This window comes from Bradyrhizobium sp. P3_C3 (assembly GCF_056402655.1).
In genome coordinates this window covers 1-57,671 of the sequence record NZ_JBFUGY010000035.1, presented here as the reverse complement: position 1 = coordinate 57,671, position 57,671 = coordinate 1, and the positions used below count along the sequence as shown (strand labels likewise).

The following is a 57,671-nucleotide window of genomic DNA, read 5'->3' as shown; positions in this document are numbered from 1 at the left end:
GGGCTGGGATTGGCGGGGCCCAATGCGCCATTCGACCTCTTTGGCGTATCTCCCGCCCCGATCATGATCGTGATGGGTATCGTGTTCGGTCAGGGTTTTCTAAGTTGGACCCACAGACAGCAGGCTGCGGGGAAGACGCCGCTTCTAGCGCTCGAGGTGATCGACTCCCCGCAGGAGCGGGCGGCGGTGTATGCGATGTTTGCTGTCGTAGCGCTGGAAGCGATGCTCAATTTCTCGGTTCCATTATACATCCAGATCGTGCAGGGGCGCACGCCGCTGGCGACAACAATCGCCATGATGCCCTTCAACCTCACCGTCTTCTTCGCTGCGATGCTGATCGTGCGGTTCTATGGTCGGTTCACGCCGAGGCAGATCGGACGCTATGGCTTCATACTCTGCACTGTGGCGCTCCTTTGGCTCGCCTTTGTCGTGAGGAATGATTGGAGCGCCGTCCCGGTTCTCCTTGGGCTGGTGATTTTCGGCATTGGACAGGGATCGCTGGTCACACTGCTGTTCAACGTGCTGGTCACGGCTTCGCCGAAAGAGCTCGCGGGCGACGTCGGCTCGCTGCGCGGCACGACCAACAATCTCGCCGCGGCCGTCGGCACAGCGGTGGCCGGGGCACTCCTCGTCGGCCTGTTAAGCGCCGCTGTTTTGCGGACCATCGCCGAAAATCCAAAACTGCCGCCTGAGATACAGGCGCAGCTGGACCTGGATAACATCACCTTCATCAGCAATGACCGGCTGCAGAGCGTGATGGAGCAAACCACGGCCTCTCCGGCTCAAGTGGCGGAAGCGGTGCGCGTCAACACTGTCGTGCGATTGCGTGCTTTGAAAATTGGCCTCCTCATCATGGCTGGCGTTGCCTTGCTTGCGATTTTCCCGGCAGGGAAGCTGCCCAACTTCCTGCCAGGCGAAATTCCCGACCCGGCGCCGCGTAAGCGCGGAAGGAACGAATAGCAATCGTAACCTCCTGGCAAGAAACAGCGTTTGCTACGACGGACAATGTGGCGATCGCGCCCGCGTACTGACCAACGGCTCAGAAGACCCTCCGGAGGGCTCCATGACCAAGCTCGATGATGTCCTGTCCAACGTCGACGCAAATCTCGATGCGGCTCTCGAGCGTCTGTTCGCGATCCTGCGCATCAAGTCGATTTCAACCGATCCGGCTTACAAGGCCGAATGTACGGCCAATGCCGAATGGCACGTGGCCGACCTCAAAAGCATTGGCTTCGACGCCTCGGTGCGCCCGACACCGGGGCACCCGATGGTCGTGGCACATGACCGCAGCGTGCCCGGTCCCTCGGCACTGTTCTACGGCCATTACGATGTGCAGCCGGTCGATCCGCTCGAGCTCTGGGAGCGCGATCCCTTTGACCCGTCTATCCAGACGATGCCCGATGGCGCGAAGATCATCACGGGCCGCGGCGCCGCGGACGACAAAGGGCAACTCATGGCCTTTGTCGAGGCCTGCCGCGCCTGGAAGGCGGTCACCGGCAAACTGCCGATTCCGGTTTCGATCCTGCTGGAGGGCGAAGAGGAATCCGGTGGCGTGAACCTGCCGGGCTTTCTCGATGCCCATGCCGCGGAGTTGCGCGCAGATATCGGCCTGATCTGCGACACCAACATGTGGGACCACGAGACGCCGGCGATCCAGACTATGCTGCGCGGACTCTGCGGTGAAGAGGTCATCATACACGCCGCCGACCGCGACCTGCACTCGGGCTTCTATGGTTCGGCCGCGGCCAATCCGAACCGCATCCTCGCCCGCATCCTCTCTGACCTGCACGACGACAACGGACGCGTCACGCTGCGCGGCTTCTATGACGGCGTACCGGAACTTCCCAAGGCGCTGCGCGAGCAATGGGACAGCCTGAACTTCAGCGCAAAGTCCTTCCTCGGCGCTATCGGGCTTTCGATTCCCGCCGGCGAGAAGGGCCGCGACGCGCTGGAGATGGTCTGGTCGCGCCCGACCTGCGAAATCAACGGCATGGGCGGCGGCTACCAGGGGGCCGGCTTCAAGACCGTGATTCCCGCCATGGCATCGGCAAAGGTGTCTTTCCGCCTGGTTTTCGATCAGGACCCCCATGCCATCCGCAAAGCCTTCCGGGAGCATGTGCATGCACGCGTCCCGGCCGATTGCCGTGTGGAATTCCTGGAGCATGGCGCGGGTCAGGCGATCCGCTTCCCGATCGAGGCCCCGGCCTTCGGCAAGGCGCGCGACGCACTGACGGCCGAATGGGGCAAGCCCGCAGTCTTCATCGGCGGTGGCGGCTCCATTCCCGTGACCCATCAGCTCAAACAATCGCTGGGCATGGACGTAGTGCTTGCGGGCTTCGGCCTCGAGGATGACCGCATCCACAGCCCGAACGAGAAGTACAATCTCAAGAGCTTCCATAAGGGCATCCGCTCCTGGGCACGTATTCTGGAAGCGCTGTCGCGGTAGAGCGGCACGGGCAAGCAGCGCTGGCTCCGGGCCAGACCGCCCTCGCGAGGTGCGATGACGCCGCATATACTCATTACCTTTGCCATCATCGCCACGATGGTGCTGCTGTTCGTCTCGAACTGGGTGCCAGTCGCGGTCGTGGCGCTAAGTGCGACACTCGTGCTTTACGCGACCGGCATTCTGGAGCTCCCCGAGGCGCTGGCAGGTTTCGGCGACACCACGATACTCTTCATTGCTTCGCTCTTCGTGGTGAGTGCCAGCCTGGATTCGTCCGGCGTCACCACGTGGGCAGGCCAGGTGCTGATCCGTTACGCAGGCGAAAGCCGGACACGCCTGTTGGTGCTGTCGATGCTGCTAGTGGCCTTTCTCACGGCGCTGATCGGCTCGGGTGGCGCAGTGGCTGCCCTGCTGCCCATGCTGGTGATCGTCTCCGTCCGGCTCAAGCGGCCGCCTGCGCAACTCATGATGCCTCTCGCCTTCGCCTCCTATTCGGGTTCGATGCTGGTACTGACCGGAAGCCTTGTGAACGTGCTGCTTTCCGACGCGGCGAGCGATGTCGGTCTCGCGCCCTTCGGCTTTTTCGAGATGACGGTGATCGGCGTACCGCTCCTGGCAGGCACCGTGGCCATCGTGATTCTTTTCGGCGATATGCTGCTGCCGGTGCGCACTAGCCGGGAGATGCCGGAGGATCTGAGCCACCATTCGCGCATGCTGACCGAGCAATACAAGCTGTTTGACCAGGTGTACCAGCTCGAGATCACCGCCGCCTCGCCCTATCGCGGCACGTTGCAGGCGGTGCTGGAATCGCGGCTGGAGCGCGAGAACCACCCGGAGCTCAGCTTCATCGCTATTCGCCCTCGCCGCCAGAACAGCATCTCGTGGCAACATTCTCTCGTGGAAGGCGATCGGCTCATCATGCGCGGTGAGCAGGCGGCGATGGACGCGTTCGCCGAGCAGCATGGCCTGACGCCCTGCCAGGAGACGATCGGCAAAATGCGGGAGGCACTGTTCAACGATAGCCATGGCTTTTCCGAGGTGGTGCTGCCGCCCCGCTCTCGCCTGATCGGTGAGACCGTCTTCCCCGGCATGGTCACCGAAAGTGGCGATCTGATTATCCTAGGCGTTCAACGCGGCGGCGAGAATCTCGGACCGGGCGAAACCGTTCTTGCGGCGGGTGACACGCTGTTGCTGCAAGGCCGTTGGGAAGCGCTCGAGGAGTACGGGCGAGATCCCAACGTGCTCGTCGTTGCTGCCCCTGACATGATCCGCAGCCAGGCCAGGCCCCTGGGCACCGGCTCCATACGCGCCATTGTCATTCTCGCGGTCATGGTTACGCTGCTAGCGACGGGCGTCGTGCCAAGAGTCGTCGCTGGATTGGCGGCGGCCTGCGCGGTGATCCTGTTGCGCGTACTCAAGATCGAACGAGCCTATCGGGCGATTAACTGGAACGTGCTAATCATGATCGCTTCGCTGATCCCGCTCTCGACCGCCATGTACAAGACGGGTGCAGCCTATCTCATCGCCGATACACTCGTTGCCATTGTCGGCAATGCGAGCCCGTACGCGCTGCTGGCGGGGCTGTTTTTGCTCACGGCGCTAATCGGCCAGTTGATCAGCAGCACAGCGACGACACTCATCGTCATTCCGATAGCGATTGCCTCCGCGGAAGCCGTCGGTGTCTCGCCGCGCACCGCGCTGGTGACTGTGGCGGTGGCTGCGGCCGCTTCCTTTCTTACGCCAATCGCCGCCTCAGCGAGCCTCATGGTGCAGGGCCCCGGCGGCTATCGATTTGGTGATTTCTGGAGGATGGGTCTACCGTTGCTGCTCTGGTTCTTCCTGGTAGGCACGTTTCTCGTGCCCATGCTCTGGCCATTCGCAGGATGAGCAGTTTGCGCAGGATGATTGGTTTGCGTCTTAACCGACCGGGTATTTCCGCATGAACACCAATCTTGCTTTGGTTCTTCTGCTGCTTGCGGCCGCGATCGTGATGTTTATGGCCAATCGCCCGCGCATGGATGCGGTCGCGCTGCTGATGATCGTGATCATGCCATTTACTGGGGTGATTACCATCAACGAGGCGCTGGCGGGGTTCAGTGATCCCAGCATCGTGCTGATCGCGGGCCTCTTCGTGATCGGAGAAGGGCTGGTGCGCACCGGTGTGGCGCGTCGCCTCGGCGATTGGCTGAACGCGACCGCCGGCAGCAGCGAGACGCGCATGCTGGTGCTACTGATGCTCGCGGTCAGCGGGCTCGGTGCATTCATGAGTTCGACGGCCGTGGTGGCCATCTTCATCCCGGTCGTGCTGCGCATCTGTCAGAACACGGGTGCCGCGCCGAGCCAGCTGATGATGCCCTTGAGCTTTGCGGCCCTGATCAGTGGCATGCTCACCCTCGTTGCGACGGCGCCGAATCTCGTGGTCAACGCCGAGCTGATCCGCCAGGGTGCGGCAGGCTTCGGCTTTTTCAGCTTCACGCCCTTTGGGCTCACATTCCTGGCGCTCGGCATTGCCTATATGCTGTTCGCGCGGCGGTTTCTGCCCGTCTCCGCCAAGCGTGTGGACGGCGAGCGCCGTCAGCCGAACTTGCTTGATTGGGTAACGCAGTATGGCCTCACCGATCGCGCCTTGCGCGTACGCGTGCTGACTGACTCGCCGCTGGTCGGCAAGCGCCTGGAAGAGCTCCCGCTCCGGAACAGTGGCGTAAATCTGCTCGCCATCGAGCTTCCCAGCCGCTTCGGGTCCGAGGCGATCCGCCCGAACGCAAGGACCGAGCTCGCCGCGGGGCAGATCTTGCTGCTCGACGTCATCGCGTCCCCTGCCGAAACCAACCGGATGCTGAATGACTATATGGTCGAAAAGCTCCCTTTGGGCGATTGCGGCTACTTCACCGATCGTTCGCAGGAGATCGGCATGGTCGAAGTCATCGTCCCGGCGGAGTCCAAGCTGATTGGCCAGAGCATTTTGCAAGCGCGGGTGCGCAGCGAAATGGGATTGACGGTGCTGGGGTTGCGGCACGGTCGCGAGGTCGTGAGCCAGGGGCTGCTCGATGAGACCTTGAAGGTCGGTGACACCCTTCTGCTGACCGGCTTCTGGTCTGACATCCGCAAGCTGCGATCCGAATTCTCGGATCTTGTCGTCCTGAACCTACCGACCGAGCACAAAGAGGTTCTCCCGGCCGCGAACCTCGCACCTCAGGCTCTGGCGGTGCTGGCTTTGACGGTCGGTATGATGGTCAGCGGTGTGGTGCCGAACGTGCACGCGGTTCTGATCGGCTGCTTGCTGATGGGGTTGCTGGGCTGCGTGGATTTCAACAGTGCCTATGCCTCGATCAACTGGAAGAGCCTGGTTCTTATTGTCGGCATGCTGCCCTTTTCGCTGGCGCTGCAACGAACCGGTGGCGTCGATCTCGCCGCCGACGCGGTGACGCATCTTGCGGGCGAGGCATCACCGCGAGTCCTGTTGGCGCTGCTCTTCGTGATCACGGCTGCGCTTGGCCTGTTCATCTCGAATACGGCGACCGCGGTGCTCATGGCGCCAGTAGCGCTCGCTGTCGCGAAGGACATCGGCGCCTCGCCGTATCCCTTCGCGATGACTATCGCCATCGCGGCCTCGGCCGCCTTCATGACGCCTGTGTCTTCGCCGGTGAACACCTTGGTGGTCGGACCGGGCAATTACGGTTTCGGCGATTTCTTGAAGATTGGTGTCCCTTTTACCGTCGTCGTGATGGTAACGACCCTGGCGCTGGTGCCTTGGCTGCTCCGATTTTAGCGGCCGTCAGGCCGGGCGCGATCCCGCGGACGGTTGCTCTTTCTCGTCCCGCGCAAACCAGGCTACATACAGCGTCGGCAGGAAGACCAGCGTCAGAACGGTGGCGACCAGGAGTCCGCCCATGATCGCGAATGCCATCGGTCCCCAGAATACTGTTGGCGCGATTGGAATCATCCCGAGAACAGTCGATACGGCCGTCAACATGATCGGCCGAAAACGGGAGCTGCTGGCATCCACCGCAGCGTCCCAGGCCGTCTTGCCCAAAGCGCGTTCGGCGTCGATCTGACCGATCAGAATGACCGCGTTCTTGCTGATCATGCCGAGCAGCGCGAGTACGCCGAGAATGGCGACAAAACCCAGGGGCCTGCCGGACAGCATCAACGCTGCAACCACGCCGATAAGGCCGAGCGGCGCCACGCTGAGCACCATGAACAGTCTCGGAAAGCTCTGGAGCTGCACCATGAGGACGGTAAACATGACGAACAGCATCACCGGCACCACCGCCAGCACAGACGCCTGCGACTTCTGACTTTCCTCCACGGTGCCACCCACGACGACGCTGTACCCCGAAGGAAGGCTCTTTCTGAAGTTCTCGATCGCCATCGAGAGCGACGTAACCACGCTCTCCGGCAGCTTGTCACCGGCAATGGCAGCCTGAACCGTCAGGGTCGGAACGCGGTCGCGCCGCCAGACGAGCGGAAACTCCTGGTCATATTCGAAGGAGGCGAACTGGCTGAGAGGAACAGTCTGCCCACCCGGCAGCGCCACCTGCAAGTTGCGCAGACCGTCCAGCGAGCCCCTCTGCTCGTTGGTCGCGCGCGCCACCACATTGACCAGATAGATATCGTCGCGAACCTGGGTAATGGGTGTGCCGGATATGACCGTATTCAGGACTGTCGCGATCGCTTGCGAACTGAGGCCGAGAAGGCGAGCCTCGTTCTGGTCCACGCGAATACGCACTTGGCGATTGGGTTCCATCCAATCGAAATTCACCTGTTTGGTGTCCGGACTGGAGGCTACGATCTGTCCGACTTTGAGCGCGATTTCGCGCACCCGCTCCACGTCGGGCCCACTGACCCGATACTGCACCGGCCATCCAACCGGCGGTCCGAGCTCAAGCGGAGAAACGAACGCAATCGCGTTAGGAAACTCCTGCGCGAGCAGCTTTTCGAGCTTGGAATGCAGGCGCTCGCGTGCAGCGACATCCTTAGCGATCACCACGGCCTGCGTGAAGAAATCGTTCGGGAGCTGAACATTAAGGGGCAAATAGAAGCGGATGGCGCCGCGCCCGACATAGGTGCTCCACCGCGCCACATCGGCATCGGTCGAAAGGGCAGCATCCAGGCGCTTTGCCGCAGCCTCGCTCGCGTGGATTGACGAGTTCTGCGGCAAGCTCAGGTCCACGAGCAATTCAGGACGGTCCGACGATGGAAAGAACTGTCGCGGGATGAGCGGCAGCGCAAGCACCGAACAAACGAAGAGCGCCAAGGAGATCGCGATCGTCAGCCATTTCGCGCGCATCGCGAAAGTCAGGAAACTCCGATACATGCGGAAGATCCTGCCCGGATCCGCCGTACTTGTCTGCTTCGGTGGAACAAGGATCGCTGCTCCGAGCAGTGGCGTGAAAATGACCGCAACGAACCAGGAAACCAGCAGTGCGATCGTGACCACGGCGAAGAGCGAGAACGTGTATTCACCGGCGGAACTCGCGGCAAAGCCGACCGGTATAAAGCCCGCTATCGTCACCAGCGTGCCCGCGAGCATCGCCATTGCATGGGTCCGATATGCGAAAGTTGCCGCCTCGATCTTACTGGCGCCCTCTGCGAGCTGACTGAGCGTCGCATCGGTCGTGGTCATCGCATCGTCGACCAGCAATGCGAGCGCAATGATGAGCGCGCCAAGCGATATTCGCTGCATATCGATGCTGAGAAGTCCCATGATCGGAAACACGATCGCCAGCGTGAACGGTATGGCCAGCGCGATGATCAGGCCGGGTCGTACGCCCAGGCTGATGAAACTCACCACCATGATGATGCCGATCGCCTGCATCAGCGAGACCGTAAACTCGCGGATCGCCTGGTCGACGACAACGGGCTGGTCCGCGACCAGGCTGGGCTCAATTCCAATGGGGAGATCCGCGGTGATTTGCGCCATTGCCTTTCTAATATTGGCGCCGAGCGCGAGAATGTCGCCGCCATCCCGCATGGCGATTGCAAGGCCTATTGCCGGTTTGCCATTGATCCGAAACATCGGCTGGGGCGGATCCGTGTAGCCGCGTCGCACCTGCGCAATATCGCTCAGGCGAAGCATGCGGCCGCCGGCGGAAAAATTGATGTTGGCGATGTCCTGCTCCGACTGGAAGCTGCCTGATACCCGAATCGAGATGCTTTCCAAGCCTGTCTGAATCGTTCCCGCCGGACGCACGATGTTTTGCGACTGGAGCGCCGCAATAAGAGCGGACCGATCAATTCCGAGGGCCGCGAGCTCCTTCGTGGAGAACTCGACGAAGATCACTTCATCCTGTTCGCCCAGAAGCTCAATCTTTGACACGTCAGGTACGAGAAGCAGCCTTGAGCGGATGTCCTCGACCCGATCGCGCAACTCGCGCTGAGTGAAGCCGTCACTGGTAAAGCCATAGATGATGCCGAATGTATCACCGAATTCGTCATTAAACCCCGGCCCGATCACGCCTGCGGGTAGTGTATGGCGCATGTCTCCGATCGTCTTTCGTACGTGGTACCAGGTGTCGGCCACCTGTTTCGCATTCGCGTTCCCCTTCAGATTTACAAAGACGGTCGCGACACCGGCCCTTGTGAAGCTCCGCAGGAAGTCCAGATGCGGCGTTTCCTGCAAGTGACGTTCGAGGCGCTCAGTCACCTGCTTCATCGTCTCTTCCACAGTTGCGCCGGGCCACGCGGCCTGGACGACCATGGTCTTGATGATGAAGGCGGGATCTTCGTTGCGCCCCAACCGGAAATAGGACAGCGCCCCCCCGACCACCGCAATTACCATCATATAGACGACCAGCGAACGGTGTTTCAGAGCCCAGTCGGAAAGATTAATTCCGCTCATGGCTCGGATCCAAGAATCCGGACCTTCTGACCCGGATGCAACGCCTGAACGCCGGCGGTGACAACTATTTCGCCGATGTCGAGCCCCTGGGAAATGATGGCCTGCGCTTCATCGAATCGCAGCACGTCCACATTGCGCACCGCGACCGTGGCGGTGGCCGGGTCGACGACCCATACGGCGGGCTGCTCGTTCATCCTAGTCAGTGCGGAAGATGGAATATCGATCATCGGCCCTGCGGTGGTACTCACTCGCCCTATCACTGACGCACCCAACCGCATCGCGGCTGGCGGATCCGTCAGGCCGACCTTGACCTCGAAGGTTCGGGTCACAGCACTGGCCTGTGCAGCGACTTCGCGAATGCGCCCTTGCGCCGTTATCGACGGATCGTCAGCCAAGCTGACAGTAATCTCTGGATCGGTGGAGGCCGACCTGATCAATTGAGCGGGGACATCGAAGATCGCATCGCGACCGTCCTGCCGTGCGATCCTGGCGATCATCTGCCCGACCTGGACGACCTCGCCGGCGACCGGACCTGTGGCTGTTATCACACCGGGTGCATCAGCCTTGAGTTCAGTGAAACCAACGAGGTCATGCGCAGAACTCAGTTGCGCTTCGGCCGCATCGACTTGCGATTGCGCGGTTTGCCGTGCCTGGGTTGCGGCATCATAGTTGACGCGCGTGGTCCACCCCTGCGCCAACAGCGTCTCCTGACGATCGAAGTGATTGCGCGCCTGGGTCAATTGCCCCTGAGCGGCGGCAAGGGAGGCCTGCGCCTGCCGCAGCGTGCTCAGTTCATTCTGCGACTCCAATCGTGCCAGCACCTGGCCGGCCTTGACCCGGTCGCCTATCTTGGTGTCATTACTCAACAATCGTCCCGAGATCCGGAATGCGACATTCACCTCGTCCTCTGCCTCGACCCGTCCGGAGAATGTCAGCGGCGTTGTGACCTTGCGTTTTTCTACGGTCGCTGTGCGTACGATCCGCGGCGGAGATGCGTCCTTGGTTTCGGTTTCCCGTCCACATCCTGCCAGCATCAGCGAGAACGCCGTCACCAGCGTCGATGTGAGGATGTTTCGGGGCGCGGATCGGCTGCCGTGCATGAACATGACCTGTTCCGTTCCGGGAGTGAGATCTTGCCGGGAGGATTGCTCAGTCCGCAGTCGCATTTTCCCCGGTACCGCCATCCGCATTTTTGCCGAAGGAGTCCGCCGTCAACATCGGTAAATCTACTCGGTGGTGCCGGATGGAATCCGTGCTCGGCCATCAGCAGATTCCTGAGACATGATCAGGCAATCACCCGATGTCGCCGGTTCCGTCCACGACGCATGATGCAATCGTCAGGTGAAGCAGTCGCGACCCCTGCCGCGGCTCCGCCGTTTGAATTCTCGTCTGGGGCGCGCAAACGCGCTTCCTCAAAACACGGCAGACCCGGACGACACAATCCGGGAGCAACCGAGGAAACCGGGATGACAGGGTCCTCAGGTGATCGATATGGGCGTGCCGTCGTCGCGGTTAGAGGATCGTGGCGAACTGCGACTTTCAGAGCCACATTTTTCCTTTGCCTCTGGCTCGTGCTTGCCGGCGCCAATCCGACAGATATTCCTGCCGCCGCGGCAGCAACCGCGGCAGCAACCTGGGTAAGCCTGCACCTGCTGGAGCCGAGCAGATCCCGACGGTCAATTCCTGCCATCGTGCGCCTGGCGCTGCTTTTCCTATACCAATCGGTGGTCGCCGGCGTAGACGTCGCACGCCGCGCGCTCGATCCCCGGCTGCCGCTGCGGCCGGGATTTGTGTTTTATCCGACCGGCCTCTCACGCGGGATGCAACGGAACGTGTTCACGACACTCACCAGCCTTTTGCCTGGCACTGTGCCAACCGGGGAGGAGAGCGGGCAGCTCGTCTATCACTGTCTCGACGTCGAGCAACCGGTCGTTGCCGAACTTGCCGCGGAGGAAGCGGCGTTGGTTCGGGCCCTCTACAATGACTGAATTCCTCACTGCCGCAGTCGGCTTGATCCTGGCGATGCTGGGGCTCGGGCTGGTCTCCATCTTGCGTGGCCCGACAGATGCCGACCGGATGATGGCGGCGCAACTGATCGGGACTGCCGGCATTGCCGTCTTGCTGCTGCTCGGCACCGTGACAGGCGTGCCGGCGGCCGTCGACGTGGCATTGATACTGGCACTGCTCGCCACTTTCGCATCCATCGCATTCGTCAAGAAGGGGCTCTCCCGCCTCGAAACCGATGGGGCCGATCCGGGGGAGGACAGATGAGCGTCGCACGCGACATCATCACGGTTGCGGGAGTGTCGGCAGGCGTATTCTTTTTTTTCGCCGGCACCGTCGGCCTTCTTCGCTTTCCCGACACCCTGACTCGTCTGCACGCGCTCAGCAAGGCCGATAACCTCGGCCTGGGTTTCGTCGTGCTCGGGCTGCTCCCCCAAACAGGAGGCCTGCGCGACGGGCTGAAGCTGATCAGCATCTGGATGTTCGTGCTGCTCGCGGGCGCCACCGTCTCCCAATTGATCGCGCGCACGGCACGTCAGAGCGGGTCAGGCAAATGAACATCGCAACAGTGTTCGAGATCGCGCTCGCCGCCGTGGTGCTGGGCCTCGCCATCTGGACGATCGCCGTCCCCGATACTTATTCGGCCACGGTTGGTTTCATCGCCTACGGACTGCTGGTTGCGCTGATCTGGGTCCGTCTTGACGCCGTCGATGTCGCGCTGACCGAGGCTGCAATTGGCGGAGGCCTTGGCGGCGTCGTGCTGTTGGGTGCGGCGGCCCGGCTGCGCGATACCGAGGCGATGACAACGGAAGGGCCCAGCCTGATCGTGCGCTTGAGCGCGGCCATAGTGTCCGCGTCGATCGCGGCAGCGCTGGCCGTCACGATCCTGCTGCTGCCAGATCCGGCGCCAACGCTCGCGCCCGCCGTCGTCGCGAATGCCGGGGCGACCGGAATGACCAACCCCGTCACCAACGTTCTCATGGCATTCCGCGGAATGGACACCATGCTCGAGAAGGTCGTGCTCCTGCTCGCCATCGTCGGTGTCTGGTCGCTTGCGTCGGACCAGGCCTGGGGCGGTCGTCCCGGACCACGCCACCAGGCTGATCCAAATGGTGTTCTCGCCTTTCTTGCGCGCCTGTTGCCACCCGCCGGCATCGTCGTCGGCATTTACATCCTGTGGACGGGCGCTGATCACCCCGGCGGAGCATTTCAGGGCGGCGCGGTTCTCGCATCGATGTGGCTGCTGGTGATCATGGCCGGGTTGGTGGATACCCCGCCCGTGCGCAGTCGATGGCTACGTCTCATCCTGGTGGGCGGTCCCGGCCTATTCCTTGCCGTCGGCCTTGGCGGGCTCTGTTTTGGGTCGGCGTTCCTTGCCTATCCCGTTGCGTTCGCCAAGCCGCTAATTCTGAGCATTGAGGTCGCGATGCTCCTGACGATCGCGACGACGCTCGGCCTGCTGCTCGCCGGTGCACCTGAAAGGAGCGCTGAGCGATGAGCGCCGTGACGGTGTTCGGACTATGCGCCGCCGCGGCGGTCGGGCTCGGGCTCTACGGCCTGATTGCCAATCCGCAACCGCTTCGCAAGATCATCGCATTCAACCTGCTCGGCAGCGGCGTGTTTCTTCTGTTCGGCATCGTCGGGCGGCGAGGCGCCGCAGCGGGCTTTGGCAACGACCCGGTGCCGCAGGCCCTGGTGATCACAGGAGTCGTGGTCGCGTTTTCCGCAACGGCTCTGGCGATAGCCTTGTTGCTGCGGCTTTTTCAGATCGCCGGCTCCACGACGCTCAACAGTCGGGCGGCGGCGAGCCCGCGCTCCGATCCGTCCGGTCACTGATGCTACCCCCCGCCCCCGCGCTGGTGACCACCGCCGGCGGCTTCCTGCTGGTGCTGTCGATCGTCGTGCCGGTCGCGGGCGTCTTGCTGGCGTTCGCTCTCGGTGAGCGCTACGTCCGGCAGGTTGCCTCCACGGTCGTACCGGTCGGGTTGGCGATTGCTCTCGCCGTTCTCGTGCTCTTGCCGCGGAGCGACGGCCACCTCGTCTACCTACTCGGCGCCTGGCCACCGCCGCTCGGCGTAGCCCTCCGCGCGGACGGATTGTCGGCGGTCATGCTCGCGACGACGGCGGTCGTGATCTGCGCGGTCGCCATTTTTGCCGCAACCGATTTTCGTCCCCAATCTGTCGAAGCGCGCGCACCTTTCGCATTCTGGATCCTGCTTCTGGCAATCTGGGGCGCGCTGAACACGATCTTCGTCGCGGGAGACCTCTTCACGCTTTATGTTGCGCTGGAATTGCTGACGTTCGCCGCAGTGCCTCTGGTCTCTCTCGACGGTCGCGCGGAGACGCTTCGGGCCGCGCTGCGGTATCTGCTCTTCGCACTGCTCGGCTCGGTCCTCTACCTGATGGGCACCGCGCTGCTCTATGGTCTCTACGGCACCCTTGATATCGAGTTGTTGTCGCATCGCGTGAGCGCGGACTCCGGCGTGCTCATCGCGGCAGCCTTGATGACGACCGGTCTCCTCGCAAAAACTGCACTCTTTCCGTTGCACCTCTGGCTGCCGCCCGCTCACGCCGGCGCACCGGCCGCAGGTAGCGCGATCCTGTCCGCCTTGGTCGTGAAGGGATCGTTCTTCATCCTTGTGCGGCTCTGGTTCGACGTCATGCCGGGTTTGCCCGGCTTGGCTGCCGCACAATTGCTCGCGGCGCTTGGAACCGGAGCGATCGTGTTCGGAAGCGTGGTCGCTCTCCGGCAAGAGCGCCTCAAGCTCCTGATTGCATATTCGACGCTGGCTCAGATTGGATATCTCTTCCTGATGTTTCCTCTTGCGTTCGGCGCGTCCGGGAAGCTCGAAAGTGACCAGGCCCTGGCGGGCGGCCTATTGCAGGCGGTTTCCCATGCGATTGCCAAGGCGGCGATGTTCATGGCCGTCGGATCAATCTACACCGGGCTCGGCCACGATCGCATCACCGGACTGCGAGGTGTCGCACGGGCCCTGCCCTTGAGCGTCCTGGCGTTCGCAATTGGCGGCATCGCCTTGATGGGTGTTCAACCGAGCGGAGCGTCACTCGCGAAGGAGTTATTGCTCCAGGACACGGCGAGGACGGGGCAGTGGTGGTGGGCCGTTGTGCTCCAGGCCGGCGGAATGTTCACGACCGCCTATGTCGTACTAGTCCTGTCCCATGCGTTCGCGCCATCAGACCAGCCGATTACCCTCATCGGCCCAGCCCCGCTCAGCCGGGACCTTGCAGCACTTGCCTTGGCCCTCTGTTCTTTGTTCCTTGGCTTGCTGCCCTGGGATTCATATTTGCCGGTCCCGTATGATGCCACATCGAAGCTGTTCGGCATCGACGCGCTATCCAAATTGCTCCTGCCTGTGCTGGGAGGGGCGGCGCTCGCGATCCTGCTCAGCCCGTGGCCACACCCGCTGGGCTCATCCGCGACCTGGAAAGCGCTCATGAGAGTGGTCGGTCCGCTCCGGCGCGGCTGTCTTAGATCCGGCAGCCTTATCGAAAGAGGCGACGAAGTTCTCCGTCAATGGTCCGCCGCGGGCATCTCCCTGCTCCTGGTGTCGCTGCTGCTCGCCGCGTCGATGTTCGCAGCAAATTGAAGACTCAGAACAGCCGGATCGCGCAGATCGGGCCGAGGGATTCCCCTGCTCTAATGATCCGGAACATTCTCTCCCGCGCCCAAGGGTTTTCTCGGATGTCGAGCTTGCAATTCGCCGTTTAGTCTCCGCGCCATGCAGTTGGCATCAGTCTTCCCGCGGTCTCTGCGGGAATGCCCAGGAGGTCTCCATGTCTGATCTGGTTGCGATCGTATACCCGACCGAAGCAAAGGCCGAAGAAGTCCGAACTCGGCTGCTCAAACTGCAAAAGGAATATTTGATCACCATCAGTGACGCCGTGATCGCCGTCAAGGCCGAGAACGGCAACATCAAGCTCAACCAGCTCGTCAACACCACAGCGACGGGCGCGATTACCGGCAGCTTCTGGGGACTCCTGGTCGGCGTGCTCTTCCTCAATCCGATCATCGGTGTCGCGGTCGGCGCTGCGTCCGGCGCGCTTGGAGGCGCCTTGTCCGATTTCGGCATCAACGATTCCTTCATGAAGGAGCTGTCCGCTTCGCTCCACACCGGCAACGCCGCGCTCTTCGTCCTGATCAAGAACATGACGGCAGACAAGGTATTGAAGGAAATCAAGGATGCCGGCGGAGTCGTGTTGAAAACGTCCCTGGACGAGACCAAGGAAAAGATCCTGCGCGATGCGCTCGCCAGCGCGGCGGAGCGGCCGGCAGCCTGAAGCCGCCTACCGCCTACCGCCGAGCAGGCGCAGCAGCATCATGAACAGATTGAGGAAGTTGAGGTAGAGCGACAGTGCCGCGATCACCGACTTGCGGCCTGCCGTCGTCGCATCGTCCCTGCTCTCGTACATCGCCTTGATCCGCTGCGTATCATAGGCCGTGAGTCCCGCAAAGACGCCAACGCCGACGATCGAGATCAACCAATCGAGCCCCGTCGACCTCAGGAAAATATTGACCAAGCTTGCGACGATGATGCCGATCAGGCCCATGAACAGGAAGCTGCCGACCGCGGACAGGTCGCGCCTCGTGGTGTAGCCGAAGACGCTGAGTGCCCCGAACATCGCGGCCGCGATGAAGAACACGCGCGTGATCGAGGCGCTGGTGTAGATGTGCAGCAGCGTCGAGAGCGAGACGCCGACCAGCGCGGCATAGACGAAGAACAGAATGAGCGCCGTTTCCACCGACAGCGTATTGATGCGCGCCCCGATGAAGAACACCAGCCCGAGTGGCGCCAGGATGAAAACCCACATCAACGGGCTCTCAAGCAATGCGGGACCCATGAGCTGATACGTCAGCCACGCCACAATTGCAGTCAGGCCCACGCCCGCGGCCATATAATTGTAGATGCGCAGCATGTAGGCGCGCAATCCGGGATCGATCGCTAGCGCGCCGCCACCAGTGCCTGAGGCAGTCAGATTCGGATCATAATTCGACATCGCTTGCCTCCTCGGATTGGTTCACATGAACAAACCAAGCTAGCGGTCCGGCCCGTGCGGGGACATCGGATGATCACCCGAGCGCCGGAAGATATATCACCCTATCTCGGGATACCCGTATCCGCCAGAGCGACTTACCGAAACGTAACCTTGGGTTGCCCCAGGCTTCTCATCCTTTTTGCCTGGACTCTTACACCTTTGTCACTGGAAGCTGGTCACGCACCGGCCTAATCCGTTTGCATGCGCTACTTCTTTCACATCGTCGACAAAAACGGCCTTTGTCCGGACGGAATTGGATGCGAGTGCGCCGACCATGACGCCGCCGTTCTGCACGCCAGGCATATCGCGACTGAACTCGCTAAGGCAGGCGAGTTGTTCCGCGCGAGCTTCGTGCTGGTCGCCCCGGCCGCCGCGCCCGGATCGGCAAGTCCTCATTAGAGGCGGTCGACCGATTTCCTGCCTCGCCCTCTACATAGAATCCCTGATGCGCCGACCGAGAAGCTGCCTCTAGTCTCGTAACCGAGGGTGGCCGGCCTACCCCGTTCAAATTCGACCCTTCCGCCCACCTCATCTCCGGGGTTGAGGGCTCGCCGCACGCGTCCGCGTCTATGCGTTGGCCGTCGGCGCTATCTCGATCTGAAGTGTTGTTGTGGGTCAGTTGGAGACAAACATGAATGTCCGGACCATTTGCGGTGCCTTGATCCTTGCCGGATCGATTGCGACCGCGCAGTCGACCAGTTCCCAGGCGCAGACGACCGATCCGGCCGCATCCGTGCCAAAGCAGGTCACGACACCTGCCCCAAGCACCGCCGCGCCAAATACGAATACGAACCCCACCAAGCATCGCTACTGGCGTCATCGCGGCGGCTCGCATCCCCATTATGGCAGCCGCCGTGTTCGCACCTGAGCCCCGGCGCGACAGTTCGTCATTGCAATCCGCCGCCGAGACACCCGATCGATGAGCGACGTGAGGACAGGACAAGAGCAACCGCGCGAGGTCGTGGTCCGTGAGCCTCCAGACCAGGGCATGACCGACAGGCGGCGCGGCTTTCTCGCCACGGGTCTCGCCCTGCTCGCCACTTGCGTTGCTCTCTTCCTCGTATGGCAAACCGCCTCGAGTCTTCTCATCATCTTCGCAGGCGTACTGTTTGCTGCCTTTCTGGATGCCGCCGCACGCGCACTGGCGCTACTAATTCCACTCAATCGTGTCTGGCGGCTGACATTCGTGCTGCTGCTGCTCACCACCTTGGTCGGACTAGGCCTCGTCTGGGGAGGCGGCAAGCTGCCGGAGCAAACACGCATCCTGCTGAAGGTCATGGACACCCAGTTCGACGTCTTGCAGCAACGCCTTCTGACCTACGGCGTCGATCTGCTTGGTCCGGAATCGGGGCGCGATTTTGCGCAATGGCTGCTGTCCGATCAAGGCCGGTTCTTCAGCCACGCCCAGCTCGTCGTTGGCAGAGCGTCGAGCTTTCTGACCGGTGTGCTGGTGATCGCGTTCCTCGGTATCCTCTTCGCCTTTGATCCCACCAGCCATCGCGAGAGTCTGGTGATGCTGGCGAAGCCTTCCTATCGCGCCCGAACACGCGCCGTAATGAACGAGATGGGAAACGTCCTGCGGCTGTGGTTCGTCGGACAGCTGATCCGCATCATCCTAATGACACTGTGCGTGTGGGTCGCGCTCTATCTGATCGGGCTTCCCGGGCCCTTCGTGCTTGGGCTGCAGGCGGGCCTTTCCAACTTCGTTCCGTATCTGGGACCCATCCTTGCCGCGATCCCGATCGCGCTCGTCGCGATGCCGCTCGGCGCATCGCTGCTGATCTGGGCCGTCGTCATCTACACAATCATTCAATCGATCGAGGGCTATGTGATCGGCCCGTTGATCCAGCGCCAGGCGGTCGAAATTCCTCCCGCATGGACATTGGTCGCGATCGTACTGTTGGGCGCAATGCTGGGCGTGATGGGTATCGCACTCGCCATGCCGCTGGTCGCGGTCGGCCGGGTCGCGATCATTAGATTCTACGTCGAGGATTACCTCGGCGATAACAGCGGTCGCATGTCCAACAAGGGACCATCGCAAATGGGCGCGCCATGAGCGAGATTCGAGCCGAACGGAACAATGGAATGGAGCCATCCCCGGCGCACACGCGGATGACACATTTTCTGTGGCAGCAACTTCCCTACATCATTGCACTGGTGCTCGCCGTCGCGGGCGTCGCCTATACCAACGCCTCTCACCAGCCTCTCGTTGGCTATTGGGAATTTCTCGCGCTTGCCATCGGCGTTGTGTGCGTCATCAACAAATGGCCCGAGGTCGATGGCAAGGAGGCCCGGTGGCGACTGATCTGGACCCAGGCGCTGCACTGGGTTGCCGTCCTGGTCACGATGAACATCATGCTGGTGTCAGGCGTTCAGCAATTGTTGCCGACACCGGCAACCAGCCTCGTCCTTCTCACGTTACTTGCGCTCGGCACCTTCCTCGCGGGCGTCAGTCTTCTTTCGCCGCAAATTGCCTTCCTCGGCCTTGCGATGGGCGTCACGGTTCCGGCGATATCCTGGTTACAGCAATCCATCATCTTCTTCCTGTTGGGCGCCGTCCTGCTGATCGGCCTCGGCATCACGTTCTGGCTTCGCCAGGATCGCAGCCCAGGGAGTTCGCCCACCGACACCGGAAGTCAAATGGAGGCCTGAATGCGCATTAACCTGCTTCTTGCGATCATCTCTGGATCCGCCTTGATGTGCGCCGACGCCCTGCCCGCACGCGCCGAGGCCTTCAGGGTCGGCCGGCTCGTATGCACCAGCACTCCGCGCGTTGGGCTGGTGCTTGGCTCCGCGCAGGAGCTTCGTTGTATATTCATCACGAGACGCCCGGCCCGGCAGTACGTCTACAACGGACGGATCAGGCGCGTTGGTCTCGACATCGGCGTGACCAGCGCAGGAACCCTCTCATGGGCCGTCTTCGCCAGGAACTCGCGCGTCGGCCCCGGCACGCTGCGCGGGAACTACGTGGGGGCGAGCGGCAATGTCGCTTTCGGCCCCGGTCTCGGAGCGAACGTTCTGATCGGAGGCTCTCGCCGGACGATTACGCTCCAGCCTCTGTCGATCGAGCGATCCATCGGATTGAACCTTGCGGCAGGCGTTACGAACCTGACACTCGGCCCGCGCGGACCGGGATAGCGGCTCGTCCCGCCCCCCGGAGCAAGGAGCGGAAAATGGACCTTGCGGACGTCTCGGTCAGGATGCTGGCGGCGGGTTTCCTGACATTCATCGCTGGCGGCACGGGCTGGACACAGCCAGCCGCAGGCCCTCCGCCCGCTGTCGGCATCGTGGAAGCGATCAGACGACCGATCACCGAGACCAACGAATTTCTCGGGCGGATCGAGGCGGTCAATCGCGTCAATGTCGTGGCTCGCGTCACCGCATTCCTGGAGCAGCGGTTGTTCGTCGAGGGTGCCGAGCTCAAGAAGGGCGACCCGCTTTACCGGCTTGAGCGCGGTCCGTTCGAGGCCGATCTCGCGTCAAAGCAGGCGCAGGTGGCCCAGCTCCGAGCGATGCTCGAGAACGCCAAGCTGACGACCGACCGGGCGCGTACGCTGCTCAGCGGGCCGGCCGGTCAGCAATCGACCTACGACGCGGCGATCGCCAACCAACGCAGCCTGGAAGCCCAGGTCCAGGCCGCGCAGGCACAAGTCGATGCGTCACAGATCAACCTCGATTACACCATGATCAGCGCGCCGATCGACGGCAAGATCGGACGAACGGCCGTGACCGAAGGCAATGTCGTCGGTCCCAGCTCGGGCGTCCTGACCACGATCGTCAGCCAGGATCCGATGTACGTCACCTTCCCGGTGCCGTTGCGCCAGGGGCTCGAACTACGCGAACGCTATGGTCCGCAGGGAGGCTTGGAAGCCGTGGTGATCCGGCTGCGGCTGCCCAATGGCCGCATGTATGGCAAGTCCGGCAAGCTAGATTTTGTCGACAACACCATCGCCCAGAACACGGACACGATCACCGTGCGCGGCGAGATCGCCAACCCGATCCTGCGCGCGCCGTCCGCCGCGGGCGTAACCGTTCACGAACTGACTGACGGCGAGTTCGTCACGGTCTTGCTGGAAGGTGTCCAGCCCATCGAAGTGTTGGCGGTCCCACGTTCGGCGGTGCTGTCCGACCAGCAGGGTGACTATGTCCTCGCCGTTGGAGCCGGCGATAAGGCCGAACAACGCCGCATCAAGCTGGGGCAATCGACGCCCACCATCGCCTCCGTCATCAGCGGCCTCGCGGCAGGCGACAAGGTCATCGTCGAAGGCCTGCAAAGAGTTCGTCCGGGTCAGGCGGTTTCTCCGGGCCCGGCGAGCGCGCTGATCCAGTCGAGCATGAATGCCGGCACAGGCGACGCGCCTTCGCAGCCAGACCATGGCGGTTCAACTGAACCGCGCCCGGGGGACAAAAAGCCATGATGTCCGCCGTGTTCATCGATCGCCCGCGACTTGCGATGGTCGTGGCCTTCATCATCACCATTGCAGGTGCGCTCGCGCTGACACGGATCCCGGTGGCGCAATTTCCGGACATTGTGCCACCGCAGGTCACGGTTGCCGGGACCTTTCCCGGCGCGTCTGCCGAGGTCGTGGAGGCCAGCGTCGCTCAACCGCTCGAAGCGCAAGTGATCGGCGTCGACCGAGCTCTCTATATGAAATCGACGAGCGGCAACGACGGCAGCTACACCCTGACGGTGTCGTTTGCACTTGGCACCGATCCCGATATCAACACCGTCAATGTTAACAACCGGGTGCAGAGCGCGCTGTCGCAATTGCCCACCGAGGTGCAGCAGCAGGGCGTGACCGTGCAAAAGAAATCGTCGGCGATCCTGCAATTTCTGGTGCTTTACAGTGCCGACGGCCAGCAAGATCCGCTGTTCATCACCAACTACGCGATCATCAACATACTCGATGCGATCTCCAGCACGTCCGGTGTCGGCCAAGCTCACCTGTTCGCCAAGATGAACTACTCGATGCGGATTTGGTTCGATACGCAGCGGCTGACCAGCCTCAATCTCACGCCCTCGGACGTGATCGCGGCAATTCGAACGCAAAGCGTCCAGGCGCCGGTCGGCCGCATCGGCGCGCGTCCAATCAGCGACGACCAGCAATTCCAGTTCAACGTCCAGACCCTGGGACGGCTCGCGACGGTCGACCAGTTCGCCAATATCGTGCTGCGCGCCAACCCGGATGGTTCGACGCTGCTCGTCAAGGACGTCGCCCGGGTCGAGATTGGCGCGCAGAACCTCGACAGCGAAGCGCGGATCGACGGGCGCGCCGCGGTGCCTCTCGCGATCTATCTGGCGCCGGGCGCCAATGCCGTGACGACGGCGCAGGCGGTCGCGGCGACGATGCAGCGGCTATCGAAGCGATTCCCGACGGGGTTGAGCTATCTCGTGCAGTACGATTCCACGAGCTTCGTACGGGACACCATCTCGGAGGTCCTGCGGACACTGGGAGAGGCCTTCGTCCTGGTCGTGATCGTGGTTTATTTGTTCCTCGGTAATCTTCGGGCCACGGTGATACCAGCCATTGCCGTACCGGTCAGCCTGGTCGGCACCTTCGCGGTGCTGCTGATGCTTGGCTATTCCGCGAATACCGTGTCACTGCTCGCGATGGTGCTCGCCATCGGCATCGTCGTGGATGACGCCATCGTCGTCGTGGAGAACGTCGAGCGAGTGATGGAGGAGGAACCGGATCTTTCGCCAGTCGAGGCAAGCAAGAAGGCGATGACGCAGATCACGGCACCGATCATCGCGATCACGTTGGTGCTGCTCTCCGTCTTTGTTCCGATCGCCTTCATTCCTGGCATTTCCGGCACGCTGTTTCGGCAATTTGCGGTGACGATCAGCGCCGCCATGATGATTTCAGCACTGAATGCGCTGACCTTGTCGCCCGCTTTGTGCGCGCTGTTCCTGCGGCATACTGGACCCCGGCGCGGCATGATCGGCCACGTTCTTGGCGGCATTGACTGGATCCGCGATCGCTATAGCAGCGGCGTACGACGGCTGCTGCGCGCGGCCAGTCTCTCGCTCATCCTGGTCGCCGTGTTCGCAGCCGGCATTTTCGGGATGTCGCACCTGACGCCGACAGGGTTCCTCCCCGAGGAAGACCAGGGCGCTTTCTTCACTTCGGTGCAGTTGCCGGACGGTGCATCCGTTGCGCGGACCAGTGAAGTCACCAAACAGATCGAGGACGTCCTGAAGGAGATGCCGGCCGTCGACCATGTTCTGGCCATCATCGGTTTCTCCTTGCTTGACGGGGCGTCCGAGCCCAACAGCGCGCTGGTGGTGACGCGCCTCAAGCCGTTTGCCGATCGCAAGGCGGCCGCGGATTCGGTGCAGGCGTTGATCCGGCAGACTTACGCAGCCGGCGCGCAAATCCGGCAGGCCAATGTACTGCCGTTCAATATGCCGCCGATCATCGGACTCTCCACCTCAGGCGGGTTCGAGTACCAGCTCCAGGCGCTGGAAGGACAGAGCCCCGCCGCGATCTCCAGTGTCACAGGTGCGTTGATCGGAGCGGCCAATGCCGATCCGCGGCTGACGCGAGTGTTCTCGACCTTCACCGCGACCAATCCATCGATCTATCTCGACATCGATCGACGTAAGGCGCAGGCGCTTGGCGTGACCATCAGCGATATCTTCACGGCCCTTCAGGCGACGCTGGGCGGCATCTACGTCAACAATTTCAACCTCTATGGACGTACTTGGCAGGTCAACGTGCAGGGGGAGGCGCTTGATCGCGCCGACCTTTCCGATATCTGGCGCATCTATGTCCGCAATAGCACCGGTCAGATGGTTCCGATGCGGTCGCTCGCCGGCATCAAGATTGTAACCGGGCCTCAGGTCATTACCCGCTACAACAATTATCGTTCAGTAACGGTGAACGGCAGCCCGGCGCCAGGCGTCTCGTCCGGCACCGCGATGGCAGCGATGGCAGAGATCTCCAACAACGTGCTGCCTGCAGGTTACAGTTTCGAGTGGACCGGCACTGCCTATCAGGAGCAACAGGCAGCAGGACAAACCGGGGTGGTGCTCGCGCTCGCCGTGCTGTTCGCCTATCTGTTCCTGGTGGCGCTGTATGAGAGCACGGTGATCCCGATCCCGGTGCTGCTCTCCGTCGTTGTCGGCGTTCTAGGCTCATATATCGGTATTAAAATCGCCGGCCTCAATCTCGATCTGTACGGCCAGATTGGCCTCGTGGTGCTGATCGCGCTTGCCGCCAAGAACGGCATCCTGATCGTGGAATTCGCGAAGGAACGACGGGAAGCCGGCACAGAGCTTGCGGAGGCCGCGATCCAGGGGGCGCATATGCGGTTCCGCGCGGTGATGATGACCTCGGTTGCCTTCATTCTCGGACTCCTCCCGCTCGTACTCGCAACCGGCGCCGCCGAGCTGAGCCGCAGGGCGGTCGGGACCGCTGTCTTTGCCGGCATGCTCGCCGCAAGCTCAATCGGGATTTTTATGGTGCCGATGCTCTACGTCACGTTTCAACGCCTGCGCGAGCGCGCGAAGGCACGACGGGTCCCGGCGCAAACCACGTGACCCGAGTATCCAGGACGGCGGGAATACTGCGAGCCTGTTGCTCAGGGTTTCGACGGATGCCGGCGTTGCCGTTCCCCGCTACCGTAGTCCGTGCTTGAAACTGCGTAACAAGTAGAGAAGAACAATGAACGCTCCCACACGTCGTGCCTGCGCAGGGCGCCGTCGCCGCCGCAGCTGTCGGCGCAATCGGCGTTCGTTTCATTTCGTCAGCGGAGGCTATGCCGGTCGCCGCAAATCTGGGACGGGCCGCGATCACCACGGATCTCGCAACGCAGGCGCAGTGGGGTCCTCCGCATGGCCCCGGTTGGGGGCGGCCGCGACCGCGCAGGCGCCGTTGGGTTTGCTGGTGGCATCGCGGTCGCCGCCATTGCGGGTGGCGGTGGAGGTGACCGTCCGCGATCCCTTCGCGGACGGGGAAGGACAGAGCTGTGCTTCCGCAGCGATCAGCTCTGCTTCACCGCCGCGATCGGTTGCGAAGCGCGGCGGGCCGGCAGCCGCTGATTTCGTTCACTCTTCAATCAATTTAGCTCTGATCGCGTAGCGGACCAGTCCAGCTATCGAATTGACCCCCAGTTTTCCCATGGCCGACGCCCGATGCGTTTCCGTGGTCTTCACGCTTGAGCTCAGCATCGCGCTGATACCCTTGTTGCTGTACCCCTCGGCCACGAGCTTGACAACGAGCCGCTCTCGCGGAGACAGCTTCACATGCCCCTCGCCGGCTTCGTCTTCTCGACCCGACTGACCACAAAATCGTCCGCCAACGAATGGCTTACGTGCCATTAGCGCTTCAACGGCAGCCAACAGCAGCTTGTTTGCGTCCGACTTGACCAGGAACGCGCGCGCACCCGCCTGAAGCGCCTCTTGAGCCAGCACTCCGGACTCGTGCGCGGTAAAGATCAGCACCTCAGTTTCGCGGAGATGTTTTTTTATTCCTCGAGTTATTTCCAGTCCCGTCATGCGCGGCATGAAGAAGTCGACGATCGCAACATCGGGCCGCTCTTTGAGAGCGGCCTCAAATGCCGATCTTCCGTCGGACGCCTCGGCGACAATCATCCAACCCGGCCGCTGCTCGAGGACCGCCCGTAGCCCGGATCGAACAGCATCATGATCATCAGCAATGAGAATTCGTTTCATGAGAGGGCTGCCTCGATGATCTTGTCGCAAGAGAACCTGGACGAGCTATGGGCGCTGCGTTTCAGCAGCATCTCCAACCGGGCCATCTCACTCGCGCGCAAGAGCGCATGGAAAGGTCGCGCGCAGGATGGTTCCGCGCCGCAGCGTTGTGGGTACCGATAATATCTCAAGCTGCCCTCCCATCTCTTGCAATCGAGCTCGCATGATACGGATTCCCGCTCCGGGTGCCCACGGACGAAAGCGGCATGCGCCATCTGCAGCGACCATGCCTTGTCCGTCGTCTCGGACCTCGAGCTTGAACTTCCTGTCCCTCGTCCCGATAGTTATGACGACCTGTGTCGCCTTGGCGTGGCGGTAAACGTTCGTCAGGGCCTCCTGAACAATTCTCAGCAACGCTCGCTGCGCCCCGTATGGCAGTCCGTCGACCGCGGACGATATCGAGACCTCAATATTCAGCGGCGTTCGGGCTGCGAGCCCTTCTGCGAATTGCTCGATTGTCGTCCTGAGCCCTCCTTCAAACAGGTCCTGAGGGTGAAGCAGATATGTGAGAGACCGCAATTCCTTCATAGCGCGATCGATCGAGATGTCGAGCTGATCGCAATGTCTCGTCGCCTTCAGAGGATCGCCTAGCGCACTCCTTACTTGCATCAGAATGAGGCTCGCCGCCACCAGATGCTGGCACGTTGAATCGTGAAGCTCCGACGCAATTTGACGATGAACTTCTTCCTGCAGAGCGAGCCGTTCGGAATTCGCCTTGCGCGCATGCCTCGATCCTCCGGAGGCATTTCGAACATGTCGGCTGACCGGTGTCTCCTGAAGGGACATGATACACTCGCCTTCCTGCAGTGCTAACTTTCGCACCGCTAGTTTCCTGGCATATGCAGACAACTCTCCGATAAATTTAGCCTACCGCCGCGACACACTGACCACGCAATCAGTATAAGCCACTACGTAGAAATCCTCTAGGCAGCCAATCCCCGTCGTGTGCCGAGCATCCCAAATTTGGCGCGATGCTCCCTGATTCAGATCAAGGAGCTGCAGGTAAGGAGCAGCATGCGGGTCGGCGAAAACGCGATTATGAAGACGCGTCCGTCAATCTGCGCGCTGTGTCATCGCCCGCTTGACGGCGGCGGCAGCAATCGAGCGGCCCGGCGAGGGTGTTGCGCCGCAGAACAGTCCGCCGCTGTTTAGGTAAGACGTCTTTCCATATTCCGCCCGGGCCACCTCTTTGAAATTCCGTAATTCGGAAATCAACTGAGGCATCGTCGGCTTGTCTTTCGGCGTCGCGTCGATCTCCGGATCCATCGCGGCGTTCTATTCGGAGCTGTTCGACACGCGGATCCGCTACACTGGTCTCGTCTTCGCAAAAGAAGTCAGCGGCGCTGTCGTCGGCGGCTTTACGTCACTGATTTCGACGCTGCTGGTGCAGTGGAGTGGCGACGCGAGCTGGCCAGTCTCGGTCTACATGATGGTCACGGCGCTGGCAGCGTTTTTGTGCGCCCATCTCGCCAGGGACATCCTCGACGTCGGCCAGCGAAACGTCACAACTGCGACGAAACGCGACGCTCTTGTGGGCGTGCGACAAGTCATGGACGATACTGGCGACCATGCGAGATGCACATCGCTGAACATCGAATGCCGCTCCGACCTCAGCTTGTACGACGCGAACGCTTGGTCGTGCGCCTTGCCGACGAGCGCGATGGTGATGCGAACCAGCAAGAACATCTCGCGAACATCGCCAAGTCGACGCACGGTGCGATGTCCGACCACCAAAAGCGTCGCACGAGACGCGCCTTGCTCTGTCGCCTGAAATGGAAAAACCCTGGGCGATGACGACAGCCGAGAACTACTGCGGCGGTTTGTCGCGCCGAGGGAGATTTTTCCGGGAATCGACTTCTTTGGCGGAGCTGATCACGATGCAATCTTTCGTTGATCCAAACTCCTCTGCGAAAAGGATGTCACCGTGAAACTAGTTGCGACAATACTTGCTATCTTCTTTTTTCCTGCATCGTGCTTCGCTCAAACGTGCTTTGATTTGGCTTCGCTAGGATACGACACAATTTCCGCCGGCAGCCAAGCTGACTCTTTGGCCATAACTCAAGACGATTTCTGTTCGGAAAAGTTTGAGGAAAACAGCTCCGCGAACAGCCAACGAATAAAGGCGAGTTATAAGGTTATCAGCGGAAGCTACGCAAAAGACGCGACCGAAATCAAAACTCTGCAAGAGAAAACATGTAAGTCCGGCTACGGACTCAGTATCGCATCCGCAAAGGTTTCGACCATCACAAAAAAGTCCATGATCAGACACTGGCGGCTATCACCGATTGCCTGACACTGCAGAACTCGAATTTGCAATCGTCTTTTAGAACAATTGGCGATGCTACAGCCTTAGTTGCCCAGTTCAAATATTTGAGCAAACCCGCATTGACGTTCCAAAAGGTCGAAGTGGTTGGACCTGGCAAAGCAACTTGCACCGCATACGTGCCTGACGACAAAGCTGGAACGGTGGCGATTGATGGATCAAAAAGCTTCCAGATCGACACTCAAAACGTCACTGTAATTTGCCAGCGTGAATTTGAGAAGGACGCCGGCGGAAAGCAATTCTCCGACAACCTAACAATCGTTTTTATTACACCAGCGAGATCGATCTCGATTCCAATGCCTGCGGTTCGATTGCAGCAAGTGCCTATGGCTGAGTTTGCCGAGCTTAGGGAGGAGGTTGCGTCCGCGAAGACCAAATTGGCGGAAGCCGCAGCGCGGCGGACGTCTCTCGTTTGTGAAAGTCGCTCCATATCAAAGGACAATTGGGCAGCCGATACGGTGCTTTCTGCCAAAGATCCAGATCTTATCGCCAAAGGATACAATGTTGTAAGTGGTGGATGCTTCGTGGCCTATCCGCCTGCAGATACAACTAGTCATCGCCCCACCTTTCGGAAGACCGCCATGTCCGATGACAAAACGGGCTGGGACTGCATGGTTGGAAATCAAGCCAGTCTCGGAAGGCAGTATCCGTTGGTCAGCACCGCGACGTATTGCAAAGCTGAGGTGAAATAGGACGCCGATCGAGGGGGGCTCCCAACCGCGGAGCCCCTACTCGGGATTCATTTTACTCATGGGGTGGACTGCTGAAGGGGGCTCGTTTTCTTGGTCCTTCGTGGCCTTGTTGAGCTCGCCTTGAGGGCTCTTACCAGCTTCAGACGGTTTGGCCGCCACACGGTGATCCTGCCACTCTCGCTCGATGAGCTCAACTTCGGAGGTCAGGGCCTCTAGCTCGATCGCAATGAGGCGGCGCTTAATGGCGGATCTCATGGCCGGCTCTCCTCGAAGCTGGATCGCTTTTCAGTCGTCTGATGCCCCGCCGTCGTCGAGCACCGGCGGATATGTTCGCTCGGGAGCCGGAGCGCATACAGAGCGCGGGGACCGAAGCGACCACATGCCCAATTGCGCCCAGCCGGCCGCCCAGCCAGCGAGGCTTTGCTCCTGGTCTGTCACGAGCAGCGGTTCCTCAGACGTCAAACCTTATCCAGCGGGCGCACCGCTTACGGCAGGTCGAAGCTGCCATTGCCGACGCGCCGTATTCATCGCGATGTCTGTCCCAGCGCAGCGCTGGAGGAAATACCTAGTCCGTTTAAAACTTTCCTGACGCGGTCAGCCCACCATCGGGAGGCTAGTTCAGCTGCCGAACACGTTGGTGAACCCAGCGCTTTCATTAACCGAGAGCGTCTGAAGCCTAACCGCACGTGGGCGCCGGCGGAACGGTGCCGCCGAACTTGCATCGCGGAACCTGCTGCTTTCGGATGATTGACTAAGGTGGCAGTACGCAGTCTAGGCTCTGCGCCTGTGATTGTGCACGGGAAGCAAATGAAAAAGATTACGAAAAGCCGCCTTCACCTGCTCTTAGAGTTAGAGAGGATCATCGGTCGGGAATGCTACAACGCAAAAACGCAAAACTGGGGACCTAACGGGGTCTTTGAAGGCGAAGGCCGTCACTTCCCGTACCCGATCACATTCGTCGACTCGGACGGCAACAAAATCAAGCGGAAGAATGCAGATAGCTCGCTATCCGCTCAGGTAGCGGTTACCGGATACTATGCGTTCGGAGCGAACCAGCTCCTGATAATGCGGGCCTTGGAGAAGGTTATCAGGCATTTGGAGGACAACCACGGTTTCAGCATTAGCTAAAGTGGTGTCGTGGTGAACTTTGCTTCCTTGGCAGAATACGTCCAAACATTGCGTAAGCCATATCCCTACCTGAGTGGAATGCTCCGAAACATGGTTGTTTGCAAAAAGCAGCATGGCGCGGTGTTCGTTCGGATCGGGATAACAGGGAAAGGCATCGAGCCCAATTATCTGGTGACCTCGAACCGATCTGATCCCGACGGATTTCCAGAAGGAATCCCAAAATYCATTGTCGCCTACAATGGCCGAACTCATGAACCATTCGATTGGGAAGACGTCGATTTAAAACCCCTGAGTTGGAGCCGCGAGTTGTTGGACGGGGCACAGGTGCTTGCGCTCTACAACGAGGTCAACGGTAGAACTGGTTGAAATTCCGGTACCCCGTAAGGATGGGCCTCTGAACGCCCGCTCTCATTCAGAGGGACAAGGGACATTTCTCGTCCCTCATTCAATGCCAGCAGCGACACAAAGCTGAAGTCAGCACTGGGGAATGTCCTCGCTTGGACGACGCGGCGCACGCCGGAAGCGACCGTTCAAACAACCGATCTGGTGATGCAGCAGAACGTTTGGCGCACGAGGGCGTCTAAACGGCGCGAAATGTCTCTAAAAGTTCTCACTCTGTCTTTGCAGGTGAGACCTTAGACGCTTGATCTCGCAAGAGGATTTATGGTGGGCGCACCAGGGCTCGAACCTGGGACCCGCTGATTAAGAGTCTCATTCTCTAAAAGAGATTTCAGGCACTTAGCTGTAAAAGGCAACCAAAACAGCACTAGCAAAATCAATACGTTATGGCCGAAATGTAAATCGCTTGATCGCGCGGCCAGCACGCGCGCCCCTTGTGTCCCGAACGTAAGTAGCAACCGAAAAGTTCAACAAAAACAGTGAACTTCGCTCCTGGTTGACCACCTTTATCGCTGTTTGTTCAGGGCGGTTTGGTGGTCAATCGGTGGTCAGCTAACCGGGCAAGTCTCGGCGCTGTGGCTTCGCGGCACAATGAAGGCATGGAGTCATTAGCCGCCTTCGCGCCTCCACCTGCCCCTCATATTCGTCGCACTACTAACGACAACGGCCCCTGCGTAACCGGCCTTAACGCAGGTGCGTCGACGACTAGCGTCGGGGGTTCGAGTCAGGAGACCGCTACCGCCTTTCCACACACGACGCAAATCTGCGATATTCGCTCCGATCGTCCGCCTGAACCCGGCAGCTCGTCGAACGGTAGGCTCAAGTCGGGGACCCGCAGCAGACCCCCTAGATTTTCGTCGTTTGTAATCTCATTGAGCTTGTAAAGACTTAGCTCTTTTGGCCCGCTCTACCCCCATATGCCGACCTCGGCTTCGGCTGGCGTGAGGTCGCCTGAGCCGACACGGCTTCGTGCAGCGATCGCAGGCGCCTTTGGACTACCGTTTTGAAGGTCCGCATCTTCCCGCAATTTTGGTCATGCAGTCGCTTATTGTGAGGATGGCGCGACTCGACTGGAACGTATTCCCGCCGCCGTCGCCGGCGTGTCCCGCACCAGCAGCGCGCGGGTTGCCGCCGTCACATCGGGCTGACGCATCAGGCTCTCGCCGACCAGAAAGGTCGACATTCCCACACGCTCGAGCCTGCCCAGATCGTCCGGCGTGAAGATGCCGCTTTCCCCGACCATCAGCCGCTCCTCCGGTATAAGCGGCGCCAGCGCCTCGCTGGTCGCGAGCGTGGTCTCGAAGGTACGGAGATTGCGATTGTTGACGCCGACCATCGGCGAGCGGAGTTTCAGCGCCCGCTCGAGTTCGGCTCTGTCGTGGATCTCGACCAGCACATCCATCTGAAGCGCGATGGCGGCGTCCTCAATATCTTTGGCGGCGGCGTCATCGAGCGCGGCCATGATGATCAGGATGCAGTCCGCGCCGTGAGCGCGGGCTTCGACGACCTGATAGGTGTCAAACATGAAATCCTTGCGCAGCACCGGCAGATTGGTCGCCGCGCGCGCCGCGACCATGAAGTCGAGATGCCCCCGGAACGACGGAGTATCGGTCAGCACCGAGAGGCAGGCCGCGCCCCCGGCCTCGTACGCCTTTGCCAGGGCCGGCGGATCGAAATCGGCGCGGATGAGGCCCTTCGATGGCGAAGCCTTCTTGATCTCAGCAATCAGCGCATAGTCACCGCCGCCATGCTTTTCCTTGATCGCACGGACGAAGCCGCGCGGTGGCGCCGCCGCCTTGGCGCGTGCATCGATGCTCGCGAAAGAATGAGCACGCTTGGAGGCGGCAATCTCCTCGCGCTTATAGGCTTCGATTTTCTTCAAGATGTCTGACATCATCGACCTGTTCGTGGACTTACTTGTCATTCGACCATCTGCGTTGTTTCGACGGATCGGTACAAATCAATCATTATCGACGCTTACTCACTTCCTCTTTATTAGCCCTTCGCGTTGGTACGCATGCGCGAGCTCGTTCAAAACGCTCGCGCCGCCGATCAATGCGCCAAATGCGCGCGTCAGTTTCGCTCTTGGAAGCAATTGTCGAACCTGAATGAGCCCGCGCCCGCTCGCCGCGCAGTGCGATGCCTTTGGCGGACAGCGCCATCGCAGCAGTATTCCCCGCTGCTATGGAAACCATACATGCCGGCTATTGGAAGATTTCGTCCCGCGCTGCGATCAATGGGCGTCGCTATCGGAGATTCATCGAGTAACGCCCCGCGCAACCTCAATCCGTCGCATCTGCCGGAATAGGCCGTATCGGGCGACTTGATCCTGTCGAGGACGACCAATGCGTGGGTGCTCGTCCACTCACTCCTCACTCCCAACGCGCTCAGGAGGCATGCATGGCATTCACGTTGAAAATCAACGGTACACCCCATGAAGTCGATGTCGACGGTGACGTTCCATTGCTGTGGGTGCTGCGCGATGTGCTCGGCATGACCGGAACCAAGTTCGGCTGCGGCCAGGCGCTGTGCGGCGCCTGCACTGTGCATGTCGACGGCCAGCCGGTCCGCTCCTGTCAGACAACGATCGACAGCATTGGGGACAGCGCGGTCACCACGATCGAGGCGATCGGCCAGACGCCGCAGGGCGCAGCCTTGCAGAAGGCGTGGTTGGAGCTCGAGGTGGTGCAGTGCGGTTACTGCCAATCCGGCCAGATCATGTCGGCGGCGGCGCTCCTGAAAGACATGCCGAAGCCGACGGATGGCGACATCAACGCCGCCATGTCGGGGAATGTCTGCCGATGCGGCACCTATCAGCGCATCCGCGCCGCGATCAGGCTGGCTGCTGGAGTTTGAGATCATGAATGGACCAATTTTGAGGGAGCAGGTCGCCGAAGAAACAGGCGTGTCACGGCGCGCCTTCCTTCAGGGCACAGGTTTGCTGCTCGGCTTTTCGCTGACCGGCGCCAGCACGAGCTCCGTCTTCGCGGCGTCCACTTCGCAGGTGCAGGTGGTCGAAAACGAGGTCACGGGTACTTTCGCGCCGAATGGATTTATACGGATCAATCCAACGGGCGCCGTGACGCTGGTCATGCCGATGGTTGAGATGGGACAGGGGGTCTACACGTCGCTCTCGATGCTTCTCGCTGAAGAACTGGAGGTGACGCTTGACCAAATTCAGGTTCAGCATGCGCCGCCAAATCACGCGCTTTACGTCAACTCGATCATAGGCATTCAAAATACAGGTGGTTCCGCCTCTGTCCGAGCGTTCTGGACACCGCTGCGTCAGGCAGGCGCAGTAGGTCGCAGTCTGCTGATCGGGGCAGCCGCAAAGCGCTGGAATGTCGATCCGGCGACTTGCCGCGCCAAGGACGGCATCGTCTTCGATGCGTCAGGCGCAAAGCATCTAAGCTACGGCGAACTTGCGACGGCCGCGGCGAAATTGCCCGTGCCGCCGGCGGCAAACGTCAAATTGAAGGATCCGAAGGATTTCACCTTGATCGGCACGCGTGCCAGGCGCGTGGATTCATCGATAAAGGTCGACGGGCGCGCGCTCTACGGCATCGACACGCGACTGCCGGGTATGAGGGTTGCAGCGGTTGCTATTTCGCCGGTGCTCGGTGGCAAAGTGAAAAAGGTGGACGAGAAAGCCGCGCTGGCGGTGAAGGGCGTCCGGCAGGTGGTCAACGTCGATGAAGCTGTTGCCGTGGTGGCAGATCACATGGGTGCAGCGAAGAAGGGGCTCGAGGCCGCCGCCATCACGTGGGACGATGGGCCGAACGGCAAGGTCAGTAACGCCGATATCGTCAAGCAGTTGGAGGAGGAGTCCAAAAAACCAGGCGCGGTTGCCCGTAACGATGGTGATGCAGAGGAGGCCCTTGCGGCCGCGACGCAACGGGTTGACGCCATCTATCAGGTGCCTTTCCTGGCCCATGCGGCGATGGAGCCGATGAACTGCACGGTCCACCTGCAGAAGGATCGCTGCCACATCTGGGTCGGGACGCAGGCGCCTACGATCACGCAGTCACTGGTGGCCGAACTCACCGGCCTGCCAAAGGACGCAATCAAAATTCACAATCATCTGATTGGCGGCGGCTTCGGCCGAAGGCTGGAGGCCGATGGCACGGTGCTGGCCGTCAAGATCGCCAAGCACGTCGATGGCCCGGTGAAGGTGATCTGGAGTCGCGAGGAAGATATCCAGCACGATTTGTATCGGCCGTACTATCTCGATCGGCTGTCGGCCGGACTTGACGCGACCGGCAAGCCGGTTGCCTGGACGCATCGGATCGCCGGCTCCTCAGTCATGGCTCGCTACTATCCCCCTTACGTCAAGGACGGATTGGACCCCGATGCCGTCGAAGCGGCGGCCGAGCCGCCCTATGCGCTGCCCAATATCCACGTCGACTTTGTGCGGGTCGAGCCCCCTGGTGTCCGGACGTCTTGGTGGCGCGGCGTCGGACCGACCCACAATGTTTTTGTGGTCGAAAGCTTCATAGATGAGCTCGCTCATGCCGCGAAGCAGGATCCCGTCACTTACCGCAAGGGATTGCTTGGCCACAATCCGCGAGCACTCGCTGTTTTATCGCTTGCGGCGGAAAAAGCGGGGTGGGCATCCCCCCTTCCCGCGCGGCATGGCCGCGGAATTTCAGTGCAATTCGCATACGGAAGTTACACGTCGCAGGTCGCCGAGGTCGAAGTAGCGGCCGATGGCTCCGTCAAAGTCAAGCGGATCGTCTGTGCGCTCGACTGCGGAATGTACGTTAATCCAGATACAATCGAAGCGCAGGTTCAGGGTGGCACGCTTTTCGGCCTCACCGCCGCGCTCCATGGGTCAATCACCTTCAAGGATGGTCGGGTCGAGCAGAGCAATTTTGACAGCTATCTGCCGATGCGCATCGACGAGGTACCGGTGGTGGAGACACACTTGATCAAGAACGCGGAGGCTCCGGGTGGCGTTGGTGAAGCCCCGACGGCCATTGTCAGTGCTGCCGTGACCAATGCGATCTTCGCCGCAACAGGCAAGCGTGTGCGCAGCCTGCCGATCGATACGAACTCGTTGAAGTCGTCGTCTTAATCCTTCCCGTCATCCCGCGCGCGTTGTAGCACGCACGGGATGACGGTCGGGAACTAAAGTCCCGGAGCATAATGGCTATTGGAACATTCGCGTTCTCCGCAAGTCCAAATTTCGCCGAATGGCGAGAGGCGAGGTTCCGTGGTACGAACGGCATGGCGACGCCCCCGCTAATCCTCGGAGAACAGATTTCGGAGCACTATCGGTGCCGGTAGCCGTTAGTAGGAGCCACCGCAGTCATGCATAATTCGAAATCGATTCCAAAACAGGCTCTCGTCGGGCAGAACGTTTCGCCGCCCGCGGGCGCCACTGTCAAATTGTCTACAACAGACCTCAACAATTTAATGCAGGCGCTCGACATAGATGTCATCGCCATGACCGAGATTTTGGTGCCGCGAGGCCATCGAGTCGAATTTGGGACGATTGACGTACCCGGGATCCACTACAACTTAAGTGGCATGGGACGTCTATCAATTGATGGCGGGCCGACGATACCGTTGAGCCCTCATTTACTCATCATCGTGCCGCCAAACACTCCGCTCATGATCGAGGTTGACGGTGGAAGTAGCGCTCCGAAGCTCATTTCGAGAGACTGCTGGACTCGTCAAGAAGGCATCCTCCGCGTCGCAGTGCCGAAAGAGCAACCAGAGATCGTCCAGATATGCGGCTTTTTTAACGCATCCTTTGGTCAGTCTGTGAGGCTGTTCGGAGAACTCCGCGAACCGGTCATCGAGCAATTCGAGCCGGCGGACAGGATCGATCTCAAGCTTCGCGAAGCAATGAACGAGTTGCTACAGCAAGAGGTCGGCGTTGGAGCCATGACAGCTTCTCTGCTCAGGCAGATCGTTGTCTCGTTGGTACGACGGTCGCTCAAGTCATCCCGACGGTGGACTGAACGGTTCTCGATACTTGCCGACAGGCAGGTCACTCGTGCGTTTGCAGATATGGTGGCGCGGCCAGGAGCCGCCCATTCAGTTCAAAGCTTGGCACACAGTGCAGGATTGAGTCGTTCGGCGTTCATGGCGCGCTTCTCGGACATTTTTGGACAATCCCCGATGGCTGTCTTACGACACTTGAGAATGCGCCAGGCCGCGATCGATTTGACGACAACGACGATGTCGATCGACGCAGTGGCTCTTAATGCGGGGTACGAGAGCCGTTCGAGTTTTGTGCGGGCTTTTCGAAAGGCGTACAATCGAGATCCGAGCGACCATCGGCGGATCGCCAAGGAGGGCGAAGTACGGAAGGATATTTGAGAACGAGGTGCGATCCGCTCGTAGGCGTTATGCGCTCTACGATGGACACCCTAAGCATCGCGCTTCCTGTACGATAAGCAAGGTCCACCGGCCCCCCCACGACATCTAAAGGCTCTGCAACTAGACGAGTGGGCCTGGTTTTGCCGATTCTCACCGTGCTTCAATGAGTTCCGCAGGCGAGGCAACCGGCAAGGGCAGCTGGCCTGCTCGCACGACAGCCTGCGAATACTGAAAAGACGGACCGGATCTCTTCGGCCACGCAACATGTGTGCGCCTTCGTCGCGAAACGCAGTGGCGAGTTCTGCGCTCCCTTCCGCAGACAATGCATCCATGAATTCACCGGTGACGAGCACCGAAGCCTCCAATACCCGGCAATGGGCTTCAACCCGACTAGCGACATTCACGGTGTCACCGATCAGGGTGAGTTCCAATTTCTTTTCATTGCCAACGTCTCCATAGATGACTTCGCCGTAATGGATACCGACGGCAATACGGAGCGACTGGTCTCTTGCCTCAATGCGTCGGTTCCAAGAATCGACGGATTTGATGAGCTCGATCGCACACTCCGCAGCGTTGGTGGCGTCGCGCAGGCTGGTCAACGGCGAGCCGAAAAAGGCCATCAACCCATCACCCAGGAACTTGTCGATCGAACCCTGATGGGAGAACACCACGTCACTGAACATACGCAAGTGGTGTCGCAGCGTCTGGACGACGACATCCGGAGGCCTGTTGGATGAGAAGTCAGTGAACCCGACGATGTCGACAAACAGGACTGCTGCACGTTGACAACGCGTAAACGAAAGAGGGGTCCTCGCCTTGATGAGCTGTTCAGCGATGCTTGGCGGGAAGAAGCGCGCCAGGTTCATACGTTCGCGCTCTGCTTTCTTGACGCGCTGGTTGGCGGAAAGTCTATGGAGCACGAGCATTGTCGTGACCAAGAGCGCGATCAGGCTAACACTGGATCGCAACGCTGCGGTCCCATTGGGGACGAAGCCGTGCGTAAGAATATAGCTGAGGATGGTAAGCAGTGCGCAGACTATGCCGACGATGACAGCGCCTCCGCGATCGAGATCCTGGGCAGCTACCAACACGACGACAACATACAGCGAGGCCACCGCGAACTGCAGTGATGACAAGGTATCGACCAGAAAGATGCCGATCGCGAGTACGACTGCAAGAGCCAGGTACCTGAACCTTTCTATACGCTTTGGACGCTCATGGCCGGTGTCAGCTCCCGCGCGGCTTCCCGGCCGGCGTGGGCCGGAGGCCGGCCTCGCCTGCTCGCGCCAGAACTCCTCAGGTGCGTTTCAGATCCTCGACCAGCATCGTCGCAGCGTGGCGCGCAAGCGCCTGGGTCGGAGCGTTGGTATTGCCGCTGGTTATGTTCGGCATGATCGAGGCATCGATTACCCGCAGGCCGTCGACGCCGCGGACCCTGAGCCTCGCGTCAACCACCGCTCGTGCATCCTGGCCCATCCGGCAGGTGCCGACCGGGTGCCACATTGTCGTCACGACGCGCTTCACCCATTCGCGGATCTCCGCATCCGACTGGATGTGCAGGCCGGGATCCATCTCTTCCTCGATCACCGGCGCCAACGACTCCTGGGCGATGACCTTGCGGATCGCGCGTACTGATTCCACCGCGGCCCTCAGGTCTTCCTCTTCGCCAACGAAATTCGGGTTGATGAGGGGCATTGACGTCGGGTCACTGTCGGCCAACCGCACCCAGCCGCGGCTCTTAGGCTGAAGCACCACGAGTTCGAAAGTGATGCCCGAGCGGTCGCCCGCCGGGCCGAGTTGCTCGTTCAAGACGATCGGAGCGTGATAGCATTGGATCGTAGGCTCGCCGGCGAAATCAGATGGATTCCAGTGTGTCACCGTCTCGATGCCATTACCCGACGCCGGGCCGTCCTTCGTGACGAGATAGCGCAGGCCCGCCTTCACGCTGCCGAGGCCCTGCGCGGCAGCCTGATAGCCGAGATCACCCTTTACATAGACACGGACCGGTACCATCGGGTGATCCTGGAGATTTTCGCCCACCTCCGGAGAGTTGACGATCACCGCGATACCGTGCTGGCGCAGCTGCTCGGCTGGACCGATACCAGAGTGCATGAGGATCGTCGGGCTGTGGACGGCGCCAGCCGACAGCACAACTTCGTTCGCCATGATCCTCTTCAAGCTCGTGTCCATGAACTCAACGCCCACAGCCCGCTTGTTTTCGACGAGGACGCGAACGACGGTCTTGCCGGTGAGCAGGACCACGCGGCCCGAAGTGAGGTGCGGACGCAGATAAGCGTCGACCGCGCTGCATCGGCGCTGGTCTCCGACCGTCGACTGCACCGGCGAGACGCCGATCTGACTCTTGCCGTTATAGTCGGGATTATAGGGAATCCCATATTCCTGGAATGCCTTGAGGCAATATTGGTTCAGCTTATTGATGCCCTTGGGCAACTGGACCGCCAGGCCACCATCTATGCCGTGATACTCGTCGTGGAAGGTGTCGTTGTCCTCCTGCGCCATGAAGACGGGAAGCAGGTCTTCATACGACCATTTTCCGGTGTCGCCGACCGCGTCCTGCCACGCGGTGAAATCGCGAATCTGACCACGCACGTAGCACATCGCATTGATCGAGGAGCCGCCGCCGAGTACCTTGCCTGAACGATATGCTCGCTTCGTCCCGTGCTGGGGAACCGTCTCGTATTTCCAGACATGCCGGTCGTGGGCCAGAAGTTTGGCGAAGCCCGCTGGGATGTGGATGAACGGATCGCGATCCATGTCGCCCGCCTCGATTAACGCGATCGACGCATCGGTGTGTTCGGCAAGATAACTCGCAACGACGCAACCGGCTGCGCCTGCACCAACAATGACAATATCGTAGGCTTCGTGGGACATCAGTGTCGTTTTTCTTTCACAGAATTTGGATCGTTCAATCAGCGTCCATCGCTGATGTGGCGCTATCGCAGCTCCTGATCCCGAGATTGATCGGACCATGCCTTTGGAGAGTGATCCTGCAACGCCGGCGGGGGAAATTACCTATCGCCATAGAGTCGATAGGCGATCGTTATTGTCGCTCCCCCGAGGTCCTATGGACGGCTGCAGACGAACATTGGCGACGTCTCGACGACGCCATCGCAGCTTTCAGCCGGCTGCGCGCCTGCCCAATTCCGGACGAATCGCAACTGGCTTCTCAGGCGCGTTCAGGACTGACGTCGTGAACAGGACAGCCGCAGCGAGGACCCAGTAGTACCAGGCGTCGAGCCCTGTGAATTTGAAGGCAAACGGTGCGATGACAAAGACCACCCCGACGGCCCGATCGACCCAAAGGTGCAGCCAGTAGGGAATGATGTGGACGATCCCGGTGGGATGGTCGGTCAGGGAGGCCAAGAGCAGCGCGGCCACACCGGCGACGACCGAAAGCTCGACTGCAACCGGTCCGCTTTGACCGAGCCCCAGCACGAACGGTGCGGCGATCAAGACGAACGCGACAGGATAGTCAATCAGGTAGGCGTGGATAGACTTGGTGATGAAGCGAAACGACATCGGAGACTCCTCTGGTCGATTATTTGAGCGGGTCCTTGCGACGCGGAAAGTGCATCCACCCAAGAGAGATTACGCAATCCTGTGCCAGCAAGCACTCCGGCACGGGCCAATCCGGTTAGACAAGCAATAGGCGTAGGCCGGCACGTCAACCATTGGAAATGCCCGGTCGTTATCGTTTCCATTCCAGTCGTCGGGCGCCACGGAAGCGGGTAACCGTGGCGCGTCGACCGCGAGTCCGACGGTGGTGGCTCAGTGTCCGGCTGTCGAGGTCAGGGACAGCTTGGGAAGGCAGCATTGTTCGCGTAGCGCATTTGGATGGCTTTTGAACCAACCGCAGTGAACGCATGCGCCGCATGTTCTTCCGGGCGCTGGACGCATTCGACGATTTCACGCCGTCCGAGTGACGACCGACCAATCGCGAAGGCGAGCGAACTTGACGAACGCATCCAGCGCCGGCGAGTAGCAGCGCCCCTGCACTGCCAGTAGCCGCACCTCCCGCGAAACCAGGTCGCCTTCGAGCGGGATGGTCTTGAGCGTCGGAAGGTGCGGCATGTGCTCGGGCGCGAGTATCACGCCGAAGCCAGCGGCGGCCATGTGCTGCAAGTGCAAGTCATGACCGCTGCAGTGGCCGAGGTGGAGCGGTTCCTCGGGGAAATACGACCGTTGGATCTTCGGAGTGATGTCGCATCCGGCGCGTTCCAGCAAGATGGTCTCACGGAGGTCGTCGATGCCGATCGAGGGACGGTTTGCGAGCCGGTGTGTCGGCGCGAGAACCGCGACGTAGCGCTCCTCGAACAGCGACCAGTCGTCGATGCGGGCGGGCACGTCCTGCACGTCGCCGACCATTGCGGCATTGATCTCCCCCTCGAGCAAGAGGTCGACGAGCTTCTCCGTCACATCCTCACGCAACTCTACGTGAAGTCCGGGAACGAACTTTGCGATCTCGGCGATCGGATCGAGGACGAGCGAGGCCGAGATGGATGGGGCGAGGCCGATCTTCAGTGGCGCGACTTCCTTGCGTTGGAACTCCTGGGCTCGGCGACGCACCGCCTCTGCCGAGGCCAGTGTGCGCTCCAGCATCGGAAGGACCTCTTTTCCAAGGTCGGTGAGCTGCGTCAACTGGCGTTCGCGGTAGATCAATTGGCCGCGGAGCTCCTGCTCGAGTTTCTGCACCGCCTTGGTCAGAGCGGGCTGCGTAACGTTGCACTGCTCGGCCGCGCGGGTGAAGTTGAGCGTGGACGCGACGGCGAGGAAGTAGCGAACCTGATGAAGCTCCATGGGCTGCTATGTTCTCCGTCAAGGTGCGGCTGTCTCTACCGACAGGCCTTGCGTCGCCCTGCCCGGATTCGGGCGCTCGTGGTCGTTCACCAAGAGGGGGAAGGCGAACTCGGTGACCGTCAACGGCCGCATTTTGACGGATAGGGGCGCCTCGGTCGACTACGCGGAGGTGTGATGAGGTTCGCTTGTCGCTGCTTGTGCTAAGCGATCGCTTAGAAGTGAGAACGTAAACCTCGCGCCCCGAATCCGTTGGCCGGATCGGCCCCTAAAGGAGAGGATCAGCGGCGCGGCGAAATGAGGTGGACGCGATTTGCGAGTAGACGGCACCCTCGCACGGAAGTGCTGATGGCACGCCTTTCAGGCTCAGAAGTTCTGCAGCTGCAGTAGTTTTATATTGAGGCAGTCCGCCATCCGGGTGAGTTCCGGGACCGAACGCGCTTTCATCTTCCGCATCAGGTTAGTGCGATGCACTTTCACCGTGGACTCGGCGATGCCGATATCGTTGGCAATCTGCTTGTTCAGGCGACCAGCCACGACATGGAGCATGACCTCAGTCTCGCGGGGGCTGAGCGTGTCGAGGCGCCGCCTTATTGCAGCCACCACCCTGTCACTCTCACGTCGGGCACGATCGCGAGTAAGTCCGGCATCGATGGCGTCAAGCAGATCCTGATCTCGGAATGGCTTTGTAAGGAACTCTATCGCACCGCTCTTCATTGCTTGCACAGTCATCGGCACGTCGGCGTAGGCTGTGATAAAGATGATAGGCACTTGCCTGTTTGCGGCGACAAGTTCGCTCTGAAGATCGAGACCGCTTCGCCCCGGCATTCTTACGTCGAGCACCAGGCAAGTAGGACCATCCGGCGGATCGGCCTCGAGAAAATCGGGAACAGACGAAAATTGTCGGGCATCCAAGCCGACTGTCCGCAACAGTCGCGCGACCGAATCGCGAAATTCGGGATCATCATCGATAACCAAGACACTGGGATTTGCCTCACCCATTCCCGGTATCCTGCGTTGGGGAAGCGCATTCTTGCCTAGTCCGGCACACCCTACGCACAATCTATCGAGATGAACAGAATATTTTGCCTGAGCGGATAGCCGGACGCCTAAACCATCGCTTAGGAACGCCGACATTGCGTTATTGAGGGATGTCCGAGACACTACGTTGCATGCAGCGCGAGGCGCTGCCTCGCCGGCCGGCGGAAGTGCCTGGAAGCCGCTATGTTGCATCGTACACTGATATCCGTCGTCGACGACGATCAGCCCCATCGTGAGTCAATGCGAAAGCTAATAATGCTGCTGGGCTATACTGTCGAAGCGTTTTCGTCGGCGGCCGATTTCCTGGCATCGCGGGCTCTGCCTGAAACCGCCTGCTTGATCACTGACGTTAACATGCCCGGAATGACCGGAGTCGAGCTGCACAGGCGTTTGGTCGATACAGGGTATGCAATCCCAACGATCCTCGTTACCGCCTACCCCGATGAGGTTGTCAGGGATCAGGCTCTGAAGGACGGGGTTATTTGCTATCTCAGCAAGCCAGTGGACGATGACATTCTCGAGCGATGCGTGCACTCGGCTCTGCGGTCGGGTACGCCGATTGAAGATAATTCATGAGCCGTTGTCCGCCGGCAGGGTAAACTGAAATACGGCGCCGCGGGGTTCGTTCGCTTCCGCCCACAACTTGCCTCCATGTGCTTGGATGATGGAACGGCATATCGACAACCCCATCCCTGTTCCACCGGACTTCGTGGTGTAAAAGGCGTCGAAGACTCGATCGAAATTCTCCGGATCAATGCCCCGCCCCGAATCCTGTACGGCCACGAGGGCGCCGGTCTGACCCTCTTTGGTGCTGATCAATAGCTCTCTCGCCCCTTCCTCAACCAGGCCCATCGCTTCGGCCGCGTTCAGGATCAAGTTCAGCAATACCTGTTGCAGCTGAACGCAATCCCCCATAACCGGAAGCAGTCCATCTGCGAGCCGCGTTTGGACCGAAACGCTATTCCTGTGAATTGAGCTTTGCGCCAGTACAATCACTTCGTTGATAGCCGAATTGAGATCAAAACGCTCCTTTCGCAGAGGCGCTTTCTTGATGTGATCACGCATCCGTCCGACGATATCCTTGGCGCGGTCAGTGTCCCTCACGACGCAAGCAAGCGCTTCCCTGGTCTCATCCAGATTTGGCGGTTTCATCTCCAGAAAGCGCATCCCTGCGCGGGCGTTGTTACGAGCGGTAGCGATCGGATGCAGAATTTCGTGAGACAGCGAGGCCGCCAATTCTCCCATCATGTTCACGCGGTTCATGTGGGCGAAATCCAGTTCGAACTGACGCAGCTTTTCACGTTCGTCCTGCGCCCGCCTTCGCTCCGTCACATCGACGGTTGTGGTGATAACCTCAGCCAGCGCGCCCCTGGGCGAAAACACATGATAGCTGGTTCCTTCGACCCATTTGATTGTTCCATCGGGTAGGAGAAGTCTGAACTCGGCCACGAAGTCTCTCTTTTGTTGCACGGCCTCCTGAACCGCGCCCCACACTCTGTCGCGGTCCTCTGGGTGAATACGTTCCCAAATACCTTGCCGACTAGGAAGGCCCTGCGACGGATCAAACCCCCAGATCCTGTAACTCTCGTCCGACCAATAGAGGTAACGCATCGTTGTGGCGTTGTAGATCCAATAGCCGGTGCGGCTGAGTCTTTGTGCCTGGCTAAGCGCTTCCTCGACGCGCTTTCGCTCCGTCAAATCGAGCACGAATGCAAGGCCCTCGTCGCCTCCTTCCTTGAACAGAGCAGCGCCAATAAGCACGGGAACGCGGCTGCCGTCCTTCCGAACATACTCCTTCTCGAAGGGTCGAACTATTCCGGCTGAGTTCAGTTCTGCCTGAGTCAGTATGTCCCGCTCGCGCCATTCGGGCGGGGACAGCTCGGTCCAGCGCACGCGGCCCGAAACCAAGTCCGCACGGTCATATCCTACGATGCGTAGAAACGCGTCATTCGCTTCGAGGATCCGTCCTTCGCGATCGGCAATGAGGATCCCAATGATGTTGGCGTCGACCAAACGCCTGATCTTCCCTTCCCGATCCGCGAGGTCGTCATAAAGCCGCGAATTTTCGAGCGAGATGGCCGCCTGCGACGCAAGCACCTTCAAGACTGTGACGCGGTCGGGTGTGAAAACGTGGGCCGCCAAGTTGTTTTCTAGGTAGAGTACGCCGGCCAGTCTGCCTTGTTTGAGCAACGGCAGGCAGAGAATTGAATGGGCGTGATGCTTATGGATGTACTCATCGGCGGAAAACGGGTTCGCGGCGGCGGCATCGTGGATAAGAACGCTCTCTTTTGTCCGGATCACGTAGTGTAGAATGGACTCCGGTAGATTTGCAGCGGTTACACCTGCTTGTCGCTGACCGACGGTCACCATATCATTGCTGATCGTGACTTCCGCCTCAATCCGGTACCCATCGCCGACCGCAAGGATCAACAGACCTCGCCCGGCACCCGCGTACTCAATCGCCGTGCGCATCAGCGTGTCGATCAGCTTTTCCAGGACGATCTCGCCCGACACGGTTTGCGAGACTTTGATAACCGTAGATAGATCCAGTTGTTCGACGGGTGCCCCGATCGTGCTTGTGGGGCCTGCAACTGGCTTTTCCTTCCTGAGGTGCGGATACAACTCGTCGAGTTGGCGCACCTTGCCGTCGGCTCCCCAGCGGATGTATCCGTACCGCGCGTCCTGCAGATAGGCATGTGCGATCTTCTCGAACCCGCGTGCGGCATAAAAGCGTGCGGCGACTTCGTTGGCGAGCGCCTCGTTGTGGACCAAGCCATGCGTGTGTGCCGAGCGGATAGCGTGCTCGTAAAGATGTTCGGCATCGAGCGCGCGTCCTTCGATCCGGGCGATCTCCGCCCCGACGAGTGCGGCGCGGTTCTCGAAGTTGTCCGGGCAAACCATCGCCCAGACCTCGAGCTGTCGGTGGTGCGCAGCCAGTGCCTCGACATGCTCCTGCCGTTGGCCGGCCGCCGCGGACTCGCAGGATGTCGCTCTGGAGAGCGCACTGTAAAAGTGATATTCCGCGCATTCGAAAAAAGACGCTGATGTCGGCTGCAGCTGTTGCGCCCTCAATGAGGCCTCGAGGGCACCCACATAGTCGCCGGCAAAGAAACGTGCCTGCAGCTTGCGGGTCCAATACGAGCCCTCGGCCAACGCCAGATCCGGGTTCTTGCGGAAACGAGACTCCAGTAGGAGTTCGTTGAACTGCCCATCGTCAAAGCAACCGAAAATCGGCGTCAAACCGCGGAGTGTCCGGATCAGCCCTAGCTGGCCGGCAATGGAGTCAATCGCAAAGCCGAACCGCATGTTCCGCGCGAACGCAAGACCATGCTCGACCTCGACCTGCACGATATCGAGCGGATCGCCCGCCGCGAGAAGATACGTGTTCAGGTGGGTGTAGTAGTACGCCGCAAAAGTGAGGTCACCTATCTGGTTTGCTGTCTCAAACGCACGTCGCAGCAGATCACGACCTTCCCGGACATGTCTCGTCCAGAACATGAGTAAGTATCCAAAGTTCAAATAGGTCCTGGCTTGGAAGCGCTTTAGCCCGCGCTGTTCGACCAGTTCATAGCCGAGACGGCCGAATCGAAGTCCCGCCTGGTAGTCGCCGAATTCCGGTCCAGCAAGCCTGGCAAGCACTGCATAGGCGTAGCACGAGCCGTCACAATTGCCGCCCTCGAGGCTGAGATTGACTGCTCGACAGATGACCATCGAACGTAGTTTCGCATCTGTATAGTGGGCCGGCGGCCCGAGCTTCGTCAGCACATCAAGGGTCGCGAGCGATACGGGATCGCTCATCAAAGGCAGATCAATCAGGGTTTCTATCGCGCGGGAGCCGAGTTGGGACCAGATCCGGTCATACTCGCACCTTGCCTCGTCTTCCGACGGGTGCGCCGACCAGTCAACACCCAGGTGGCGGAGATAGTCGAGACCGACTGCGATCGCGCGACTGCCCTGATCCAGGGTCGTGTAAAGATCCACCTGCAGGCACGTCACGCGGGCTCGTTCGATCGTCGTTGCAGCACGGGCCGACAGCATCGCCAGGCGCTGCTCGGCTTCCGCCAGTGCACCAGTGAGGAATTCACATTCGGCCCGGTGCAACTCCAGCTCAAAGATCAGGCCGTGCTGGCGCTCCCAGGAGTCCCCTGGCAGCAGTGCTACGCCGGAGACGAGGTAGTTCAGCGCCGAGGCATATGCCGTCGAGGTCTTTGCGCGTTTACCTGCAATGAAATTCAACTCAGCGACCCGCTCAAGCTCCTCAGTTGACGTGATGAGATGCGAGCCGCGGTTGAGCTGATTGACGATTTCGAAGATCGTCTCCTCCAACCTCTCTGGGGGGGTCTGCGCTGCGAGCAGCATCCCTATTCGGAGATGAGCTTCGGCACGCGATTCCTCCGGAATCAAGGAGTAGGCCGCTTCCTGGACACGGTCGTGGAGAAACTTGTAGGAATCCTCTGAACGAAAGATCAGCCCTGCTCGCACCGCTTCCCAAAGCTGCCCGTGCATCTCCTCCCCGGAGTCCTGGTAAGCGATCCGCAACATGGCGGACCCTGCGTCGTTGCCCAGGCAGGCGAGCTTTTGCAGTGCGTTCCGGGTTTCCGCGGACAGACGGTTCAGCTTCCCCACCATAAGGTCCACCACATTGTCGGTGTAACCTTTGGCGTGAATGCGATTCAGGTCCCAGCACCATCGCGCCTCGTCATAATCGAAAGTGAGCAATGCTTCGTCGGCGAGCGCAGAAATGAACTGAATAGCGAAAAGCGGATTGCCGGTTGTCTTTTCGTGAATCAGCTGTGCCAGCGGCGCGATTTTCTCCGGTTCGCTGTGAACGGAATCCGCGATTAATTGTCCCAGATCTTCACAGGATAAGGGCGCCAATACGATGTCGTGTAGTATCGCTCCGGCTTGGCGGATCGCTTCAAGCTTGCGTGTCAGCGGATGGACGGGATCGACTTCGTTGTTGCGGTAAGCGCCAATCAACAACAGGTTCTGTACATCCGGCCGGGTCAACAGATCCTGAAGCAAATCGAGCGTTGCTGCATCGAGCCATTGGAGATCATCAAGGAACAGGGCGAGCGGATGTTCCGGTCGCCCGAATACACTGATGAATCGCCGGAACACCAGCTGAAAGCGACCCTGCACGTCCTGTGGCGGCAGTTCGGGGACCGGTGGCTGTTCGCCGATGATGTGCTTCAATTCCGGAACGAGATCGACAATGAGCCGAGCGTTCGGCTCGAGCGCCTCGAGCAGCGCCTCCCGCCATTTCCGCAACTCCGCTTCGGTCTTGCTCAAGAGAGGGCGGATCAGGCTCTGAAAGGCCTGCGCAAGGGTGACGTAGGGGATGTCGCGTTTGTACTGATCAAGCTTGCCCGACGCAAAAAGACCGCGGGGCGGAACAAGCCGCTTATGAAGCTCGTTAACGACCGCGGATTTGCCGATGCCGGAGTATCCGGAAACGAGGACCAACTCCGGCCTGCCGCCGGCAACGATACGGTCGAAGGAGGCAAGCAGGGTATCGATCTCGGCTGTCCGACCATACAATTTCTCGGGGATCAGCAGCCGATCCGGAGTGTCATGTTCCCCGGGCGGAAATTCGTCGATATCGCCTCGGGTTTCCCATTCGGCGAGGCAGCGCCGTAAATCGCTCTCGGCGCCTGCAGCCGTCTGGTAACGCTCCTCGGCAGTCTTGGCGAGCAGCTTCATAATGATCGCAGAGACGGAGCCTGGGAGGCTCTTTAACCGCTCGCTGGGCGGCGCCGGTCGTCTTGCGATATGGCAGTGCACCCATTCCATCGGATCGGCCGCCGTGAAGGGCAGCACGCCCGTGAGCATCTGGTACAGCGTGACGCCGAGGGCATAGAGGTCGCTGCGGGCGTCGATCGAGCGGTTCATCCGCCCGGTTTGTTCGGGTGCCATGTAAGCGAGCGTACCGGCGATGGTCTCGGGCGGCTCGGGCGCCTGCCGCTCGCGGGACAGGCGCGATGCGATGCCAAACCCGGTGAGACGCACGTGTCCATCCGCGCAGTCCACCACGATATTAGCTGGCTTGATGTCTTTGTGGATGAGCCCGCGCTGATGAAGCTTGCCCAAGGCTGAGGTAACGGCGATAGCCAAGCACAGGAAGCGCGCTACCTCCATGGGCTCACCGAGCAAATGTTCGAGCGGCTGGCCGCCTGGATCATCGAGCACTAGCACGGTCCGACCGGCGTCGCGCATGAGGGCCAGCGGCCGCACCGCCCATGGCCCGTCGAGTTCATCCTTCAGCTCGTATTCGTGCGTGAGACGATCGAGTCTTGACCGGGACGGGTGATCGGCGGCAGGAGCAACGAGCAGGACGGCGAGCCGGTTGCCATTGTCGTCCACTCGCCAGCCGCGGCTAAACACGCGCTCGCCATCCTCCCACAACACCTGGGAACTACCATCCGAGTATGCGACGTTCAGCGACTGCCGCACCATCTGTCAGACTCCGGCGTCGGGCTTCGGCCTGAAGTCGGCCAATCAAGCGCTTCGCGCGCCACACGCGCGGTTTCTCCCCCGCCGGGAGAAATCGTACTCCGTCGCCCGAGAAATGCCAGCCGATCCCCGGTCCGACCGGATACGGCTATAGGGATCCCCCTCGCAGAAGCCGGCCTTATTGCCGCGAAATTCGCCGGTAAAGCAATGGATCGAGAGTTCCGCTCGATCGAAATCCCGTGGAACGAGCGCCGCTCTCTCGCCGCAGAATCCCAGGCGCGCCCCAGCCGTTCCGATAACGATCGGCTATCAACTCCATGGCGAGAGGTGACTTTCCTTTCAACTGGCTTGAACACAATCTGCAACCAATCGCCCCCATCCTCGATACCGGCCGAAGTCGGCGTTCTGTTGAACGATCGCAGGCCAGGAGGTCCGAGATGCGTCGATCGCTTCAGGGCACGCCACCAAGGTGAGCACAATTGGATGGGCTGGTTCCAACACGCTTCGACCAGTCGCCCGAAAACCACGCGAGGGCGTCATGACGCTTCATATCTCACAGCGAGGCAAAGAATATTTGAGGACAGCGAAGACCTTGCTTCGCTCTGCCAAAGCCATGACGGACCACGTGATTGCGGCTCAGCTGAAGGCTCTTGCCGACGACCACGAGCGGCGAGCCAAGAAGGCGTCGCTCGACGGTGCAAGGGATTGCTCGATCCGCCGCTAGACTATACGTGAAATGCGTGAGCCGTCGAATAGGCGTCGCGGCAGCGGCCCAGCGGCTGCTAAGCTGGGGCTGCCAACGTCATAGCGCACCGCGGCCAACGCAGCTCATTCCGCCGCGGCCGCGGCCGCGTTCGGCTGAATTGGCCTGCCCTCGTTCGTGCCTTCCGCGAAGTTGCGCACCACGACATAGAAAATCGGCGTGAAGATCAGGCCGAACAGCGTGACGCCGAGCATGCCGAAGAACACGGCGACGCCGACCGCCTGGCGCATCTCCGAGCCCGAACCGGTAGAAACCACCAGGGGCAGCACGCCGAGGATGAAAGCAAACGAGGTCATCAGAATCGGCCGCAGGCGGAGCCGGCAGGCCTCAATGACAGCCTCCAGCCGCGACCTGCCCTCAAGCTCGATATCGCGCGCGAATTCGACGATCAGGATCGCGTTCTTGGCCGCAAGTCCGACCAGCACCACGAAGCCGATCTGGGTTAGGATGTTGACGTCCTGACCCATGATGCGCACCCCGATGGTGGCCGCGAACAGGCACATCGGCACGATCAGGATCACCGCGAATGGCAACGTCCAGCTGCCATATTGCGCTGCCAGCACCAAATAGACGAACAGCACACAGATCGGGAACACATAGAGGCCGGCATTGCCACCCATCACCTGTTGATAGGACAGGTCGGTCCATTCGAGAGAAAAGCCGCTCGGCAACGTTTCGTCGGCCAATCGCTTGATGGTGCTGAGCGCCGTGGCCGAGCTTACGCCCGTCGCCGGCTCACCTTGTACCTCGGACGTCGAGTAGAGATTGTATCGCGCCACACGATCGGGTCCCGAGATGTCCTTGAAGTCAACGACGCTGCCGAGCACCACCATGTCGCCGGCGGCGTTCCGGGTACGCAGCCGCGCGAGATCGGAAGTCTCCTTGCGGAATGGGAGATCGGCCTGCGCCGTGACGTGATAGGTACGTCCGAACAAATTAAAGTCGTTGACATAGGTCGAACCGAAGTAGGTCTCGATCGTGTCGGTGATGTTGGCGATGGGGACCGCGAGCTTCTGCGCCTTGACACGATCAATATCGACAAACAGCTGCGGCGTATTCGCCGTGAAAGGCGAGAACACCGAGGTCAGATTTGGCGACTTACGCGCGGCGGCGACGAGCTCGTCCGTCGCCGCTGCGAGCAGCTCGGGACCGCGCCCTTGTCGATCCTGGATGCGGATGGCGAAGCCGCCACCGGTGCCGATGCCTGGCACCGCGGGCGGTGGAATGACGATGATGAAAGCGCCCTGGATCGCCGACAGCCGCTTGCGTAGATCGGCCGTGATCGCGTTGGCCGTCAATCCCTTCTTCTGCCGCGCCTCCGGCACGTCGAACACCGGGAACAGCGCTGCGGCATTGCCGGCCTGCGTGCGCGTCGCGCCGGAGAACCCGCTGAACGCCCCGACACGGACGATACCTGGCGTATCCAGCGCGATCCGCTCGATTTCGCGCACCACCGCAGCGGTCCGCGCCAGCGACGCGGCGCCTGGCAATTGCGCCGAGATGATGAGGTAACCCCGATCCTGCGCGGGAATGAAGCCCTGCGAGGTGGTGGCGAGTAGCCAGCCGGCGCTGCCGATCAGCCCGAGATAGATCACAAGCATCACCACCGTATGCCGGATCACGAAGTCGGCGGTGGCCGCGTAGCCGCGCGCTAGGCGATCGAAGATGCGGTTGAACAGCGCGGTGAAGCCGTCCCAGCCGCGCGCAATGACGTTCCAGCGCGCCGGCGGACGTTTCTCCTCGTGTGGCGTAAGAATCTGGGAGGCCAGTGCCGGCGACAGTGTCAGCGAGCAGAAGCAGGAGATCGCGGTCGCGACTGCGATGGTGACGGCGAATTGCTGGAAAAACTGCCCGGAGATGCCGCCCAGGAAAGCTGTTGGCACGAACACCGCGCAGAGCACGAGTGCGATCGAGACCAGCGCGCCGCCGACTTCCTCCATGGTTTTGAGCGCCGCCTCGCGCCGGCTCATACCGTGCTGGAGATGTCTCTCGACATTCTCGACAACCACGATGGCGTCGTCGACCACGATGCCGACCGCGAGAACCAGACCGAAGAGCGTCAAATTATTGATCGAGAATCCAAGCGCGGCCATCACCGCGAAGGTGCCGACCAGCGACACCGGGATCGCGATGATCGGGATGATCGCAGGCCGCCATCCCTGCAAGAACACCAGCACCACAATGACGACCAGCGCCATCGCCTCGTAGACCGTCTTAATCAGCTCATGGACCGATTGGGCGATGAATTCGGTGGGGTTGTAGCCGATATTGTAGTCGAGCCCCTTCGGAAAACTCTCCTTCAGCTTCGCCATGGTGGTGGAGATTGCCTTCGCCGTGGCGAGCGCGTTCGATCCGGGCCGTTGCGTCACCACCATTGCGACGGCCGATTTGCGCAGTATGCGGCTGCTGGTGGCGTAGGAGAGCGCACCGAGCTCGACGCGCGCGACGTCGCGCAGACGTGCGGTGCGGCCGTCGGAACCGGCCTTCACCACGATGTCCTCAAACTGCCCGATATCTTTGAGGCGGCCAGTGAAGACGAGGTTCGGCTGGAGCGCGCGATCGGCGATCGGCGGCTCAGCGATCTGTCCGCCGGTGATCTGCAGATTCTGGGYGCGGATCGCCGCCAGCACCTCGCCCGATGTCAGGCCGACATCAGCGATCCGGTCGGGATCGAGCCACACTCGCATCGAGTAGTCGCGCGCGCCGAACATCTGGATGTCACCGACGCCGTCGAGCCGCAAAAGCTGATCGCGCACCTGCAGCAGCGTGTAGTTGGAGATGTAGAGTTGATCGAACGAGTCGTCGGGCGACAGCACGAATACGGCCATCAGGATGTCGGGCGAGTTCTTGCGGGTTACGACGCCGTTGCGCTGCACCTCGTCCGGCAGCCGCGGCTGCGCAATCGCGACGCGGTTCTGCACAAGTACCTGCGCCTTGTCGAGGTCCGTACCGAGCTTGAAGGTGACGGTGATGGTGAGCTGGCCGTTCGAGGTCGCCTGGCTGTAGAGATACAGCATGTCCTCGACGCCGTTGATCTCCTGCTCGATCGGGGCTGCCACCGTGTCGGATACGGTCTGCGCTGAGGCGCCGGGATATTGCGTGGTGACGGTGACGGTCGGCGGCACCGCCTGCGGATATTCCGAGACCGGCAGCGTCTGGTAGGCGATCGTGCCGACGATCACAAGCACGATCGACAGTACCATCGCCAAGATTGGCTGGTTGATGGAAAGCCTTCCAAGATTCATGGCTTGGCACCCGCCGGAGTCTTGTCGTCTGCCGGCGCCTGCGCCATTTTCGGTGTCACCTTGGCGCCGACGCGGGCACGCTGCAGCCCGTCGACGATGACCTGATCCCCCGGCATGAGGCCCTCGCGAATCACGCGCAGCCCCCCATCGAGCGGCCCGAGTATCACCGGCCTTACATCTACCGTGTTGTCTGCCTTGACCACGAACACGATCTTGCGCGACTGGTCGGTGGCTATAGCGGCGTCCGGAATCAGCAGCGCCTCGTAGGGCGACGAGCCGATGATCCTGACGCGGCCAAACTGCCCCGGGAGGATCGAGAGATCCTTGTTCGGGACAATCGCGCGGCTGCGCAGCGTCGCAGTCGAGATGTCCAGTCGATTGTCGAGGAAGTCCATCTTCCCCACATGCGAGGGCTTTGTCTCGCCGGTCAGCGTCACCTGCACGGGATTTGACGTATCGCGCGAACTTGGCCGCTTGCCTTCGAACCACAGCCTGCTGTTGCGCTGATAGGTCGCCTCGTCGACGTCGAAATAGATGTAAATCGGATCGAGCGACACGATCGAGGTGAGCAACGTCGCGCCGCTATCGGCGCCCTGCACGAGGTTGCCGGGGGTCACCAGATGGCGACTGACGCGGCCGGTGATCGGCGCCAGCACGTGGGTGAATTCGACATTGAGCTGCGCGGCCTTCAGCGCACCCTCGGCCTGCGTCTCGGCCGCATAAGCCGCCTGTAAGGCCTGACGGCGCTGATCGACGACTTGTACCGAAACTGCGCTCGTCTGGACCAGGTTCAGCCCACGGTCGAGTTCACGCTTGGCAAGCTCAGCCTTGGCCCGCGCGTCGTCGAGTTGGCCCTGCGCTTGTGAGGCGACCGCCTCGAACGGGCGCGGATCGATGATGTAGAGCAGATCGCTGGCATGAACGATCGCACCGTCTGTGAACTCGACGCTGTTGACGAAGCCACCGACGCGGGCACGGACCTGAACCTCCTGTATCGCCTCAAAGCGGCCGGTGAACTCGTCCCAGTCAGTGACCGTGCGCTTGACTGGTTGCGCGACTGTAACCAGCGGCGGTGCAGGCGCAGCCTCCTGCGATTGTGCCTTCTTGTCGCAGCCCGCGAGCGCCAGCGCGAACAGCAGACCGATCGGTGCGACGAAGCATCGTGGAAAGCGATAAAACGAACCGCGATCGAGCTGAGGTGCCGGAGCCGATTGCACCATTCTATCAGTCATACTCACTTCCGTCTCTCCAAGAACCCAGCGCGATGATCTAGATTACGTCGTTGCTTCGCATATCGACCCACTGCGCTCTCGAGCTTTCATCGTGATCCGCGCTTTGATCGCAGAACCGCAGGTTTAGGCTCGACGATGCTTTGGAGAATGGCCTTGCAATGCCGGCGACGGAAATCACCTCTCGCCATGGACTCGATAAACGGTCGTTATTGCTGCTCGCCGCGCGAGCGCGATGCCGTCGCGAGGAATGCCGCAGGCCGCGTGGCACTCGAAACCGCGACGTCTTATTCTGCGGGAAATTCCCAGTCGCGCTCGGTCAGAGCCGGTAAGATCAAACATACCCGAAACAGCCGGACCGAACAGAGAATCAAGCAGTAGCTCCCGCGCAGCGGCCTTCATGTTCGCGGGTGTGCCGGTAGCTAAGCCGACGGCCGCTCAGAGAGGGCCGTCATACTCGCCACGCGCCGGATAATCCCTGGCGATAGCGAAATCGATCGCTTGAAGCAATTCCGAGAACAACGGACGTGCGAACGGCATTGTTTGAACAGCGCCGTAGTACAAAGTACCATCCGGTCGGACGAGGAATACGCCGGGCTCCGAAAACAGTGACGGCTCTTCGATGTTGATCGATGTCTTTCCACGCGACGACGAAATATAGAGACCCCACTTGCGAGCAACCGCCAGCGGCAGTGAATAACCGAATCGCAAGCTGGCGCCGACCTTGTTTGCCATTTCCTGAGCGCGCTCGCGAACGTCAGAGCTGATAGCGATGACCTTTGTACCGCGACGCTCATATTCGGGTATCAGCGATTCCAGCTCGCGCAGATATTTGAGGCAGACCGGGCAATGGAGTCCGCGATAAAAGCATATCAGCGTAAACAGCTTCGGCGCGTCGGCAGCAAGATCAAATTCGCCATGAGCAAGGGTCGGCACGCGCAGTTCGGGAACCGGTCGACGAGGCAGCAGCATTCTCTTCTCCGCAGTGTTTTCCTAAGTACGTCGGGAATTCCGGCACCCGCCGATCGCGCACGAGCCATCACTCCGCCCCGCCCTGCAGGGTGAAACTACGTCGCCGACCTTCAATTGAGAAATGTCCGACCGTTATGATTTCCATTCCCGCGCGTTGTTTCTCCGACCGAGACTTCGCCTCGATGGAAGTCAATGCGTCGTCGCGAGCGGAAGACCGTCAAGCCCGGCGCGCGGGTTCACGGATTTTCTCGTCGCGGAGCTTCGGCACCGACCCCCGAAGCATTCCCGGCGGTTATGGACATGATAGCTTTACCCGAATGGTTGCCGGATTTAAGTGCTGAACGCGCCGGCCGGAGCGGACGCCGCGCTGAGACCTCGCGCTATCTGCAAGACTTGTTCTGCGCTGCCTGCTTGCGTTCACGCTCGTCGAAGCCGGTGGTCGATCATTCGAACAATCGGGACCTAGTCATGACCAAGATCCGCGAAGTTGTTGTCGCAAGCGACCCCACCAATCCTGGTGCACTGGTATGCCGTGTCGGCGGCTCTCATTTTACTGTCGGCGGCCCGGATGGCGTCGGCCGCATTTCTTCTGGTCCCAATCCTTACGACCTCCTTAGCGCATCTCTCGCCGCATGCACCGCTATGAGCATTCGTTTTCAGGCTCGACGCCAGAGACTTCCGCTGGAGCGGCTGGAAGTGAGCGTCAGCTTCCGCCATGGCGCTCTGGGCGAACGAGATTCGTTCGCACGCACCCTCGTGCTGGAAGGAGAACTCGATGCTCATCAGCGCGCGCTCCTGCTGGAAGCCGCAAACCTCTGCCCCGTTGGCAAGATTCTCGGCATCGGCGCCGCTATCAACACGCGCCTCGGCGCTACTGCTTCCGGCCACAGCCCAAGCACTCAGGCCAGCTACGAGGATGATCTGGCTCAACTCCCGATCCCGAATATCACTCCGGATTGAGCGTCTCTCGTGCGGTCGATCACCGCACCGGCGCATCGCAGCCGATCAAACCCGCATTGCAGCTCTTTCTTGCGTCCTCAGTGCCCGGAAATCATCCCTCGCGGGGCATTCGTCCCGACGTTCACTGCCGACGCGCTTTGATCTTTCGCGTCGATGGCATCGATTCCATAGCCACAGGTCATTGGACCGTCGAATTTGGCGATCGTATTTTTGGTCGCCCGCAAGGCAATTCGGAAGATGACGACATACCACACACGAGGAGGTTGGCGATGAGGGCAATCGTCGTGGCGGACCAAGCTGCGGGAACGGTCGGGATGAAGCTGGTGGAGCGACCCGAACCGCGGCCAGCAATAAACGACGTCGTCGTTCAAGTTTATGCGTCAGGATTCGTTGGAACCGAGCTGTCGTGGCCTTCGACGTGGACCGATCGCCTCGATCGTGACCGGACACCGTCGATTCCCGGGCACGAGTTGGCCGGAGTGGTCACCGCTCTCGGATATGGCACGACGGGCCTGTCGGTGGGACAGCGGGTGTTCGGCCTCGCGGACTGGTATCGCGATGGCACACTGGCCGAGTATGTGGCGATCGAGGCACGCAACCTGGCGCCGCTGCCGGGCGACGTTGACTTCACGGTGGGCGCGAGCCTGCCGGTCTCGGGTCTGACCGCGTGGCAGGGATTGTTCGTGCACGGCCGCCTTCAGGCGGGGCAGCGCGTCCTCGCGCACGGCGCGGCCGGCGCAGTCGGGTCGATGGTGACGCAACTCGCGCGTGAGGCCGGCGCCTATGTCATCGGCACCGGACGCGCCGCCGACCGTCAGAAGGCGCTCGACTTCGGCGCGAATGAGTTCGTCGACCTGGAGAACGACGCTCTAGACGACATCGGCCCGGTCGACCTGGTGTTCGATCTCATTGGCGGCGACATCAGGAAACGCTCCGCGCGCCTGGTTCGATCCGGAGGAACGCTGGTGTCCATCGTCGGGCCGGCCGAGGCGCGGCCCGCCGATGGCCTGGCGGTCGACTTCGTCGTCGAGTCCGATCGTGCCCAACTGAGTGAGATCGTCCGGCGGGTTCGCGACGGGCGACTGCGCACGAACGTCGGCCACGTAACGACACTCGAAGATGCCGTCGCCGCCTTCAATCCAACAAAGCGGATCGGCGGGAAGACGATCATCCGCGTTCGTCCGTGAACGACCCACATTCGATGCACGCGGCCGTCACGTCCTACCAGACGCGCCGCAACCCAGGAAACTACCACGGCCCCCGGGCATGAGATGCCAGACGGGCTCCATCCCTGCGGCATTTCGAGCAAAGAGAGCGAAAGCACTCGTTATCTCAAGTCATCCCCTAACGCACAGGAATTACCATGACCAACAGAATCGCCATGACCAATGCCGTCATCGAATGTATCCTGAGCCGCAGCTCCGCCAAATACTACGACCCTGCCGCCACTTTGAGCGATGACCAAATCAGCGAGCTGGTGCGAATCGGCACTACTGCGCCGACATCCTTCCATTTGCAGAACTGGCGCTTCATCGCGGTACGCACGCCTGAAGCCAAGGCTCGGTTGAGTCCGATCGCCTGGAAGCAGCCGGCGATCACTGAAGCCGCCGTTACCTTTATCATCTGCGGCCAGTTGGCTGATTCCAGTGTAATTCCGGACCGCCTGGCGCCGGTGGTGGAGGCGGGTATCATGCCGGCAAAGTTGATACCGGATTGGGAAATCCCCGCACGCGATCTCTATAAGGACTACCCGCAGCGCCAGCGCGACGAAGCAGTGCGCACCGGCGCCTTCGGTGCGGCGGCGATGATCTATGCGGCCCGATCGCTGGGCCTGGGTTCGACGCCGATGATCGGTTTCGATGCCGAAGCGGTGCACCGAGATTTTGGATTGGCCGAGGACGAAGTCCCGGTCATGCTGCTGTCCGTAGGAGCGGAGCGTCCGGGAAACTGGCCGCAGAAGCCGCGTCGCCCGGTGGCCGATGTGTTGGACCTCATTTAGTGATCAGTGAAACCGAGAACCTGCGAAGATTATGATGCCAAGAATTACAGCTCTGAAGCCGGAACAAGTGCCGGCGGATTCGAAACCGACCCTCGATATGTTCACCAAGAACATCGGGTTCACCCCAAATATGATGGCGACATTCGCGGCAAGCCCGATCGCGTTCAACTCATGGGCCGCCCTGCTTGGCTCCTTGAGCAAGGCGCTAGACGTGAAGACGCGCGACAGCATCGGCCTCGCTGTCTCCGAAGTGAATGGCTGCGACT

46 protein-coding genes and 1 pseudogene (1 of these 47 running past the window's edge) are annotated in these 57,671 nt (G+C 60.7%); 30 read left to right on the top strand and 17 right to left on the bottom strand.

Annotated elements, in window-relative coordinates; all coding sequences use genetic code 11:
• The 4 genes from AC1DW2_RS31910 to AC1DW2_RS31895 all read left to right on the top strand — a co-directional run.
• On the top strand, window positions 1-960 hold the 3' portion of the coding sequence (locus tag AC1DW2_RS31910; protein WP_354123505.1) for an MFS transporter. Its footprint begins 690 nt before the window's first position; 960 of the gene's 1,650 nt are visible here — the last part of the coding sequence; its start codon lies off the left edge, out of view; its stop codon occupies window positions 958-960.
• A gap of 103 nt (window positions 961-1,063) precedes the next feature.
• Complete coding sequence (locus AC1DW2_RS31905) at window positions 1,064-2,446, top strand: M20/M25/M40 family metallo-hydrolase (protein WP_354123506.1); 1,383 nt, start codon at window positions 1,064-1,066, stop codon at window positions 2,444-2,446.
• A gap of 54 nt (window positions 2,447-2,500) precedes the next feature.
• Window positions 2,501-4,330 carry an SLC13 family permease gene (locus tag AC1DW2_RS31900; protein ID WP_354123507.1) on the top strand — a complete coding sequence of 610 codons (1,830 nt, stop codon included), beginning with the start codon at window positions 2,501-2,503 and terminating at the stop codon, window positions 4,328-4,330.
• A 52-nt stretch (window positions 4,331-4,382) separates the two neighbouring features.
• Window positions 4,383-6,212 (top strand): SLC13 family permease, encoded by a 1,830-nt coding sequence (locus AC1DW2_RS31895; protein WP_354123508.1) that lies wholly within the window; start codon window positions 4,383-4,385, stop codon window positions 6,210-6,212.
• A 6-nt stretch (window positions 6,213-6,218) separates the two neighbouring features.
• Here the strand turns inward: AC1DW2_RS31895 and AC1DW2_RS31890 are convergent, their stop codons facing one another.
• Entirely contained in the window at window positions 6,219-9,284 is a 3,066-nt protein-coding gene (locus AC1DW2_RS31890; protein ID WP_477007929.1) for an efflux RND transporter permease subunit, read from the bottom strand.
• Window positions 9,281-10,384, bottom strand: a complete 1,104-nt coding sequence (locus AC1DW2_RS31885) for an efflux RND transporter periplasmic adaptor subunit (RefSeq protein WP_063986176.1) — start codon at window positions 10,382-10,384, stop codon at window positions 9,281-9,283. The genes AC1DW2_RS31890 and AC1DW2_RS31885 overlap by 4 nt, the downstream gene beginning before the upstream one ends.
• Before the next feature lie 366 nt (window positions 10,385-10,750).
• Between AC1DW2_RS31885 and AC1DW2_RS31880 the strand changes: the two genes are divergently transcribed.
• The 7 genes from AC1DW2_RS31880 (at window position 10,751) to AC1DW2_RS31850 (ending at window position 15,587) form a co-directional block, all read left to right on the top strand.
• Window positions 10,751-11,272 (top strand): Na+/H+ antiporter subunit E, encoded by a 522-nt coding sequence (locus tag AC1DW2_RS31880; RefSeq protein WP_354123510.1) that lies wholly within the window; start codon window positions 10,751-10,753, stop codon window positions 11,270-11,272.
• Window positions 11,265-11,555, top strand: coding sequence for an MrpF/PhaF family protein (locus tag AC1DW2_RS31875; RefSeq protein WP_071911305.1), 291 nt, complete (start codon window positions 11,265-11,267; stop codon window positions 11,553-11,555). The genes AC1DW2_RS31880 and AC1DW2_RS31875 overlap by 8 nt, the downstream gene beginning before the upstream one ends.
• The gene (locus AC1DW2_RS31870) at window positions 11,552-11,845 is read left to right on the top strand and encodes a cation:proton antiporter (protein WP_028152034.1); all 294 of its coding nucleotides are present in this window, start codon (window positions 11,552-11,554) and stop codon (window positions 11,843-11,845) included. Before AC1DW2_RS31875 ends, AC1DW2_RS31870 begins: the two co-directional genes overlap by 4 nt.
• Window positions 11,846-11,856: 11 nt before the next feature.
• A complete protein-coding gene (locus AC1DW2_RS31865) occupies window positions 11,857-12,786 on the top strand; it encodes an MnhB domain-containing protein (protein WP_354123511.1) in 930 nt (309 codons plus the stop codon).
• Window positions 12,783-13,124, top strand: a complete 342-nt coding sequence (locus tag AC1DW2_RS31860; protein ID WP_014493399.1) for an NADH-quinone oxidoreductase subunit K — start codon at window positions 12,783-12,785, stop codon at window positions 13,122-13,124. The genes AC1DW2_RS31865 and AC1DW2_RS31860 overlap by 4 nt, the downstream gene beginning before the upstream one ends.
• Window positions 13,125-13,174: 50 nt before the next feature.
• A complete protein-coding gene (locus AC1DW2_RS31855) occupies window positions 13,175-14,896 on the top strand; it encodes a complex I subunit 5 family protein (RefSeq protein ID WP_354234651.1) in 1,722 nt (573 codons plus the stop codon).
• A gap of 187 nt (window positions 14,897-15,083) precedes the next feature.
• Entirely contained in the window at window positions 15,084-15,587 is a 504-nt protein-coding gene (locus AC1DW2_RS31850; RefSeq protein WP_028152030.1) for a DUF1269 domain-containing protein, read from the top strand.
• A 6-nt stretch (window positions 15,588-15,593) separates the two neighbouring features.
• Here AC1DW2_RS31850 and AC1DW2_RS31845 read toward each other — a convergent pair whose 3' ends face one another.
• A complete protein-coding gene (locus AC1DW2_RS31845; protein ID WP_354123513.1) occupies window positions 15,594-16,304 on the bottom strand; it encodes a Bax inhibitor-1/YccA family protein in 711 nt (236 codons plus the stop codon).
• A gap of 240 nt (window positions 16,305-16,544) precedes the next feature.
• On the opposite strand from AC1DW2_RS31845, the gene AC1DW2_RS31840 reads away from it, so the two are divergent.
• The 7 genes from AC1DW2_RS31840 to AC1DW2_RS31810 all read left to right on the top strand — a co-directional run bounded on the left by AC1DW2_RS31840 (window position 16,545) and on the right by AC1DW2_RS31810 (window position 23,886).
• Window positions 16,545-16,742, top strand: coding sequence for a DUF6894 family protein (locus tag AC1DW2_RS31840; protein WP_063981773.1), 198 nt, complete (start codon window positions 16,545-16,547; stop codon window positions 16,740-16,742).
• Window positions 16,743-16,974: 232 nt separating this feature from the next.
• Entirely contained in the window at window positions 16,975-17,211 is a 237-nt protein-coding gene (locus AC1DW2_RS31835) for a hypothetical protein (protein WP_071911297.1), read from the top strand.
• 51 nt (window positions 17,212-17,262) lie between these two features.
• A complete protein-coding gene (locus AC1DW2_RS31830; protein WP_354123514.1) occupies window positions 17,263-18,399 on the top strand; it encodes an AI-2E family transporter in 1,137 nt (378 codons plus the stop codon).
• A complete protein-coding gene (locus AC1DW2_RS31825) occupies window positions 18,396-18,995 on the top strand; it encodes a hypothetical protein (RefSeq protein ID WP_354076996.1) in 600 nt (199 codons plus the stop codon). Before AC1DW2_RS31830 ends, AC1DW2_RS31825 begins: the two co-directional genes overlap by 4 nt.
• Window positions 18,996-19,481: a DUF992 domain-containing protein gene (locus AC1DW2_RS31820; protein WP_354123515.1), complete on the top strand. Its 486-nt coding sequence runs from the start codon at window positions 18,996-18,998 to the stop codon at window positions 19,479-19,481.
• Window positions 19,482-19,516: 35 nt separating this feature from the next.
• Window positions 19,517-20,761 carry an efflux RND transporter periplasmic adaptor subunit gene (locus AC1DW2_RS31815; RefSeq protein ID WP_354123516.1) on the top strand — a complete coding sequence of 415 codons (1,245 nt, stop codon included), beginning with the start codon at window positions 19,517-19,519 and terminating at the stop codon, window positions 20,759-20,761.
• Window positions 20,758-23,886, top strand: a complete 3,129-nt coding sequence (locus tag AC1DW2_RS31810; RefSeq protein WP_354123517.1) for an efflux RND transporter permease subunit — start codon at window positions 20,758-20,760, stop codon at window positions 23,884-23,886. Before AC1DW2_RS31815 ends, AC1DW2_RS31810 begins: the two co-directional genes overlap by 4 nt.
• Before the next feature lie 507 nt (window positions 23,887-24,393).
• On the opposite strand, the gene AC1DW2_RS31805 is transcribed toward AC1DW2_RS31810, so the two are convergent.
• The 3 genes from AC1DW2_RS31805 to AC1DW2_RS31795 all read right to left on the bottom strand — a co-directional run bounded on the left by AC1DW2_RS31805 (window position 24,394) and on the right by AC1DW2_RS31795 (window position 26,325).
• Window positions 24,394-25,020, bottom strand: coding sequence for a response regulator (locus AC1DW2_RS31805; protein ID WP_063981767.1), 627 nt, complete (start codon window positions 25,018-25,020; stop codon window positions 24,394-24,396).
• A gap of 87 nt (window positions 25,021-25,107) precedes the next feature.
• Window positions 25,108-25,845, bottom strand: coding sequence for a sensor histidine kinase (locus AC1DW2_RS31800; protein WP_354123518.1), 738 nt, complete (start codon window positions 25,843-25,845; stop codon window positions 25,108-25,110).
• Between the two features lie 267 nt (window positions 25,846-26,112).
• A complete protein-coding gene (locus tag AC1DW2_RS31795) occupies window positions 26,113-26,325 on the bottom strand; it encodes a hypothetical protein (protein ID WP_354131776.1) in 213 nt (70 codons plus the stop codon).
• A gap of 658 nt (window positions 26,326-26,983) precedes the next feature.
• On the opposite strand from AC1DW2_RS31795, the gene AC1DW2_RS31790 reads away from it, so the two are divergent.
• On the top strand, window positions 26,984-27,352 hold the full coding sequence (locus AC1DW2_RS31790; protein WP_354123520.1) for a hypothetical protein: 369 nt from the start codon (window positions 26,984-26,986) through the stop codon (window positions 27,350-27,352).
• 17 nt (window positions 27,353-27,369) lie between these two features.
• Window positions 27,370-28,074 carry a hypothetical protein gene (locus tag AC1DW2_RS31785; RefSeq protein WP_354123521.1) on the top strand — a complete coding sequence of 235 codons (705 nt, stop codon included), beginning with the start codon at window positions 27,370-27,372 and terminating at the stop codon, window positions 28,072-28,074.
• Window positions 28,075-28,110: 36 nt separating this feature from the next.
• Here the strand turns inward: AC1DW2_RS31785 and AC1DW2_RS31780 are convergent, their stop codons facing one another.
• Window positions 28,111-28,329, bottom strand: a complete 219-nt coding sequence (locus AC1DW2_RS31780) for a hypothetical protein (RefSeq protein WP_354113642.1) — start codon at window positions 28,327-28,329, stop codon at window positions 28,111-28,113.
• A gap of 552 nt (window positions 28,330-28,881) precedes the next feature.
• Between AC1DW2_RS31780 and AC1DW2_RS31775 the strand changes: the two genes are divergently transcribed.
• On the top strand, window positions 28,882-29,202 hold the full coding sequence (locus tag AC1DW2_RS31775; protein WP_354113641.1) for a hypothetical protein: 321 nt from the start codon (window positions 28,882-28,884) through the stop codon (window positions 29,200-29,202).
• Between the two features lie 1,444 nt (window positions 29,203-30,646).
• On the opposite strand, the gene trpC is transcribed toward AC1DW2_RS31775, so the two are convergent.
• Complete coding sequence (trpC, locus tag AC1DW2_RS31770; protein WP_441256824.1) at window positions 30,647-31,495, bottom strand: indole-3-glycerol phosphate synthase TrpC; 849 nt, start codon at window positions 31,493-31,495, stop codon at window positions 30,647-30,649.
• Between the two features lie 506 nt (window positions 31,496-32,001).
• Here trpC and AC1DW2_RS31765 point away from each other — a divergent pair.
• From AC1DW2_RS31765 to AC1DW2_RS31755, 3 genes are all read left to right on the top strand, one after another.
• Window positions 32,002-32,457: a (2Fe-2S)-binding protein gene (locus AC1DW2_RS31765; protein WP_477007928.1), complete on the top strand. Its 456-nt coding sequence runs from the start codon at window positions 32,002-32,004 to the stop codon at window positions 32,455-32,457.
• A gap of 4 nt (window positions 32,458-32,461) precedes the next feature.
• Window positions 32,462-34,675, top strand: a complete 2,214-nt coding sequence (locus tag AC1DW2_RS31760) for a xanthine dehydrogenase family protein molybdopterin-binding subunit (protein ID WP_477007927.1) — start codon at window positions 32,462-32,464, stop codon at window positions 34,673-34,675.
• 236 nt (window positions 34,676-34,911) lie between these two features.
• Entirely contained in the window at window positions 34,912-35,928 is a 1,017-nt protein-coding gene (locus tag AC1DW2_RS31755) for a helix-turn-helix transcriptional regulator (protein WP_283017331.1), read from the top strand.
• 50 nt (window positions 35,929-35,978) lie between these two features.
• On the opposite strand, the gene AC1DW2_RS31750 is transcribed toward AC1DW2_RS31755, so the two are convergent.
• The 5 genes from AC1DW2_RS31750 to AC1DW2_RS31730 form a co-directional block, all read right to left on the bottom strand.
• The gene (locus tag AC1DW2_RS31750; protein ID WP_477007926.1) at window positions 35,979-37,064 is read right to left on the bottom strand and encodes an adenylate/guanylate cyclase domain-containing protein; all 1,086 of its coding nucleotides are present in this window, start codon (window positions 37,062-37,064) and stop codon (window positions 35,979-35,981) included.
• A gap of 160 nt (window positions 37,065-37,224) precedes the next feature.
• Complete coding sequence (locus AC1DW2_RS31745) at window positions 37,225-38,820, bottom strand: GMC family oxidoreductase (protein WP_441256233.1); 1,596 nt, start codon at window positions 38,818-38,820, stop codon at window positions 37,225-37,227.
• Window positions 38,821-39,066: 246 nt separating this feature from the next.
• Window positions 39,067-39,468 (bottom strand): SPW repeat domain-containing protein, encoded by a 402-nt coding sequence (locus tag AC1DW2_RS31740; RefSeq protein WP_063981759.1) that lies wholly within the window; start codon window positions 39,466-39,468, stop codon window positions 39,067-39,069.
• A gap of 387 nt (window positions 39,469-39,855) precedes the next feature.
• Entirely contained in the window at window positions 39,856-40,746 is an 891-nt protein-coding gene (locus AC1DW2_RS31735) for a LysR family transcriptional regulator (protein WP_441256232.1), read from the bottom strand.
• A 363-nt stretch (window positions 40,747-41,109) separates the two neighbouring features.
• Complete coding sequence (locus AC1DW2_RS31730) at window positions 41,110-41,745, bottom strand: response regulator transcription factor (RefSeq protein ID WP_063981757.1); 636 nt, start codon at window positions 41,743-41,745, stop codon at window positions 41,110-41,112.
• Window positions 41,746-41,967: 222 nt separating this feature from the next.
• Between AC1DW2_RS31730 and AC1DW2_RS31725 the strand changes: the two genes are divergently transcribed.
• On the top strand, window positions 41,968-42,360 hold the full coding sequence (locus tag AC1DW2_RS31725) for a response regulator transcription factor (RefSeq protein WP_441256231.1): 393 nt from the start codon (window positions 41,968-41,970) through the stop codon (window positions 42,358-42,360).
• Here the strand turns inward: AC1DW2_RS31725 and AC1DW2_RS31720 are convergent.
• Window positions 42,355-48,240: an AAA family ATPase gene (locus tag AC1DW2_RS31720; protein WP_441256230.1), complete on the bottom strand. Its 5,886-nt coding sequence runs from the start codon at window positions 48,238-48,240 to the stop codon at window positions 42,355-42,357. The genes AC1DW2_RS31725 and AC1DW2_RS31720 overlap by 6 nt on opposite strands.
• Before the next feature lie 535 nt (window positions 48,241-48,775).
• Here AC1DW2_RS31720 and AC1DW2_RS31715 point away from each other — a divergent pair.
• A complete protein-coding gene (locus AC1DW2_RS31715; protein ID WP_063981754.1) occupies window positions 48,776-48,961 on the top strand; it encodes a hypothetical protein in 186 nt (61 codons plus the stop codon).
• A gap of 104 nt (window positions 48,962-49,065) precedes the next feature.
• Here the strand turns inward: AC1DW2_RS31715 and AC1DW2_RS31710 are convergent, their stop codons facing one another.
• The 3 genes from AC1DW2_RS31710 to AC1DW2_RS31700 all read right to left on the bottom strand — a co-directional run bounded on the left by AC1DW2_RS31710 (window position 49,066) and on the right by AC1DW2_RS31700 (window position 54,446).
• Entirely contained in the window at window positions 49,066-52,245 is a 3,180-nt protein-coding gene (locus tag AC1DW2_RS31710; RefSeq protein ID WP_477007925.1) for an efflux RND transporter permease subunit, read from the bottom strand.
• Window positions 52,242-53,465 carry an efflux RND transporter periplasmic adaptor subunit gene (locus tag AC1DW2_RS31705; protein WP_441256823.1) on the bottom strand — a complete coding sequence of 408 codons (1,224 nt, stop codon included), beginning with the start codon at window positions 53,463-53,465 and terminating at the stop codon, window positions 52,242-52,244. Before AC1DW2_RS31705 ends, AC1DW2_RS31710 begins: the two co-directional genes overlap by 4 nt.
• A 447-nt stretch (window positions 53,466-53,912) precedes the next feature.
• Window positions 53,913-54,446, bottom strand: coding sequence for a peroxiredoxin-like family protein (locus tag AC1DW2_RS31700; protein ID WP_135214187.1), 534 nt, complete (start codon window positions 54,444-54,446; stop codon window positions 53,913-53,915).
• Window positions 54,447-54,914: 468 nt separating this feature from the next.
• Here AC1DW2_RS31700 and AC1DW2_RS31695 point away from each other — a divergent pair, with 468 nt between their 5' ends.
• The 4 genes and pseudogenes from AC1DW2_RS31695 to AC1DW2_RS31680 form a co-directional block, all read left to right on the top strand.
• Window positions 54,915-55,406 carry an OsmC family protein gene (locus AC1DW2_RS31695; RefSeq protein WP_187387969.1) on the top strand — a complete coding sequence of 164 codons (492 nt, stop codon included), beginning with the start codon at window positions 54,915-54,917 and terminating at the stop codon, window positions 55,404-55,406.
• A 269-nt stretch (window positions 55,407-55,675) separates the two neighbouring features.
• The gene (locus tag AC1DW2_RS31690; protein ID WP_063986174.1) at window positions 55,676-56,593 is read left to right on the top strand and encodes an NADP-dependent oxidoreductase; all 918 of its coding nucleotides are present in this window, start codon (window positions 55,676-55,678) and stop codon (window positions 56,591-56,593) included.
• Window positions 56,594-56,769: 176 nt separating this feature from the next.
• On the top strand, window positions 56,770-57,405 hold the full coding sequence (locus AC1DW2_RS31685; protein ID WP_063981749.1) for a nitroreductase family protein: 636 nt from the start codon (window positions 56,770-56,772) through the stop codon (window positions 57,403-57,405).
• Window positions 57,406-57,439: 34 nt separating this feature from the next.
• A pseudogene (locus AC1DW2_RS31680) lies at window positions 57,440-57,671 on the top strand (carboxymuconolactone decarboxylase family protein); the annotation flags it as partial.

Coding starts and splice junctions, on each gene's coding strand:
- AC1DW2_RS31905 (WP_354123506.1), top strand. CDS start 1,064: ATGACCAAGCTCGATGATGTCCTGTCCAACGTCGACGCAAATCTCGAT.
- AC1DW2_RS31900 (WP_354123507.1), top strand. CDS start 2,501: ATGACGCCGCATATACTCATTACCTTTGCCATCATCGCCACGATGGTG.
- AC1DW2_RS31895 (WP_354123508.1), top strand. CDS start 4,383: ATGAACACCAATCTTGCTTTGGTTCTTCTGCTGCTTGCGGCCGCGATC.
- AC1DW2_RS31890 (WP_477007929.1), bottom strand. CDS start 9,284: ATGAGCGGAATTAATCTTTCCGACTGGGCTCTGAAACACCGTTCGCTG.
- AC1DW2_RS31885 (WP_063986176.1), bottom strand. CDS start 10,384: ATGCACGGCAGCCGATCCGCGCCCCGAAACATCCTCACATCGACGCTG.
- AC1DW2_RS31880 (WP_354123510.1), top strand. CDS start 10,751: ATGACAGGGTCCTCAGGTGATCGATATGGGCGTGCCGTCGTCGCGGTT.
- AC1DW2_RS31875 (WP_071911305.1), top strand. CDS start 11,265: ATGACTGAATTCCTCACTGCCGCAGTCGGCTTGATCCTGGCGATGCTG.
- AC1DW2_RS31870 (WP_028152034.1), top strand. CDS start 11,552: ATGAGCGTCGCACGCGACATCATCACGGTTGCGGGAGTGTCGGCAGGC.
- AC1DW2_RS31860 (WP_014493399.1), top strand. CDS start 12,783: ATGAGCGCCGTGACGGTGTTCGGACTATGCGCCGCCGCGGCGGTCGGG.
- AC1DW2_RS31850 (WP_028152030.1), top strand. CDS start 15,084: ATGTCTGATCTGGTTGCGATCGTATACCCGACCGAAGCAAAGGCCGAA.
- AC1DW2_RS31845 (WP_354123513.1), bottom strand. CDS start 16,304: ATGTCGAATTATGATCCGAATCTGACTGCCTCAGGCACTGGTGGCGGC.
- AC1DW2_RS31840 (WP_063981773.1), top strand. CDS start 16,545: ATGCGCTACTTCTTTCACATCGTCGACAAAAACGGCCTTTGTCCGGAC.
- AC1DW2_RS31835 (WP_071911297.1), top strand. CDS start 16,975: ATGAATGTCCGGACCATTTGCGGTGCCTTGATCCTTGCCGGATCGATT.
- AC1DW2_RS31830 (WP_354123514.1), top strand. CDS start 17,263: ATGAGCGACGTGAGGACAGGACAAGAGCAACCGCGCGAGGTCGTGGTC.
- AC1DW2_RS31825 (WP_354076996.1), top strand. CDS start 18,396: ATGAGCGAGATTCGAGCCGAACGGAACAATGGAATGGAGCCATCCCCG.
- AC1DW2_RS31820 (WP_354123515.1), top strand. CDS start 18,996: ATGCGCATTAACCTGCTTCTTGCGATCATCTCTGGATCCGCCTTGATG.
- AC1DW2_RS31815 (WP_354123516.1), top strand. CDS start 19,517: ATGGACCTTGCGGACGTCTCGGTCAGGATGCTGGCGGCGGGTTTCCTG.
- AC1DW2_RS31810 (WP_354123517.1), top strand. CDS start 20,758: ATGATGTCCGCCGTGTTCATCGATCGCCCGCGACTTGCGATGGTCGTG.
- AC1DW2_RS31805 (WP_063981767.1), bottom strand. CDS start 25,020: ATGAAACGAATTCTCATTGCTGATGATCATGATGCTGTTCGATCCGGG.
- AC1DW2_RS31800 (WP_354123518.1), bottom strand. CDS start 25,845: ATGTCCCTTCAGGAGACACCGGTCAGCCGACATGTTCGAAATGCCTCC.
- AC1DW2_RS31795 (WP_354131776.1), bottom strand. CDS start 26,325: ATGGATCCGGAGATCGACGCGACGCCGAAAGACAAGCCGACGATGCCT.
- AC1DW2_RS31780 (WP_354113642.1), bottom strand. CDS start 28,329: ATGAGATCCGCCATTAAGCGCCGCCTCATTGCGATCGAGCTAGAGGCC.
- AC1DW2_RS31775 (WP_354113641.1), top strand. CDS start 28,882: ATGAAAAAGATTACGAAAAGCCGCCTTCACCTGCTCTTAGAGTTAGAG.
- trpC (WP_441256824.1), bottom strand. CDS start 31,495: ATGTCAGACATCTTGAAGAAAATCGAAGCCTATAAGCGCGAGGAGATT.
- AC1DW2_RS31765 (WP_477007928.1), top strand. CDS start 32,002: ATGGCATTCACGTTGAAAATCAACGGTACACCCCATGAAGTCGATGTC.
- AC1DW2_RS31760 (WP_477007927.1), top strand. CDS start 32,462: ATGAATGGACCAATTTTGAGGGAGCAGGTCGCCGAAGAAACAGGCGTG.
- AC1DW2_RS31755 (WP_283017331.1), top strand. CDS start 34,912: ATGCATAATTCGAAATCGATTCCAAAACAGGCTCTCGTCGGGCAGAAC.
- AC1DW2_RS31745 (WP_441256233.1), bottom strand. CDS start 38,820: ATGTCCCACGAAGCCTACGATATTGTCATTGTTGGTGCAGGCGCAGCC.
- AC1DW2_RS31740 (WP_063981759.1), bottom strand. CDS start 39,468: ATGTCGTTTCGCTTCATCACCAAGTCTATCCACGCCTACCTGATTGAC.
- AC1DW2_RS31735 (WP_441256232.1), bottom strand. CDS start 40,746: ATGGAGCTTCATCAGGTTCGCTACTTCCTCGCCGTCGCGTCCACGCTC.
- AC1DW2_RS31730 (WP_063981757.1), bottom strand. CDS start 41,745: ATGGGTGAGGCAAATCCCAGTGTCTTGGTTATCGATGATGATCCCGAA.
- AC1DW2_RS31725 (WP_441256231.1), top strand. CDS start 41,968: ATGTTGCATCGTACACTGATATCCGTCGTCGACGACGATCAGCCCCAT.
- AC1DW2_RS31720 (WP_441256230.1), bottom strand. CDS start 48,240: ATGGTGCGGCAGTCGCTGAACGTCGCATACTCGGATGGTAGTTCCCAG.
- AC1DW2_RS31715 (WP_063981754.1), top strand. CDS start 48,776: ATGACGCTTCATATCTCACAGCGAGGCAAAGAATATTTGAGGACAGCG.
- AC1DW2_RS31705 (WP_441256823.1), bottom strand. CDS start 53,465: ATGGTGCAATCGGCTCCGGCACCTCAGCTCGATCGCGGTTCGTTTTAT.
- AC1DW2_RS31700 (WP_135214187.1), bottom strand. CDS start 54,446: ATGCTGCTGCCTCGTCGACCGGTTCCCGAACTGCGCGTGCCGACCCTT.
- AC1DW2_RS31695 (WP_187387969.1), top strand. CDS start 54,915: ATGACCAAGATCCGCGAAGTTGTTGTCGCAAGCGACCCCACCAATCCT.
- AC1DW2_RS31690 (WP_063986174.1), top strand. CDS start 55,676: ATGAGGGCAATCGTCGTGGCGGACCAAGCTGCGGGAACGGTCGGGATG.
- AC1DW2_RS31685 (WP_063981749.1), top strand. CDS start 56,770: ATGACCAACAGAATCGCCATGACCAATGCCGTCATCGAATGTATCCTG.